General features: G+C 58.4%; 42 protein-coding genes, 4 tRNA genes and 1 riboswitch (2 of these 47 only partly in view). Of the genes, 32 read left to right on the plus strand and 14 right to left on the minus strand.

Translation table 11 applies throughout. The features are described from left to right. Positions 1-667 carry the 5' portion of an AraC family transcriptional regulator gene (locus tag AB4N47_RS03430; RefSeq protein WP_281878101.1) on the minus strand. Its footprint begins 101 nt before the window's first position, so 667 of the gene's 768 nt are visible here — the first part of the coding sequence; its start codon is at positions 665-667; the stop codon falls past the left edge of the window. A 110-nt stretch (positions 668-777) separates the two neighbouring features. Here AB4N47_RS03430 and AB4N47_RS03435 point away from each other — a divergent pair, with 110 nt between their 5' ends. The 4 genes from AB4N47_RS03435 (at position 778) to AB4N47_RS03450 (ending at position 3,974) form a co-directional block, all read left to right on the plus strand. After that, a complete protein-coding gene (locus AB4N47_RS03435; protein ID WP_341638977.1) occupies positions 778-1,593 on the plus strand; it encodes a sulfite exporter TauE/SafE family protein in 816 nt (271 codons plus the stop codon). Between the two features lie 59 nt (positions 1,594-1,652). Next, complete coding sequence (locus tag AB4N47_RS03440) at positions 1,653-2,015, plus strand: hypothetical protein (RefSeq protein ID WP_281878097.1); 363 nt, start codon at positions 1,653-1,655, stop codon at positions 2,013-2,015. A 33-nt stretch (positions 2,016-2,048) separates the two neighbouring features. Continuing rightward, positions 2,049-2,768 carry a DUF6933 domain-containing protein gene (locus AB4N47_RS03445; protein ID WP_281878095.1) on the plus strand — a complete coding sequence of 240 codons (720 nt, stop codon included), beginning with the start codon at positions 2,049-2,051 and terminating at the stop codon, positions 2,766-2,768. A gap of 66 nt (positions 2,769-2,834) precedes the next feature. Continuing rightward, positions 2,835-3,974 carry a hypothetical protein gene (locus tag AB4N47_RS03450; protein ID WP_460154414.1) on the plus strand — a complete coding sequence of 380 codons (1,140 nt, stop codon included), beginning with the start codon at positions 2,835-2,837 and terminating at the stop codon, positions 3,972-3,974. Between the two features lie 3 nt (positions 3,975-3,977). On the opposite strand, the gene AB4N47_RS03455 is transcribed toward AB4N47_RS03450, so the two are convergent. The 5 genes from AB4N47_RS03455 to AB4N47_RS03475 all read right to left on the minus strand — a co-directional run bounded on the left by AB4N47_RS03455 (position 3,978) and on the right by AB4N47_RS03475 (position 11,129). Then, on the minus strand, positions 3,978-4,964 hold the full coding sequence (locus AB4N47_RS03455; protein ID WP_341638981.1) for a hypothetical protein: 987 nt from the start codon (positions 4,962-4,964) through the stop codon (positions 3,978-3,980). Between the two features lie 36 nt (positions 4,965-5,000). Then, positions 5,001-8,072: a P-loop NTPase fold protein gene (locus tag AB4N47_RS03460; protein WP_341638982.1), complete on the minus strand. Its 3,072-nt coding sequence runs from the start codon at positions 8,070-8,072 to the stop codon at positions 5,001-5,003. Between the two features lie 113 nt (positions 8,073-8,185). Further along, positions 8,186-8,719, minus strand: a complete 534-nt coding sequence (locus AB4N47_RS03465) for a BRO-N domain-containing protein (protein WP_341638983.1) — start codon at positions 8,717-8,719, stop codon at positions 8,186-8,188. A gap of 348 nt (positions 8,720-9,067) precedes the next feature. Continuing rightward, entirely contained in the window at positions 9,068-10,318 is a 1,251-nt protein-coding gene (locus tag AB4N47_RS03470) for a ribonucleotide-diphosphate reductase subunit beta (RefSeq protein ID WP_016773579.1), read from the minus strand. 550 nt (positions 10,319-10,868) lie between these two features. Then, positions 10,869-11,129, minus strand: a complete 261-nt coding sequence (locus tag AB4N47_RS03475; protein ID WP_024014021.1) for a DUF2790 domain-containing protein — start codon at positions 11,127-11,129, stop codon at positions 10,869-10,871. Positions 11,130-11,552: 423 nt separating this feature from the next. Here AB4N47_RS03475 and acs point away from each other — a divergent pair, with 423 nt between their 5' ends. The 7 genes from acs (at position 11,553) to argR (ending at position 19,585) form a co-directional block, all read left to right on the plus strand. Then, positions 11,553-13,508 carry an acetate--CoA ligase gene (acs, locus tag AB4N47_RS03480; protein ID WP_016773581.1) on the plus strand — a complete coding sequence of 652 codons (1,956 nt, stop codon included), beginning with the start codon at positions 11,553-11,555 and terminating at the stop codon, positions 13,506-13,508. A 694-nt stretch (positions 13,509-14,202) separates the two neighbouring features. Then, complete coding sequence (locus tag AB4N47_RS03485; RefSeq protein WP_460154415.1) at positions 14,203-14,976, plus strand: ABC transporter substrate-binding protein; 774 nt, start codon at positions 14,203-14,205, stop codon at positions 14,974-14,976. Between the two features lie 91 nt (positions 14,977-15,067). Next, entirely contained in the window at positions 15,068-15,757 is a 690-nt protein-coding gene (locus AB4N47_RS03490; protein ID WP_016773583.1) for an ABC transporter permease, read from the plus strand. Next, on the plus strand, positions 15,754-16,452 hold the full coding sequence (locus AB4N47_RS03495; protein ID WP_341638984.1) for an ABC transporter permease: 699 nt from the start codon (positions 15,754-15,756) through the stop codon (positions 16,450-16,452). The genes AB4N47_RS03490 and AB4N47_RS03495 overlap by 4 nt, the downstream gene beginning before the upstream one ends. A gap of 1 nt (position 16,453) precedes the next feature. Beyond that, positions 16,454-17,566, plus strand: a complete 1,113-nt coding sequence (locus AB4N47_RS03500; RefSeq protein WP_341638985.1) for a succinylglutamate desuccinylase/aspartoacylase family protein — start codon at positions 16,454-16,456, stop codon at positions 17,564-17,566. Positions 17,567-17,593: 27 nt separating this feature from the next. Beyond that, the gene (locus AB4N47_RS03505) at positions 17,594-18,358 is read left to right on the plus strand and encodes an ABC transporter ATP-binding protein (RefSeq protein ID WP_007912705.1); all 765 of its coding nucleotides are present in this window, start codon (positions 17,594-17,596) and stop codon (positions 18,356-18,358) included. Between the two features lie 246 nt (positions 18,359-18,604). Further along, entirely contained in the window at positions 18,605-19,585 is a 981-nt protein-coding gene (argR, locus tag AB4N47_RS03510; RefSeq protein WP_024014018.1) for a transcriptional regulator ArgR, read from the plus strand. A 14-nt stretch (positions 19,586-19,599) separates the two neighbouring features. On the opposite strand, the gene AB4N47_RS03515 is transcribed toward argR, so the two are convergent. Beyond that, positions 19,600-27,366, minus strand: coding sequence for a dermonecrotic toxin domain-containing protein (locus tag AB4N47_RS03515; RefSeq protein WP_341638986.1), 7,767 nt, complete (start codon positions 27,364-27,366; stop codon positions 19,600-19,602). 304 nt (positions 27,367-27,670) lie between these two features. On the opposite strand from AB4N47_RS03515, the gene AB4N47_RS03520 reads away from it, so the two are divergent. From AB4N47_RS03520 to astE, 7 genes are all read left to right on the plus strand, one after another. Next, positions 27,671-28,891 carry an aspartate aminotransferase family protein gene (locus AB4N47_RS03520; RefSeq protein ID WP_122704218.1) on the plus strand — a complete coding sequence of 407 codons (1,221 nt, stop codon included), beginning with the start codon at positions 27,671-27,673 and terminating at the stop codon, positions 28,889-28,891. Between the two features lie 246 nt (positions 28,892-29,137). Beyond that, entirely contained in the window at positions 29,138-30,157 is a 1,020-nt protein-coding gene (aruF, locus tag AB4N47_RS03525; RefSeq protein ID WP_460154416.1) for an arginine/ornithine succinyltransferase subunit alpha, read from the plus strand. Positions 30,158-30,208: 51 nt separating this feature from the next. Further along, a complete protein-coding gene (gene astA, locus AB4N47_RS03530; RefSeq protein ID WP_024014014.1) occupies positions 30,209-31,234 on the plus strand; it encodes an arginine N-succinyltransferase in 1,026 nt (341 codons plus the stop codon). Next, a complete protein-coding gene (gene astD, locus AB4N47_RS03535) occupies positions 31,231-32,700 on the plus strand; it encodes a succinylglutamate-semialdehyde dehydrogenase (protein WP_281896115.1) in 1,470 nt (489 codons plus the stop codon). Before astA ends, astD begins: the two co-directional genes overlap by 4 nt. Before the next feature lie 138 nt (positions 32,701-32,838). Beyond that, positions 32,839-34,185, plus strand: a complete 1,347-nt coding sequence (gene astB / locus AB4N47_RS03540; protein WP_460154417.1) for an N-succinylarginine dihydrolase — start codon at positions 32,839-32,841, stop codon at positions 34,183-34,185. Positions 34,186-34,242: 57 nt separating this feature from the next. Next, positions 34,243-34,533, plus strand: coding sequence for a hypothetical protein (locus AB4N47_RS03545; RefSeq protein ID WP_016773591.1), 291 nt, complete (start codon positions 34,243-34,245; stop codon positions 34,531-34,533). A gap of 12 nt (positions 34,534-34,545) precedes the next feature. Next, a complete protein-coding gene (astE, locus tag AB4N47_RS03550) occupies positions 34,546-35,553 on the plus strand; it encodes a succinylglutamate desuccinylase (protein WP_122612067.1) in 1,008 nt (335 codons plus the stop codon). A 156-nt stretch (positions 35,554-35,709) separates the two neighbouring features. On the opposite strand, the gene AB4N47_RS03555 is transcribed toward astE, so the two are convergent. Beyond that, the gene (locus AB4N47_RS03555) at positions 35,710-36,219 is read right to left on the minus strand and encodes a 6,7-dimethyl-8-ribityllumazine synthase (RefSeq protein WP_016773593.1); all 510 of its coding nucleotides are present in this window, start codon (positions 36,217-36,219) and stop codon (positions 35,710-35,712) included. 102 nt (positions 36,220-36,321) lie between these two features. Continuing rightward, positions 36,322-36,493: riboswitch (FMN riboswitch) on the minus strand. Positions 36,494-36,769: 276 nt separating this feature from the next. Between AB4N47_RS03555 and ltaE the strand changes: the two genes are divergently transcribed. The 7 genes from ltaE to AB4N47_RS03590 all read left to right on the plus strand — a co-directional run bounded on the left by ltaE (position 36,770) and on the right by AB4N47_RS03590 (position 42,730). After that, a complete protein-coding gene (gene ltaE, locus AB4N47_RS03560; protein WP_073472127.1) occupies positions 36,770-37,774 on the plus strand; it encodes a low-specificity L-threonine aldolase in 1,005 nt (334 codons plus the stop codon). Between the two features lie 146 nt (positions 37,775-37,920). Further along, positions 37,921-40,536: an alanine--tRNA ligase gene (alaS, locus tag AB4N47_RS03565; RefSeq protein ID WP_122612069.1), complete on the plus strand. Its 2,616-nt coding sequence runs from the start codon at positions 37,921-37,923 to the stop codon at positions 40,534-40,536. Positions 40,537-40,626: 90 nt separating this feature from the next. Further along, on the plus strand, positions 40,627-41,868 hold the full coding sequence (locus tag AB4N47_RS03570; protein WP_016773595.1) for an aspartate kinase: 1,242 nt from the start codon (positions 40,627-40,629) through the stop codon (positions 41,866-41,868). Between the two features lie 187 nt (positions 41,869-42,055). Next, positions 42,056-42,244: a carbon storage regulator CsrA gene (gene csrA / locus AB4N47_RS03575; protein ID WP_002554426.1), complete on the plus strand. Its 189-nt coding sequence runs from the start codon at positions 42,056-42,058 to the stop codon at positions 42,242-42,244. A 62-nt stretch (positions 42,245-42,306) separates the two neighbouring features. After that, positions 42,307-42,397, plus strand: a tRNA-Ser gene (locus AB4N47_RS03580). Between the two features lie 107 nt (positions 42,398-42,504). Then, positions 42,505-42,581: transfer RNA gene (locus tag AB4N47_RS03585), tRNA-Arg, on the plus strand. Between the two features lie 72 nt (positions 42,582-42,653). Further along, positions 42,654-42,730: transfer RNA gene (locus AB4N47_RS03590), tRNA-Arg, on the plus strand. Positions 42,731-42,749: 19 nt separating this feature from the next. Here AB4N47_RS03590 and AB4N47_RS03595 read toward each other — a convergent pair. Continuing rightward, positions 42,750-43,262, minus strand: coding sequence for a cell envelope protein SmpA (locus AB4N47_RS03595; protein ID WP_341638988.1), 513 nt, complete (start codon positions 43,260-43,262; stop codon positions 42,750-42,752). A 321-nt stretch (positions 43,263-43,583) separates the two neighbouring features. Between AB4N47_RS03595 and mgtE the strand changes: the two genes are divergently transcribed. After that, entirely contained in the window at positions 43,584-45,026 is a 1,443-nt protein-coding gene (gene mgtE, locus AB4N47_RS03600) for a magnesium transporter (RefSeq protein WP_016773597.1), read from the plus strand. Positions 45,027-45,161: 135 nt separating this feature from the next. On the opposite strand, the gene AB4N47_RS03605 is transcribed toward mgtE, so the two are convergent. Beyond that, positions 45,162-45,488, minus strand: a complete 327-nt coding sequence (locus AB4N47_RS03605; RefSeq protein ID WP_003178899.1) for an Arc family DNA-binding protein — start codon at positions 45,486-45,488, stop codon at positions 45,162-45,164. A gap of 388 nt (positions 45,489-45,876) precedes the next feature. On the opposite strand from AB4N47_RS03605, the gene phnN reads away from it, so the two are divergent. Then, positions 45,877-46,446, plus strand: a complete 570-nt coding sequence (phnN, locus tag AB4N47_RS03610; protein WP_460154418.1) for a phosphonate metabolism protein/1,5-bisphosphokinase (PRPP-forming) PhnN — start codon at positions 45,877-45,879, stop codon at positions 46,444-46,446. Here phnN and AB4N47_RS03615 read toward each other — a convergent pair. Both AB4N47_RS03615 and AB4N47_RS03620 read right to left on the minus strand, forming a co-directional pair. Then, on the minus strand, positions 46,421-46,600 hold the full coding sequence (locus AB4N47_RS03615) for a PA3371 family protein (RefSeq protein WP_016773599.1): 180 nt from the start codon (positions 46,598-46,600) through the stop codon (positions 46,421-46,423). The genes phnN and AB4N47_RS03615 overlap by 26 nt on opposite strands. Before the next feature lie 20 nt (positions 46,601-46,620). Continuing rightward, positions 46,621-46,854: a hypothetical protein gene (locus tag AB4N47_RS03620; protein WP_016773600.1), complete on the minus strand. Its 234-nt coding sequence runs from the start codon at positions 46,852-46,854 to the stop codon at positions 46,621-46,623. Positions 46,855-47,152: 298 nt separating this feature from the next. On the opposite strand from AB4N47_RS03620, the gene AB4N47_RS03625 reads away from it, so the two are divergent. Then, positions 47,153-47,229: transfer RNA gene (locus AB4N47_RS03625), tRNA-Arg, on the plus strand. Positions 47,230-47,303: 74 nt separating this feature from the next. Here AB4N47_RS03625 and AB4N47_RS03630 read toward each other — a convergent pair. Beyond that, positions 47,304-51,440: a CheR family methyltransferase gene (locus AB4N47_RS03630; protein ID WP_341638990.1), complete on the minus strand. Its 4,137-nt coding sequence runs from the start codon at positions 51,438-51,440 to the stop codon at positions 47,304-47,306. Positions 51,441-51,834: 394 nt separating this feature from the next. Here AB4N47_RS03630 and AB4N47_RS03635 point away from each other — a divergent pair, with 394 nt between their 5' ends. From AB4N47_RS03635 to AB4N47_RS03650, 4 genes are all read left to right on the plus strand, one after another. After that, positions 51,835-53,439 (plus strand): tetratricopeptide repeat-containing response regulator, encoded by a 1,605-nt coding sequence (locus tag AB4N47_RS03635; RefSeq protein WP_016773603.1) that lies wholly within the window; start codon positions 51,835-51,837, stop codon positions 53,437-53,439. Continuing rightward, complete coding sequence (locus tag AB4N47_RS03640) at positions 53,436-54,128, plus strand: sensor histidine kinase (protein ID WP_460154419.1); 693 nt, start codon at positions 53,436-53,438, stop codon at positions 54,126-54,128. Before AB4N47_RS03635 ends, AB4N47_RS03640 begins: the two co-directional genes overlap by 4 nt. Before the next feature lie 199 nt (positions 54,129-54,327). Then, positions 54,328-55,569 (plus strand): glutamine synthetase family protein, encoded by a 1,242-nt coding sequence (locus tag AB4N47_RS03645; RefSeq protein ID WP_341639016.1) that lies wholly within the window; start codon positions 54,328-54,330, stop codon positions 55,567-55,569. A gap of 69 nt (positions 55,570-55,638) precedes the next feature. Further along, complete coding sequence (locus AB4N47_RS03650; RefSeq protein WP_341638991.1) at positions 55,639-57,021, plus strand: MFS transporter; 1,383 nt, start codon at positions 55,639-55,641, stop codon at positions 57,019-57,021. Between the two features lie 72 nt (positions 57,022-57,093). Here AB4N47_RS03650 and AB4N47_RS03655 read toward each other — a convergent pair whose 3' ends face one another. Next, a protein-coding gene (locus AB4N47_RS03655; RefSeq protein WP_137213935.1) for a flagellar brake protein crosses the window boundary here: on the minus strand, positions 57,094-57,671 show its 3' portion. 169 nt of this gene lie beyond the right edge of the window; 578 of the gene's 747 nt are visible here — the last part of the coding sequence; its start codon lies off the right edge, out of view — the gene reads right to left on this strand; its stop codon occupies positions 57,094-57,096.

Genomic DNA, 57,671 nt, shown 5'->3' on the forward strand with positions numbered 1-57,671 from the left:
TCCGCGTCACCGCTTCCCCCGCCGCCAACCGTGCCAACGCCTGCACGACGCACGCCTGCTGGCGCCACTGACGAAAGCTGAGCCCGGTCTGCTGCCGAAACAATCTGTTAAAGGTGCGCAAGCTTATGTGTAACTGATCGGCCCAATCCTGCGGCGATTGGTGGGCATTGGGCATGTTCAGAAAGGTCTGACACAGACTGAGGAGCTTTCCTTCGGCTGGCATGGGAATGTGTAGGGCAAGGGGCGCGCTGCGTGCCAGTTCATGCAACAGCAAGTTGATCAGCACACCGTCGCGTCCGGCCTGGTCGTACATCAGTGGCACGTCCACCGCTTCCATCAGCAAATGCCGCAGCAGCGGCGACACGTTGAGCACTTGGCAGTCCGACCCCAATTCCACGTTGCCCGGTTCGATGTAAAGGCTGCGCGTGCTCACCCCGAGCATCAACACCTCGTGGGCCACGCCCGGCGGAATCCACACCGCGCGCTGCGGCGGCACCACCCAATTACCGTTCCGGGTGCTGACTTGCATCACGCCTGTTGCGCCGTAGAGCAATTGGCCACGGCGATGCGTATGAAACGGGAGTAGGTGGCCGTGGGAATAATCGGTACCGATGGCCACGACCGGGCGAGGCGTGTCATCGAGCTGATTGATCGAAATATTGCGCATCAGGCGTGTTCCAGCGATTGGCGTAAACGCGAACATTATTGGCCCAACTACTGAAGCCGGCCAGTGCATCACGCTCTAATGTCCTGGCTCCCCGATCCTGGACGCCCACCATGTTCTACCTCCTGCTTACACTGTTCGGTTGCCTCACCGGCATCAGCGCCGTGCTCTTCGGTTTCGGCGGCGGCTTCGTCATTGTGCCGCTGCTCTATCGGATGCTCACCGCCAGCCACGCAGCCGGCGACCCCATCGCGCAATCGGCCATGCACATCGCCGTGGCCACCTCGACCTGCGTGATGATCGTCAATGCCTTGATCGCCACACGCAAACACCAACGCGCTGGCAATCTGCTCCGGGACTACCTCTGGCCATTGGGCGGGTTTATCGGCGGGGGCGCTGTCGTCGGTGCAATCGCTGCGATGTGGGTCAGCGGTCAAATGATCCGCTACGCCTTCATCGCCTACCTGGGCGTGACCATCGTCGATTGCCTGCTGCGCCGAGGATTTCTCACACAGTCCCAAACCACATTCCCACGGCGACTGACCATGACGGAAACATCCGCCGGCGGTGTAGGTATCGGCGCCATCGCAACCTTCCTCGGCGTAGGAGGAAGCGTCATGACCGTGCCGCTGCTGCGCCGTTGCGGGTTGAGCATGTCGCAAGCCACATCGCTGGCCAATCCGCTCAGCGTGCCGGTAGCGTTGGCCGGCACACTGACGTACATGGCGCTGGCCGGTTTCACCGGGGCTGATCTGGGCGTTTGGTATATCGGGTATGTCGATGTGCTGGCGTTTGCGCTGCTGACGGTTGGCTCGTTGCTGGGGATCAGATTGGCTGCGCGATGGATTGGGCGGATACCGGATAGAATGCATGCCCAGATCTATGTTGGCTTACTTATGCTAGTGATGCTGGGTATGTGGACGAGATGAGCTAATGCGGTCAACCGGGTTAATCTTGCTGAGGTCAAACAGAACACACGGGGAACGTCATGTCGATCAGTGAAAGTGACTGGAAGAAATTCAAGCAACTGCGCAAAGTCGCGCTCGACCGTTTTTGCCAAGGTGTGCTCGCCGATACCAAGACAATCACACTGCACGGTGCGCTGTCGGCCCATGCCCGCTACGGCATGATCTACGGCTTGATCAATGATCGAAACCGCGACATGGCTCGCATGTTCGATGGACTGGCTCGTTCCTCCGCGCTTTGGAAACTGACGCTCATGGTCTCGCATGATTTATTGACCCATGCGGAGTTGTCGATTCTGAGCGAGGAAGTGCAGAAGCTGACTTCTGATATTGAACGTCGGGCTTACGAAATTGAGTGGGTCGAAGAGATCGTTCGAGATGACTGACCCAATGTCACCCGCGCTTCCAAGAGAACCTGAATGTTGATCTTCAATTGCACCGAAGCCGCCAGTAAGTTCTTCAGCCGTGTTCATAAAGGCCAAACGATCACGCCGGTGGACACCAAACCGCCGTCATCAGTTATTGAGGATGATGAGCAGAACGGCGCGGACGAACAGTGGTTGGTTCATGCGATCACTGTGCAGCGCAAACATGTGTTGTTGGTCCTGCACATCAAAACCCGCTATTGCGTGATCCTGGCTGATGCCAAAAAGGCCGATGATCACGAGTTCGTTCTGCGCTTCACCGAGCGTTGGGTGAATGGCCTGATGATCAATGCCCAAAACCATGGCCTCGGACATTGGCTAGACCCCGAGGTGATGTTGGCGCGGATGCAACAGACTTGTGAGCACCAGCGATTCTATCGGCGCGGCCATCGCAGCGCGCAAAAACACATTGATGAAATTGCCTGGTGTTTCCGCAACAAGGTCGCTGGAACAGGGTGCTTGCCACCCAATGAAGTCACGGCGATGGTTTTCGACGAACAAATGAACGACACGCCAAGAAACAGCAAGGGAGCCAAGTCCTACTACTTCCCGGACGAGGAAATGACGCTTCACTGGCTGCGCCATTATTGCTTCCTCGATGATGTCCAGCTGCACGCTGCGAAAGAGCGTCGGCATCAAGTCGCGCGGGAGATCGCGGAGATGGAGCGCAAGGCTTTTAGGGAAGAGTATGAGAGGCAGAATTCTAGGAACTGAGTTTGGCCCGTCACCATCTGCGACGCTTTTTTACGGGCAACGGCCCGCTCATTCAAGGATGAAACGATGCATCTTGGACTGTTGCGCATCAACTTGGCTTTAGCACTTATAGCTTTATGTCTCTCACCGCGCGCCTGGGCCGAAGACAACAGGCAAGTCTTCACCGGCACCTTGGGTAAAGCCGCGATTGTTGTTGAACTCGACGCGCGCTACAACGAAGGCCGTTATTTTTACCGAAAATACCGAACCGACCTTGCGCTGGAAACTAGTAAAGACGGCGACGCGTTGGTGATGCTGGAAGGCGCTGCAATGGACGGTGACTCGCGCCCGACCTTGCGCTTGCTGCCCACACTCAGCGGTTGGAGCGGCGAGTGGAAGGCTCCTTCCGGAAAAACGCTAAAAGTAGACTTACAACCCGCCAGGCTTCCTGATGTTCCTGCAGATGCCGCGCCTTATCTGGCGCAACTGCATGACACGCAGCCCTACGAATACCTGCGGCTTCAGGGTTTGCTGTTGAAGAAAGGCAAGACCGAAACCTTCATGGGCTACACCCTGCAATGGTGGAGCGAGCCGAAGTCGGGGGCTTCGCTGTTTGAAGTGGTATCGGGTTACGCCCCGGCAGCGCAGGAACGCATCAATCAATATTTGAGGGCGCGGTTATGGAGCGAAGTGTCGCAGCATTACGGTTGTTCGGGGAGTTACAGGCAATCCGCGCAGCCGCTGTGGATGTCGTCTTCAGTCATGAGCGTGCGAGTTTCCACCGAGTATTATTGCGGCGGTGCGTATCCTGATCAAAATAATGAATCGCTGAACTTCGATACGCGGACTGGGCACCTGTTGAGCCTTGAAGATGTGCTGTGGGTGGGCCAGGGCGAGCCGCTACATCATGAAGAATCACCTGACGCATCTTCGGAGGAAATCTCCAATTACCGCGCCAAAGAACTCGCCCCTTGGCTCGTCGAACAATTGTCGAAGCGTTACCCTACCGAAATGACCGTTGTCGCTGAGGGCGAAAATGATTGCGGCTATGACGAGCCAGAACCCTGGCAATTTCCTATGTGGCAGTTTGGAGAAAAAGGCGTCACCTTTTTTCCGTCCTATCCGCATGTCATGGCAGTTTGCGGATACGTCGAATGGGGCGTTCTACCCTATGGTCTGCTCAAGCAGCATCCGGGTGCCGTGAAACTGCAACTGCCCGAAAGCTAACTTTCATTCCAACCCCGGCGCTTCACGAATAATGAAGTGATCCAGGTTCTCGATATTGGCATTGAAGACCTCGAAAGGCTTTTCGGGGTTCTTCTTGCCGGGCACCTGCTTCAACTCCGGCGTCACCCCATAGAAGAAACAGAACAACGCCTTGTCGCTATCCACCGCGTGCTTGATCTCCTCCAGAAACGCCTTGCGCTTGCGGTAGTTGTCGATGAGCTTTTTGTTCAGATAAACGCTGACCGGATACGGCTTCTTCTTACTGTCCTCGGGCTTCTTGAACCAGACCTTGTCCTCGAAGTCGATTCGAAAACTGGCACTGTGGAAGTCCTCGATCTTCTTGATCCGCCCCCAGTAAATCAGCCCCTTGTTGTCCGTCAGATACTCGATCTTCTTGAAGAACGAACTGTACGGCGCCGTATGCTCGCCAATCTTCAACGGCATGCGCTTGAGCAAATCCTTGTCGGCGAAGTTGGAAACAAAACACTCCACCGGATGCGCAAACACACTGGTCTTGTCCGGCGCCGACTCACGACCCACCGACTCTTTACCACTGTCCGCCGCCGCCCGCACCGGGTCATCGCGCAACACATCCGCCGCCCCCGCTGGCGTGACAGGCTTGCGTACATACTCACGCCGGGTCAGCAATAACTCCGATGGGAAATGCTCCTCACGCCCGTCATCCACCTCGCCATCCGCCGTTTCAACGCCAGACGCTGAAGCCTTCAAACTCACGTACGGACAACCCGCCACATGCTGCGTGGTCGGCAGATTCTTGAAGTGCGGCGTGCGCACATAATTCACATTCTTGGCGTTGAACGTACCCAACTCATTGGAAGCCTCGAACGCCGAACGACAAGCATCGTTGGGGCACTGGAAGTGTTCCTTCGCCGAGTCAAACGCCACCGTCTCATCGAAATTGAGATCGCGAACATCATAGATCGACAACTTGTCGTCGAGGCTGAGGCAGTAGGCGAGATCGAATTTCATTGGGTACCTGCTTCTAAGGCGATAAATGAACAAATTTCATCCTGTAAAACTATATCGTTTCACTAGTTTTGATGACTCAACAGCATCCCGTACATTTCCAGATGTTTCGGTGTTTAGATAAACCTGCACAGCACCTTGTAGTACTCTGTTTACAGAAGGTTGGTTATACCATGCCTGTTGTCGCATTTCTTCAAGCAGGGTGGCCATGTCTGACGTATTGGCATGTTGCTGCAAGAAATTTGACCAATTTTCAAATACTTCTGGTGCACCAGTATTTATCGTTAGTTGCAAGAGTAGTTCTCGGAAATACCTTTGTTCTAGAAGTTCATTTTCTTCATCTGATAAACTTATTTTTATAATGCGGTATGTATTAATGAATCGCAGTACCCTCCGAGGCGTGTTTCCAGAAAAAGGTGCCAACTGGCTTAGGAAATCTCGTTCGGCACCACTAAAGCTGAGCCTGGTTGCACGATGATTGAAGTCGGCGGAGATACTATTTTGTTCGTCACGACCGACTTCTTCGGATATTGAGTTTGTATAGTCGATAGTTTGGTTTAGATGAGAGTCTGCATTTTTGTCTGGCGTAAGCGAAGGGTTTGATGTCGAGTTTTTGCTAATTCTACGAATTCGCGACTCCAATAGTGCTGAACTAGCATCATCGCTCATCGGCCTTACCCAGTAAGGGATCTGAAATATTTTCTCCAGGTAGTCATGTGCTGTTGCCCCATTTTGATTCTCTACGCTTTCATTTTGCGGGATGTTGAGCAAGTCGGGATAGTGCTTTGCCAATGCACGATTGACCCATCGTACATCTGCCGCGACGAAAACAATGAAAAGTGGAAAGCCTAGTAATAAATGCACTGCTTGAAGTACTTCAACTACTTTTTCAGGGGGGCAGCGATCCAAATCGTCAATAAAAAGTACTACTCTCTTGAATGATTGGTTTTCAGTAGTTGAGGTGGATTCTAACAATGAGCCGAGTTTTTCTTTGTCTGCGTCTTTGAGGTAATTTTTTTGCTCGTCTAATAGATCTAGCAGCCTAATTTTGAAGCTTTCATCAAGGTATTTATTATTTGTAGGTTCAGAATCCGCTCTTAAACCTCGAGACAACTCTTCAAAGTCCTTACGAATAGTCGCAACAAGCCCTAAATGGCTAGCGTAATGACCATCGTTGGCCCGCTCACGGATAAAGCGTAGCATTCGACCTCGGCCTGTCCCTGCATCAAATTCACGCGTAGCCTCAACTACTTTTTCTGTGGTTGTCGTCAGCAAGCTTCGAGCAGCATCTACATCAGCCACTAGGCTAGAGAGTGACTGCGAACGTGAAATATTTTGCTGATGGATGACCTCTTCAAAGGTTTTACGGAAATCTGCTACTTCATTTACAGCTTTACGAACTCTGTTCGTCAACCAAGCAATTCCCGATGTGATGCAGAGAATTGGTGTGCTTAGTGTTAGTAGTTCTTTGGTTAGTGACTGTATTTCAGTTTGGAATATTTCGCTAAGTATTAAATAAGTTTTTGAGACTGCGGGAGGTAAAATTAAAATGATAGCTAACCCAGTTAGAACGACGGGCCAGCTTCCAAGACGCTGAAATAAGCCTTTTTTTATTGCTTTGGTTCGAGCTTTTTGAGTGTTTAGGCTATCAATTGTATCTTTTAACTTTTCGGTATTGTCAAACAGTTCTCCTAAGCCTAGAGACTCAGTAGCCGTTTTAATTTTTCTCCAGGTTATTTTGCTTTTTAATGTTTGGGCTACGGCTTGCCAAAATAATTTAGTATTTTGCTCTGCTTTTTCCAAGCGCTCGGTGGCGACAGCTTGTGCTTTACGACAATTAACAAGCTCTTCTGCTGCTTCTAGTGCTAGCTCTTGTGAGGTTGAGAGGTTCTCAAAAAGTTGTTCTGATAAGATTTTTCTTTTTTCAGCCGTTTCTTTTTTACTTATCCACTGATCAAGCTCTGTAAATATATGGTCGACTAGGCTTGCCCAAAGATTGTTTTCGACAAAATGCCAAGCATTGAAGCGTATAAGCACGGTGTCGGCAGATTGCTTTTCAATTTCTTGGTAGATTAAGCGCATAAAAAAAGATTTGCCAGTGCCCCAGTCCCCTAAGATGCCTATAGCTAATGGAGGTTCATCAGTATGAATAGCAAGTGCTGCCATTGCTTTGGCTTCATCTAATACGCCGATTTTGTCTTCCAATCCTATTGCCCAAGGGTTGTCGCTGTGGAATAGAACTTCGAGAGCTTCTTCGTTTTCGATCTGTTTTATTTTATTTTGTGCAGGGTCGGATTTTTCTGATGTGTTTTTAAAGTGTTGTGATCTTTGGGTGTGTGTTATTAATCTTTTAGTGTTTGGTCTTTCTGAAGTTTGGAGCAGGTCTGCAAGTTGCGTTGCCTCTGCAGGAGTTAGCGGTGAGGTTAGATCTTTACTGTGTAAATCTTTTCTGTTGTTTATCGTTCCAAAAGAAAAAATAGTATCTCTTGGGATTGGTGGTTCTAGCCAGCAACGCTCTTTAACTCCGATTCGGTAGTTTTTGCCAATATTATTGTCTCTCACCGCAAATACTTCACCGCTTTCGATTTCTCCCCAGCCCCGTAACCCGCCGTTCGCATGGGCTTGCCAAAAAAAAACCAAATCGCCTTCACGTACTAAATCTTGATAACCTGAAATTTCCCAAGGCACCGTATCATTGCGCTCTTTTGAGGAAAGCCATCTCCGTTCAAACGAACTATCTGGAGTGTATTGAAATACCCAGGCGCATCTGCCTTTCTTGGTGTCGGAGAAAGTGTCGAGGTTAATGAGATTTTTTTTAGCCAGTATCTCAATGATTTTACTCTTAACATTAGCTCCAATGTTTTTGGCTGGTTTGTACCCGTTAATTCTTGGCAGTCCAATCTCATCAAGAACTGTGGAGATGTTCTGCATTCGAAATTCAACTGATCCTTTACTGCGATCGGCTAGCGCGCCATCGCGGAGGATACGATTCTCTTCAGTTTTAATGAATTTCTGGCCACTCTGTTCGCGTGACAACATACTAAGATAGGCATCCACTGCTGCCTCAATCTCCAAGTCACTCCAATCGCTGTTGCTTTTTTCCGTATCCATACATTCGCCGAGGGTTGAGAACCCTCGGACGATACTGAGTGGCCATCACATTTGTCTACGAAAAATCCTACAGAAAATAGCGGTGAATCCTGCGCGACCCTTCAAACCCATCTCTAACCCATCGAGTGTTTCGCAGACTGAAACACCTGAGTAAGCCTTCGCCACCATGGCTTCTCTACCGAAGCTCGTCGTGGATGTTGAATATTTAACAGGTAAGGCATATCCCTTAGCCGAATCCAGCCCTCATCCTGCCAATGCAGCAAACTCAACGACATCTCCGGCCAATCCAACAAGCTCAACATTGGCCGATTTGAATCTCCCGAATCCGCAGCGTCACGCAAGGTCGGCACGACCTCGTTGGTGAGCCATTCACGCAATAACCGATTTCCCGGAACGTAGTGATAGACCAACAGCGCATAAACCCCAGACTCACTGAGCATCAGATGCTGTTCAGGTTCTCGAAAGTACTCAATCCACATAACGCGGCGCTGGTCGCTATCTAGCTTGTTGACCACCCGATCATTCAGGTGGAAGCCCATCAAACGGCCAACATCCCGGGCGGAGAACCATGGCTGATTTTCGAGTAGAAGGGCATGTAGAGAAAGGTTGTGGCGAGAGAAAACAGTTACCGAGCATGGATCCGACATATCTATGACCTCTACGTTATGGATTTTGGGCGGGCCTGACCCCAACGTAGAGCGGACTTAAAAAATCCCAACGAGCAGAGCAGTTGTCACCGACGAATTACGCGTCTGTGTCACTGACGAAGCTTTCTACGTTGGGCGTTTCTTAGGCACCTGCCACAGAGCTTAGTAGTGCTCGCAGCAGGCTTCAATGGGAAGCGACTGTAAGTGCTGTAGGAGATTGAGCGCTGTGACGTAGGCGTAAAAAGGCTCGCCGATCGCCCACAAAAAAGCCCCGATCAGATCGGGGCTTTTTGCTTTCTCGATTCGCCGACTCAAACCGCAATCGTCAAATCATGCCAAGCGAGACTATTAATCCCAGCTCAGAGCACCACCAGTTTGGTATTCGATCACGCGAGTCTCAAAGAAATTCTTCTCTTTCTTCAAGTCCATAATCTCGCTCATCCAAGGGAACGGGTTAGTCGTCCCCGGATACTCTTCCTTCAAACCAATCTGCGACAACCGACGGTTCGCAATGAACTTCAGATAGTCCTCCATCATCGCCGCGTTCATACCCAACACCCCGCGAGGCATGGTATCCCGTGCGTATTCAATCTCCAGCTGCGTACCCTGCAGAATCATCTGGGTCGCTTCTTCTTTCATCTCAGCATCCCACAAATGTGGGTTTTCGATTTTGATCTGGTTGATCACGTCGATGCCGAAGTTCAGGTGCATGGATTCGTCGCGCAGGATGTATTGGAACTGCTCGGCGACGCCGGTCATTTTGTTGCGGCGGCCCATGGAGAGGATCTGGGTGAAGCCGCAGTAGAAGAAGATGCCTTCCAGAACGCAGTAGTAGGCGATCAGGTTGCGCAGCAACTCTTTGTCGGTTTCCGGGGTGCCGGTTTCGAACTTCGGATCGGAGATCGAGCGGGTGTACTTCAGGCCCCAGGCTGCTTTTTTCGCGACCGATGGGATCTCGTGGTACATGTTGAAGATTTCGCCTTCATCCATGGCCAGCGATTCGATGCAGTACTGGTAGGCGTGGGTGTGGATCGCTTCTTCGAAAGCCTGGCGCAGGATGTACTGGCGGCATTCCGGGTTGGTGATCAGGCGGTACACGGCCAGGACCAGGTTGTTGGCAACCAGGGAGTCGGCGGTGGAGAAGAAGCCGAGGTTGCGCATGACGATGCGGCGCTCGTCGTCGGTCAGGCCTTCCGGGTTTTTCCAGAGGGCGATGTCGGCGGTCATGTTGACTTCTTGTGGCATCCAGTGGTTTGCGCAACCGTCCAGATACTTCTGCCAGGCCCAGTCGTACTTGAATGGCACGAGTTGGTTGAGGTCGGCGCGGCAGTTGATCATGCGCTTTTCGTCAACGGCGACACGGGCGGAGGCGCCTTCGAGTTCGGCGAGGCCTTCGGCGACGTCGAGGGAGTTCAGTGCAGCCTTGGCGCGGGCCACGGCGGCCGAGTCGTCGGCGGTGACGGCGCGGGCTTCCAGCGCTGCGGCGCCGCCGGCGTTGTCGAGGCGGTCCATGTTGGCTTCGCTTGCGTGGCCGGCGTTGGCGCCTTTCACGGTTGCGACTTCACTGTCTTCTTTATCGAATTCGTCCCAGCTCAGCATGACGTGTCGTCTCCTGCGTGAGGGCTTGTGCCCGTGTGAAACCTGAAGGGTTGGTTTTTCACACGGCCAAACAAGCCGCGTTGGATGTCGTTTTTTGCAGCGCTGCACGCAGGCAAATAAACAGAAATTTTGACGGGTTCCGAGAGCCTCTGATGGGCGCAATCAGCGTCGGGCACTGTTGCGGGGCTTCAGAATGGCTTTTGCTCCCTGTAAGGGAATATTGCTGACCCGTATAGGGCGGCATTATAGGGAAATTTTTACCGGCGTGGTGCGGCGAATCGGCTCATGGCGAGGCCGAGGAGGGGGTGGATTTCGGTCCGACCGAGGGATTACAGGGCTTTGCGCGGAATTGGCCCGAGCAGATTTTTTTTCGTTAATTTTTTGGCAGGTGGTTTTTTGTTTAAAAAATAGCCAGAAAATCGGGTTTTTCACTATATCTAGTGTTTTGCAAGCGTTTTTCACGGCTCCAGACACAACTGAGCCCGACCGAAGCCGGGCTGGAATCGACCCTCAATGTAGCGCTGAGCGATCCGATTCGGTGCAGTCTGATTCAGTTCGTGCAGCCGTTGCCCATGATGCTGTAGCGCAAGATGTGGCGTTGGCCTTTGGAGTCGTCGTATTCCATTTTTGCCGGTACTACTTCGCAGACATTCGGAACGTCGCTCATCGATACAACTTTGGCGATGTCCAGATGCGTGGAGTAAGTGTATTCCTCGATGACCGGTTGTTGCTGTGCGACATCAGTCGGGACCTCATCTGCCATGGCGGTTGCGCACAGACTGCTGAGGGCCAGAACCAATAAAGCTTTCATTTCTAATTCACCTTTTTGAGGTCGAGTGGGGTCACGCAACCTTTTTAGGGTTGCGTGTGGAGCTTGAGTATTTGATTCGTTACTTGGAGAGCTGGATTAACGGCCTTCGTGGGGGCTGTAACGTTGTTAATCGCGGTTGCCTTGTTGGCGAGGTGAATTTTAGGGCGGTGGGATGCAGGTAAACAGGGGCGGTTTTGATAAACACTTTTGATAGATTTGGTAACAATCGATTGAGGTCTTGGTGTCTGGCCGGATGGGATTTGCCTGACGGACCGCGTTGACTGCATCGCTGGCAAGCCAGCTCCCACATGGAATGCGGACATTTTGTAGGGGCTTGTTACTACCATCGTCGAATGGTTCTATGGCCCCCACCCGGCTACAACGGGGTCATACAAAAACAACTATTACACCGAGGTAGGAAAGATGAGTGCGGCTTCTCTGTATCCCGTTCGTCCCGAGGTTCTGGCAAACACGCTGACTGACGAGGCGACTTACAAAGCCATGTACCAGCAGTCGGTCGTCAACCCTGACGGCTTCTGGCGCGAGCAAGCCAAGCGTCTGGACTGGATCAAGCCTTTCACCACGGTGAAGCAGACGTCGTTCGACGATCACCATGTCGACATCAAGTGGTTTGCCGACGGCACCCTGAACGTTTCCTACAACTGCCTCGACCGCCATCTGGCCGAGCGCGGCGACCAAGTCGCAATCATTTGGGAAGGCGACGATCCTTCCGAAAGCCGCAACATCACCTACCGCGAACTGCACGAGCAAGTGTGCAAACTGGCCAACGCCCTGCGTGGTCAGGACGTGCACCGTGGCGATGTGGTGACCATTTACATGCCGATGATTCCCGAAGCCGTGGTCGCCATGCTGGCCTGCACCCGGATCGGCGCGATTCACTCGGTGGTGTTCGGCGGTTTCTCGCCGGAAGCCCTGGCCGGTCGCATCATCGATTGCCGTTCGAAAGTGGTGATCACCGCTGACGAAGGCATCCGTGCCGGCAAGAAGATTTCCCTCAAGGCCAACGTCGACGACGCCCTGACCAACCCGGAAACCAGCAGCATCCAGAAAGTCATCGTCTGCAAGCGGACCGGTGGCGACATCAAGTGGAACCAGCATCGCGACATCTGGTACGAAGACCTGATGAAGGTCGCGGGCACCGTTTGCGCGCCGAAAGAGATGGGCGCCGAAGAAGCGTTGTTCATCCTTTATACCTCCGGCTCCACCGGCAAGCCGAAGGGCGTGCAGCACACCACCGGCGGTTATCTGCTGTATGCGGCGATGACCCACGAACGCGTGTTCGACTACCGTCCGGGCGAAATCTACTGGTGCACCGCCGACGTCGGCTGGGTCACCGGCCACAGTTACATCGTCTACGGCCCGCTGGCCAACGGCGCGACCACCGTGCTGTTCGAAGGTGTGCCGAACTACCCGGACATCACCCGGGTGGCGAAGATCATCGACAAGCACAAGGTCAACATCCTCTACACCGCGCCGACCGCGATCCGCGCGATGATGGCCTCGGGTCAGGCTGCCGTGGAAGGCGCCGATGGCAGCAGCCTGCGCCTGCTCGGGTCGGTCGGTGAGCCGATCAACCCGGAAGCCTGGGACTGGTACTACAAGAATGTCGGCAAGTCGCGTTGCCCGATCGTCGATACGTGGTGGCAGACTGAGACTGGCGGCAACATGATGAGCCCGCTGCCGGGTGCTCACGCGCTGAAGCCGGGTTCGGCGGCGCGTCCGTTCTTCGGTGTGGTGCCGGCGCTGGTCGACAACCTCGGCAACATCATCGAGGGCGAGGCCGAAGGCAATCTGGTGATTCTCGATTCGTGGCCGGGTCAGGCGCGTACGCTGTACGGCGATCACGATCGTTTCGTCGATACCTACTTCAAGACCTTCCGTGGCATGTACTTCACCGGTGACGGCGCGCGTCGCGATGCCGATGGTTACTACTGGATCACCGGGCGCGTGGACGACGTGCTCAACGTCTCCGGCCACCGCATGGGCACCGCCGAGATCGAGAGCGCGATGGTCGCGCATCCGAAAGTTGCCGAAGCTGCGGTGGTGGGTGTGCCGCATGACATCAAGGGGCAGGGCATCTATGTCTATGTGACTTTGAAGAACGGCGAGGAGCCGACCGAGCAATTGCGTCTGGAGTTGAAGAACTGGGTGCGCAAGGAGATCGGCCCGATCGCTTCGCCGGACGTGATCCAGTGGGCACCGGGGCTGCCGAAGACCCGTTCGGGCAAGATCATGCGCCGCATCCTGCGCAAGATTGCCACGGCGGAATACGATGGCTTGGGCGACATCTCGACCCTGGCGGATCCGGGTGTGGTGCAGCATTTGATTGATACGCACAAGACCATGAATGTTGCTTAAGCGTTAGAAACATAGGAGCCCTGTCCGGTGATGCCGGGCGGGGCTTTTTTGTGTCTGGTGAATTTGTGTCGATCGGGCTGGCCTCTTCGCGAGCAGGCTCGCTCCCACAAGGAAACGGGCGCATTTCAAATGTGGGAGCGAGCCTGCTCGCGAAGGCGATCTGTCAGACACCGCAGTAGTCAGCTGTAGGAAACCGCAACACCCCAACCAATAATTATCGATCTGCACCGTCAGACCTTTCCCGCTGTTACCCGCCACAACCCAATGTGTAACCGCCCGCGCCAAACCGGGGCGAAGGGAAACGCGGTGCGCCGTTTTAGAGCCGCCAAAGCCCCGCGGAAAAATAAGACATAACGCTGCGCTTGCCGGATTAGAAGGGTTTGCGAATAATGGGCCCGCAACTTGCAATATGTATCGGTTCACTGTCTTTCGCTCTTGCATGAAATTGCAGGGCTGTCAATGAGCTCAAACCGCTTTCTCGGTGCATCTGTAATTAGTTGTCGCATTGAAGAAATATCGGCTTCGGGCCTGTCGTTAGAATGCCGATCACTCGCTCATCGTGGCTGACGTTGAAATCGCCTGCGGTTTCAACGGGAAATTTCCGCCGATGCGCAACCGATTTCCGATTCACCCATTCGCATATTGGGCTGTCGCTCACTCTGCCGTTTTTGCCCTTTACCGATGGAGTCCCAAGATGAAGAAACTTGTGCTGCTTGGCGCCCTGGCACTGTCCGTGCTGTCGCTGAATGCCGTCGCTGACGAAAAACCTGTGAAGATCGGCATCGAAGCGGCTTACCCTCCATTCGCTTCGAAAGCACCGGACGGCAGCATCGTCGGTTTCGACTACGACATCGGCAACGCGTTGTGCGAAGAGATGAAGGTCAAGTGCGTGTGGGTCGAGCAAGAGTTCGACGGTCTGATCCCGGCTCTCAAAGTGCGCAAGATCGACGCCATCCTGTCGTCGATGTCGATCACCGAAGATCGCAAGAAGTCGGTCGACTTCACCAACAAGTACTACAACACCCCGGCGCGTCTGGTCATGAAGGCCGGCACTCAGGTCAGCGAAGGTCTGGCTGAGCTGAAAGGCAAGAACATCGGCGTACAGCGTGGCTCGATCCACGAGCGTTTCGCCCGCGAAGTTCTCGCTCCACTGGGCGCCGAGATCAAGCCGTACGGCTCGCAGAACGAAATCTACCTCGACGTGGCTGCCGGTCGTCTCGACGGTACCGTGGCTGACGCCACCCTGCTGGACGATGGTTTCCTGAAAACCGACGCCGGCAAAGGCTTCGCGTTCGTTGGCCCGGCCTTCACCGACGTCAAATACTTCGGCGACGGCGTAGGTATCGCAGTACGCAAGGGCGACGCCCTGAAAGACAAGATCAACACTGCCATCGCGGTCATCCGCGAAAACGGCAAATACAAAGCAATCCAGGACAAGTACTTCGCCTTCGACATCTACGGCAAGTAAGACGTCTCTGCGACAAGTCCGAAATGGCGCAAGCAACAGAATCTCTGCGGTTTGCGCCATTTTTTCATCCCAACTTTCGAGGACCTGAATCATGTTGAAAGGCTACGGGGCTGTCATCCTCGATGGCGCATGGCTGACGCTTCAGCTCGCCTTGTCGTCCATGGCTCTGGCCATCGTTCTCGGGCTGATCGGTGTCGCGTTGCGCCTGTCGCCGGTGCGCTGGCTGGCGTGGCTGGGCGACCTGTATTCGACGGTGATCCGCGGCATTCCCGATCTGGTGCTGATCCTGCTGATCTTCTACGGCGGTCAGGACTTGCTCAACCGCGTCGCGCCGATGCTCGGCTATGACGACTACATTGACCTGAACCCGCTGGCCGCCGGTATCGGCACCCTCGGTTTCATCTTCGGTGCGTACCTCTCGGAAACCTTCCGTGGCGCGTTCATGGCGATCCCCAAGGGCCAGGCCGAAGCGGGCATGGCGTACGGCATGAGCAGTTTTCAGGTGTTCTTCCGGGTGATGGTGCCGCAGATGATTCGTCTGGCGATTCCCGGCTTCACCAACAACTGGCTGGTACTGACCAAGGCCACCGCGCTGATTTCCGTGGTCGGTCTGCAAGACATGATGTTCAAGGCCAAGCAGGCGGCGGATGCCACGCGCGAGCCTTTCACCTTCTTCCTCGCAGTGGCGGCGATGTACCTGGTGATCACCAGTGTTTCGTTGCTGGCATTGCGTCACCTTGAGAAGCGCTACTCGGTAGGCGTAAGGGCGGCTGATCTATGATCTTCGACTACAACGTCATCTGGGAGGCACTGCCGCTGTACTTCAGCGGCCTGCTGACCACCCTCAAATTGCTCGCGCTGTCGCTGTTCTTCGGTTTTCTCGCGGCGTTGCCGCTGGGGCTGATGCGCGTCTCGAAAAACCCGTTCGTCAACGGCGCCGCATGGCTTTACACCTACGTGATTCGCGGCACGCCGATGCTGGTGCAGTTGTTCCTGATCTACTACGGTCTGGCCCAGTTCGAAGCGGTACGCGAAAGCTTCCTGTGGCCGTGGCTGTCCAGCGCAACGTTCTGCGCCTGCCTGGCTTTTGCCGTGAACACCAGCGCCTACACCGCGGAAATCATCGCCGGCAGCCTGAAAGCCACGCCGAACGGTGAGATTGAAGCGGCCAAGGCCATGGGCATGTCGCGCTTCAAACTGTACAAGCGCATCCTGCTGCCGTCGGCCCTGCGCCGCGCGCTGCCGCAGTACAGCAACGAAGTGATCATGATGCTGCAGACCACCAGTCTGGCGTCGATTGTGACCTTGATCGACATCACTGGCGCGGCACGTACCGTCAATGCGCAGTTCTACCTGCCGTTCGAGGCGTACATCACCGCCGGCGTGTTCTACCTGTGCCTGACCTTCATTCTGGTCAAACTGTTCAAACTGGCCGAGCGTCGCTGGTTGAGCTACCTCGCGCCACGGAAGCACTGATATGCAACGCATCGACCATGTATTGCCGTGGAGCCACTTGGGCAGCGAGCGCAAGGTTTCGGTTTTCCGTTTCGGCAGCGGCGAGCGCAAGGCCTACATCCAGGCCAGCCTGCACGCCGATGAACTGCCGGGCATGCGCACCGCCTGGGAGCTGAAAAAGCGCCTCGGCGAACTCGAAGCCCAAGGCTTGCTCAACGGCGTGATCGAGCTGGTGCCGGTGGCCAATCCGATCGGTCTCGGGCAATTGCTGCAAGGCAATTTCCAGGGCCGTTTCGAGGCGGGCAGCGGCAAGAATTTCAACCGTGATTTCGTCGAGCTCAGCGCGCCGGTCGCGGCGGCACTGGGCGACAAGCTCGGCGATGATCCCCATGCCAACGTGCGCCTGATCCGTCAGGCAATGGCCGACCACTTGGCCGGCTTGCCTGAAGCGAGCAGCCAGTTGCAAGGCATGCAGCGTGTGCTGCTCAGCCACGCCTGCACCGCCGATGTGGTGCTGGATCTGCACTGCGATGCCGAAGCCGCGCTGCACATGTACGCGCTGCCGCAGCACTGGCCGCAGTGGCGTTCGCTGTCGGCGCACCTGAACGTCAAGGTTGGTTTGCTCGCAGAAGATTCCGGCGGCAGCTCGTTCGATGAAGCTTGCTCGTTGCCATGGCTGCGCCTGTCGCGGCAGTTTCCCGATGCGCAGATTCCGCTGGCGTGTCTGGCGACGACCATCGAGCTGGGCGGGCAGGCCGACACTGGCCGCGTCGAAGCCGAGGCTTATGCCGAAGGCATTCTGGCGTTCCTTGCCGAGCAAGGCCTGATCACCGGCGAGTGGCCGGACCCGCCCTTCGAACCGTGCGAAGGCATGCCGTTCGAAGGCACCGAATTGTTGTTCGCACCGCACCCCGGTGTGGTGAGTTTTTCCCGCAAGCCCGGCGAATGGGTCGAGGCGGGCGATGAGATTTTTCAAGTGATCGACCCTGTGTCCGATCGGGTCAGCACGGTATGTGCTGGTACGTCCGGGGTGCTGTTTGCCATTGAACGGCTGCGCTATGCCCAACCCGGTTTCTGGCTGGCCAAGGTGGCGGGGCGCGAAGCGCTGCGTCACGGGCGCTTGCTCAACGACTGACTGACTGTTTTTGTGAGAACCGACCGCATGTACAAACTTGAAGTCCAAGACCTGCATAAACGCTATGGCAGTCACGAAGTGCTCAAGGGCGTGTCCCTGAAAGCCGCCGCCGGCGATGTGATCAGCATCATCGGCTCCAGTGGCTCCGGCAAAAGTACTTTCCTGCGCTGCATCAACCTGCTCGAGCAGCCGCACGCCGGCAAGATCCTGCTCAACAACGAAGAGTTGAAGCTGGTGGCGAACAAGGACGGCGCGCTGAAAGCCGCTGATCCGAAGCAGCTGCAACGCATGCGTTCGCGCCTGTCGATGGTGTTCCAGCATTTCAACCTGTGGTCGCACATGACCGCGATTGAAAACATCATGGAAGCGCCGGTGCACGTGCTTGGCGTACCCAAGTACGAAGCGCGGGAAAAAGCCGAGTACTACCTGAACAAGGTTGGCGTGGCCCATCGCAAAGACGCGTTCCCGGGGCACATGTCCGGTGGCGAGCAGCAGCGTGTGGCGATTGCCCGGGCGCTGGCGATGGAACCGGAAGTGATGCTGTTCGACGAACCGACCTCGGCCCTCGACCCGGAACTGGTCGGCGACGTTCTGAAAGTCATGCAGGCGCTGGCGCAGGAAGGCCGCACCATGGTCGTGGTGACCCACGAAATGGGCTTCGCCCGTGAAGTGTCGAACCAGTTGGTGTTCTTGCACAAAGGCGTCGTCGAAGAAAGCGGCAACCCGCGCGAAGTGCTGGTCAATCCGCAGTCTGAGCGTTTGCAGCAGTTCCTGTCGGGCAGCCTGAAATAAATCAGGGCTGCCGTTGTGCACCAGATTAGGTCATGCTTCGCGATCTTCTGGCTGGCTCAGATCCCCTGTAGGAGCTGCCGAGTGCAACGAGGCTGCGATCTTTTGATCTTGTTTTTCAAAAATCAAAAGATCGCAGCCTTCGGCAGCTCCTACATGGATCTGTGTCGGACTCAGGATTTGTATTCATTTCCGGGCTAGCATTGGCCCATGCCTTCATCACCGTTGTTCGTTTCGGATTGCCCGCCCATGACTGCCCATCGAATTGGTTTCCTGATTTGGCCCAGCACTAAAGCGTTGACGCTGGCGCTGGCGGAGGAGGCCTTGCGTGTTGCGCAGCGGGTGCACCCGGACGTGGTTTACGAACTGTCGTTCTTGCAGGCCGAGCCGCAGAGCGAAGGGGCCTGGCAATTGCCCGGCGAACCCTGGGCCGGCAAGCTCGAGAATTTCCAGAAACTGTTCCTGCTCGCCGACGAGCCGCCGACCACCCTGGCGCCGGCGCTGAGCAGTGCGCTCAAGCAACTGGTGCGTGCCGGTTGCGTGATCGGTGGTCTGTCGGCCGGTGTCTATCCGTTGGCCCAGCTCGGTTTGCTCGACGGTTATCGCGCCGCTGTGCACTGGCGCTGGCAGGACGATTTCGCTGAGCGCTTCCCGAAAGTCATCGCCACCAGCCATCTGTTCGACTGGGATCGCGATCGCCTGACCGCTTGCGGTGGCATGTCGGTGCTCGACCTGTTGCTGGCGGTGCTGGCCCGTGATCACGGCGCCGAGCTGGCCGGTGCGGTGTCGGAAGAACTGGTGGTCGAGCGCATCCGCGAGGGTGGTGAGCGTCAGCGCATTCCGTTGCAGAATCGCCTCGGCTCCAGCCATCCGAAGCTCACCCAGGCGGTGTTGCTGATGGAAGCCAACATCGAAGAGCCGCTGACCACCGACGAAATCGCCCAGCACGTGTGCGTATCCCGTCGGCAGTTGGAACGGATCTTCAAGCAATACCTCAACCGCGTGCCGAGCCAGTACTACCTGGAATTGCGCCTGAACAAGGCCCGGCAAATGTTGATGCAGACCAGCAAGTCGATCATCCAGATCGGCCTGTCGTGCGGCTTCTCCTCGGGGCCGCACTTCTCCAGCGCCTATCGCAATTTCTTCGGGGCCACGCCGCGCGAAGATCGCAACCAGCGACGCAGCAGCAGCCCGTTCGAATTGTCGTCAGTGCCGCCGGAGCGTGGCTGAGCGCGGATCGACCCTCAATCGGTTTCCATGCCGCCGGAGAAGTCATGGAAATCTTCAATCGTCTGATACGCGGTGTCGTTGCTCGACTGCTGCTCCAGCAGGCGCAATTGATACGCCGCCTCATACCGCTGCAGGCGCTGCAAACTTTCGGCAGTCAGCGGGTTGTCGCTGAAGTCGTATTCGGTCAGCACTTCGCCGGGCTGTAAAGGAAACTCGCCCGGCAACTCGGTAATCGCGTTCCCGGACAAGTCCGCGTACATCAGTCGAGGCAGTTTGAGCAGACCGTCAGGCACCTTGTTCAAGGCGCAATTGCCCAGGCGCACATCGGTCATCTGCGGGAAATGACTCAGATCCGGAGCCATGTCGAGCGGATTATCGCTCAGGTCCACGGAACTGAGGTTCCTCAGCGTTGCGAATGCTTCTGCGGTCTGCGCAGTCAGCGTGATCTCACAGCCAGGCAGATACAGACTGCGCAGCCGGTCCATGGCGAATATCCGGGTGGGAATCTCGCCCAGCGGGTAGTCGCGGATGTCGATGCCTTTGAGCTTTGGAAACAACTCCAGCAGACGATCGATCCGAGGCGGGGCGGACGCCGTGGTGGTCAGTTTCAATTGATCGATATGGTCAAAACGCGCGGTCAGCGGCGGCAGCTCGCCGGTAAACGACAACTCGCAGCTAACTCCCGGACCTGTCAGGTACGAGGGGGCACGGCGCAGATCGTCTTCAAGGTTTTCCCTGAAATGCTGGCGGTTGAGTTTTTCTCTGGCTGCCGCGTCGGTCGCAAGCGGCATCTGCGTGTCAGTATCGTTGGGAGTCTCGTTGGCCCAGCTATCCAGGCGGTCGAGCAGGCTGGTGAGATCGGTTTTGCGGCGCATCAGCTCAAGACGTCCATCGACCAGCGTTCCCGCAAGCTTGTAGACCAGATCGTTGGCATCGAAGCCGGACAGCGACGGGTAAAGGCTTTGCGCCAGATCGATGTCGTCCTGTTGGACCCAGACACCGAAATTGTCTGCCTTGGTCTGGAAAGCGGCTTTGACACGTTCTCTGGAAGCAACCGACAACGGGTTGGCGCCCAGTTCAATGCCGCGACCGGAATAACGCGTCAGCTCCGTCGGCACTTCGATGATGTTGTTGTCGCTCAGCAATGCAACTTCCAGCTGCGGTAGCTGTTCCAGGCCGGCAGGAACGCTATCGATTCCGGTGCTGGTCAGATCGATGAACGTCAGGTTCTGCAGTGCCGACACATCCGGCGTGACCTGCAGCGGATTGCTATACAAGTCCAGGGACTTCAAGCGGGTCAGCGTGGACAAGACCGCTTGTCCGACAGGATCCAGTGTGATCTGGCACTTGCTCAGCATCAACGTTTCCAGCGACGGCAGGCTTTGCAGCGCTTGCGGCATCCGGCCCAGAGAAAAATCCTGCAGTTCCAGACCCTGCATGCCGCTGAAGCTTGTGAGAAAACCGTCGGAAACCTTCAGTGCCGGATTGCCCTGCAGACTGAGATGGGTGATGTGACTGAAGTCGGTGGCCAATTGCGGTAACTCACCGGTAAATGCCGCATTGGCAGTGAAGGTGTTGAGCCGTAATGCTGAATTGTCGGTGCGCCTGCCGCGCCATAGTTGTTCGAGGCTTTCGCTGAATTTTTGTCTCTCGGTGAGTTCTGCGGCTTTTTCCTGCTCAGTCCATGGCCGCTCTGTCGATGGATTGTTGACTGGCAGACGCTCACGCCATGCGTTGAGATCGCCAATCATGCGGGCGATTTCGCCCTCCCACCTGATCAGTTGCGCCGTGCCGGTCTGTAATGTCCCGGGCAGGCGATAGATCATGTTGATCGCAGCGTTTTCTCCAAGTCGCGGGAACAGTCTCTGCGCCATGGCAATGTCAGCCGATGGCGGCTTGATCCGGAAGTTGCGCCCGTGTGCCGCGTAGTAGAACTTGACGCGCTCGCGGGCATTTATCGACAGAGGGTTGTCGTTCAGATAGATGCCGTCGGCCCTATTGGGCTTCAGGCTGAAGATAGCGTCCGGCAGCTCGGTAATCTGGTTGTTGGCAAGCGAGAGCTCTCGCAGCAACGGATGCTCGGCGATGCCCTTCGGCACGCTGGTCAGATCGGTATGGCCAAGCAAAAAGTTGGTTACCTTGGGCAGGGTTGTCAGATCGGGCGCGTTTGACAGTGGGTTGTGGCTCAGATCGAGCAACCGCAACTCGGACAGAGTGCCGAGTACTTGCTGCCCGGCAGGTGTCAGTGTCAGCGCGCAGTCATTCAGTTTGAGCTCTTTGAGATACTGCAGGCGGCCGACGAATGCGGGTATGTCATAGAGCGTGAAGGCTTTTAATTTCAGTGTCTGAAGATTCGGGAACAAGGCAGTGAACGGCTCCAGTCCCGCGGTCGTCACGTTGCCGGTGAGCTTGAGGCTGGTCACGTGATCGAAGTTGACACTCAGGCGCGGCATTTCGCCGAGGAACTTCAGGTCTGCCGCAAACAATGCGCTGCGCTTGCCGCTTCCCATCGATCTTTCGCTCCAGAAATCCTCCAGCAATTGCTTGAAGTCCGAGCGTGCGGATCGTTGCGCCAGATGCTCGCTTACGCTCAAGGCCTGGCCTGTGACCGGGTGCGCGGACGGAATTGCCGAGGCCCAGCGGGTCAGGTCATCGCGCATCTGTTGCTGCTCCGCTTTCCAGCGAAGGAGCTGTTTGCGGCTGTCGCCCAGATTGCCGGGCAAGTCGTAGATCATCTCGCTGGCCTCCTGCTTGTTCAAACCGGGAAACAGCTGCCGGGCGAGGCTGACATCCTGCTCGGGCGCCAGGACGTCAAAGTCGTTTCGATGGATGCGGAAGTAGTTTTTGACCTGATCGCGCGTTGCTGCCGATAGCGGATTGTCGGCAAGGTCAATGCCGTCACTGCGCTCGGCGGGGAGGTCGAACAGCGCCTCCGGCAATTGCGTGATGCGGTTGCCCGAGAGGGCTGCGGTTCGTAACCCCGGATGGCTGCTCAGTCCTTCGGGAACGACGGTCAACCCGCAGTTGGACAGGTCGAGATGGAACAATTCCGGCAACAGGTTCAGGTCGGGGAACGTTCCCAGCGGATTGTTGCTCAGGTCCAGCGTATCCAGGGCGGTGAGTGACAGCAGCGCAGCCTGGTTTTCCGGGGTCATGACCACGCCACAATTCTTCAGCTCCAGATCGGTCAGCCGAGGCAGTTTTGCTTCGCCAAGCGCCAGCGGTTCCAGTTCGAAGCCGCTCATTTTCAGCTTGGCAAGGTTGGGCAAGCACTCCACGAAGCGCAGGGCGGCGGTGATATTGGCGTTGCCAACGAGGTTCAACCGGGTAACGCGCTCCAGACCGGTGCTGAGTATCGGCATATCGCCACTGAACGTCGCCGTTGCCCTGAGTTCTTCAAGGCGCGGGTACGTGGGCGGGCTGCGCCAGAATTGTTCGATCTGTTGCGCAAAGTCTCGTCTGGCATCCAGTTCGCGGGTCTGCGTCTCGAGCGGCAGACGTTCTCCCGATTCGGCGGCAGTTACGGCGGCCTGGTTGATCCATTGGTTGAGTTCGAGATTCAGTACGCCGAGCTCATTTTCCCAGCGTGACAACTGTGCACCGCACTCGGCCAATGGCCCGGGCAATCGGTACAAAACCCGTGTCGCGCCTTCGGTATCAAGGGAAGGGAACAAGGCGATGGTGCGCTGCAGATCCTCCTGCACAGGCCGGACCCCGAAGTGCTTGCCGGTGTGCTCGTAAAACACTTTGACCCGTTCGCGAGAGGCCGTGGTCAACGGGTTGTCTGCAAAGGTGTAACCATCGCTGAGGGAGCTGGCCAGATTGAAGAACTTTTCCGGTATCCGCGTGATGCGGTTGCGATCGAATTGCGCCGAGATCAATCGCGGATGATCCAGCAGGTCGTCGGGCACCGTATGAATGCCGGTATCCGACAGATTGACGTAGCGCAACGAGGGCATCGCGTGCAGGTCCGGCGGCAAGCCCAACGCATTGCCTTGCAGATCGAGCAGGGTAAGTTGTGGCAAGGAAGCCAGCACCGACTCTGTGACCGTTGTCAGGCTCACTCGGCAATCGCGTAAACGCAGTTCGCGCAGCGAGGGCATTGAAGTCAGTGCTTGCGGCAGGCTCGGCAGGTTGAGGTTGCGCGCATCCAGTCTCCGCAACTGACTGAACGACTGCAAAAAATTGTCAACGGAAGTGGTCATCGGGCTGCCATCGATGACGAGCGAGGTGATATGGCTGAAGTCTGCCGACAACACCGGCAAGTCGCCCATCACCGCAGGTGTAAGGTCCAAGGCATACCCGGCGGCAAGACCCTGCCGATCGAGGCTCGTGACGAGCTCCCGCCTCCAGCCTTTGAGCAATTGCTCCCTGAGCAGCCTGCGATTCTGGATTTCGGCGCGCTTCTCCAGCGGCGTCAGCGCTGTGCCGGTTTCGGGATGCAAGGCGGGCGGATTGTTGGCCCAGACATGCAGCTCGTTCTGCAATTGCAAGTAGTCATTTTGCAAGCGAAGCATTTCTGCGCGCGGGCCTGCGGGACTGCTGCGCATGCTTTCGGCGAGAAAGCGCATCTCATGGTTCGACATCCGTGGATAGAGCACCCGTATGTCTTCTTCGAGGATGTGCGGTTGGCCAGCGGGGCGGGGCGGACGCGGCGCCTGCTGGGGATAACCATCGGTTCCCAGCAGGCGCAGCGTGTCGACTGCCGGCGCTTGGGACGGCGTATCGGCAATCACCTGACGCCACTCGTTGCGCTCAAGCGTACGTTCGCGAATGGCCGCCTTCAGCGCCTGACTCTGACCGATGCGCAGGTCCAGGCTCTGGCGCTCACTGTCGGGCAATGCGTACAACAGGCTGGAATAGAAATCCGCGAACGAATGCAGCTGCTGCCCGCGATCGTCGTAAGGTTGATATTGACCATCGTCTCGGCGCACCAGCACCTTGTATTCGGGCGCATCGTCACGGCCGATGGTGTCCAGTAATGTGCCCTCGTAGCGCCCGTCACGGATTTCGATGCGCACATCACCACTCCAGCCCGGCAACAATTTGAGGCTGTGCAGCGCCAGAGAATCAGAGTCGGGGTTGCTCACCGAATCCAGCTCAAGGCCTTCATACGAGCGGGTAACGCGCACCTCGTCACTGGCCATCTGCATGAGCGCCTGTTGGCGCGCCGGCAATTGTCCTTCGCTGATCTGCAGCAGTTCGCTGCCGGTCGCGGTATCGAGCAGTTCGCGGGTAATGCTGGCCGGCAATTGCGGAGGGTGAGTCTCGAGTCGTGCCGCCAGCGGGTCGTCGAGGTGCTGAAGGGCTTGATAGCGCGACTCGAACAGCGCGCTTGTGTTGCGTCTGGCGAGGTCCGCCACTTGCTTGCGCAGGTTCTGGCTGCGGACCTCGATGGACGGCGTCGGTCCGGCGAAGGGCTCGTCCAGCAAGGCTTTGATCTGCGTCTCGTCGAGGGTTTGGAGCAGGGTTTTGAGCACGTCGCCACCGATCAGTTCGCCCTGGCGCAGTTCGGTCACGGGCAGGGTTGTGTCGGCAGACGATTGCCACAGTTGCTCGCCTTGGCGATCGAGCAGACGCAGGCATTTGTCGCTTGGCCAGCGACCGTATTCGCTGAGCACCTGCAGCTGCATGGTCGGGTCGGCGCGCAGAAAAACGTCGGCGTCATCGCTGTCGAGCTGGTCGATGAAACGTTGCAACTGCTGATCAAGCTTGAAGCGCTGAATGCTGTCGGCCAGCAGCGGCGGGACCTTCTGCTGCTCGACATGCATTTTGCGCAACGCGTCTTCGCTGGTTCCGCTGATCTGCAGGACGGTTTCACGCTCGCTCGCGGACAAGCTCTCGACCGCAGGGCCGATACGGCGCAGCGCGGTTGCGCCATCCCACTCCAGCGGTTGCTCGAGTTCAGTGTGCCAGGCACCTTCGCCGTTGTGGCGCAGCACCGGTTGGTATGCGTCAGGGCGACTCGGATGTTCGATGCGGTACTGCCCCGGCACCTGGCTTTCGGTGACTGCAAAGTGCGCATCCTCCAGTGGCAACAGGCGCTTGTCTTCATGGGTATGCAGACCCAGTGCATCGGGTTGCGAATCAGCACTCGGGCGCTGCGGATGTTTGTAGCGTTCGAGATCCGGTTGCCAATAGCGGGTGTCACCATTGGCCAGTTGTACCGGTTTGAAGCGGTCGATGAACGCCACGATTTCCTTGGGCAATACCTTGCGAAACTCGGCCGCGCCAATCGCACCGCCGACGGCGAACATGCCCAACTGGATCATCGATTCCACGGTGCCCATCAAGTGTTCGACCGCTTCGGTCGTGCGTCCCTGCGCCCACTCGACAATGCCTTCGAATACTTCATCGAGCATCTGATAGGCCATGTACGCCATCATCGCTTCACCGAGCACCGGCACGAAGGGCGCGACGATCATCGCCGCGGTCTGGGCGATGGAAGAGAGGATGTTGACCAGCGAATCCCAGAATGCCCAGCGCGCCCTTTGATCAACCAGGGCAGTCGGTACGGCAATGGTTCGGGCGTCATTGAAAATCTTGTTCAGCTTTTCCTGGTACAGGTGTTGCCAGACATCGTCGTAAAACGGCGTCAGCGCAGTCTGCAGGTCGGGCCGCTCCACCGGGGCTTCGCGCCACGCCGGCAGCGGGTCGCCGGGTTCGTGCGGATGCCAGCGGATTTCACTCAGCCGGCTGTTGAGAGTGCTGAAGAAGAAACCGCGCTGGTCGTGGTTGACGAAGCGGCTGAAGAATTGCTGATAGTCCCTGGAGCGCAACTGGCGCGTCAGTTCCACAACCATTTCCAATGGCGAGGCGTACTCCTTGAACGGATGTTCGGGGTCATCCGGGACGTAGGCGACGACGCGCGCTGCATTGCGTGTCATGTACAGGTCCGGGGCGAATACCACGATGCCGGTCAGCGGTGCGCAAAGCATCGTCATGTCATGACACAGCAGCGGGGCGCCATGCACATGCAGGCCTTTCACGCCGTCGAGCATGGCCTCGATCGTGCGTAACGCGTTTTCCGAGACATCGCGGTTCATCCGCGCCCATTGCAGGGCAGACTTCATCGCGGCCTTCTGGCTGGCGTCGATCTTGCCGCGCAAGACCGACGCGACCATCGGATCGGAATAGCCCAGATTGTCTTCCAGACTGGCTTTGTATTTCGCGCCGATATCCAGTCGACGGCACAGTTTTGTGAAAGCGGAAATGCTCAGTTTCGCCTTGATCTCGGGCAGGGTTTCAAACTGTCCTGTGGCCGAGGGGGCGCTGGTGAATGTCGACTCGGCTTCGAAGGCGTTGTCTTCGGTTTCCCTGTCTTCGAAGTTATGCAGCGCAGCTTCGAGCAGTGACACGGACCAGGCGCGGGCGCCGGTGCGGATCGGAAACCACGGGGTGGTAGCGGGAATGTACAGGCGCACGTAGGTGTTTCTGACATCCAGCTCCAGATCGAAGCAGCTTTTCAGCTCGGCCTTGAGCAGGGGCTCGGCGAAGGCCGCAGCGTCCTGCAAGTGCTCCAGGCTTTTATCGACCCGGCTCTGCGCGGTGATATGCGCCGCCCCAAGGCTTTTCATCAGCGCGTGCTGTTCGGCTGGCGCGTTCTTGAGCGCGGCCGGCTGTTGCGGGAGGCTGCTTTTCAGTGCTTCTCGCCGAGTGGCTGAGGTGTCGCCCAGCCAGGCCGGAATCGCGTTTTTCAGTGGTTGATAATGCTCGTCCGCATGGTGCGCGTCAGTTGCGTCATCCGGGATTGCCGATGGGGGTGCTTCAGACAAATGCATGGCCATTCCTTGGCGTTGGGAAGAACCCTCAGCAAATCAGCAGCCAGCGCACCTCGTGCGGTAGATATTTATGTCTCTGCCGTGGGGGCTGACTTGGTATCCTGCGCGGCCTGCCGCAAATCGGCCGCGCCCGGTAAACTGCGCCTTTGCGACGCTATATGTCGCATTGCCGTAAACCCGGGAAAATCCGGGGTTTGCGCTATAAGAAGTTGTCGCTTGGCGACAAGGCCGGGCACCCAACTGTCCTTACAATCCCCTCATCGCTCGCCAGTTCCAGGCGGGTGTTCCTCTTCAGGAGACTCCGATGTCCGTTGAGCACGCTGCGGTACAACGCGCCGATTTCGACCAGGTAATGGTTCCCAACTACGCGCCTGCCGCTTTCATTCCGGTGCGTGGCGCCGGTTCCCGGGTCTGGGATCAGGCCGGCCGCGAGCTGATCGACTTCGCCGGCGGGATTGCCGTCAACGTCCTGGGCCACGCGCATCCGGCGCTGGTCGGTGCGTTGACCGAACAGGCGAACAAGCTGTGGCACGTGTCCAACGTGTTCACCAACGAACCGGCTCTGCGTCTGGCGCACAAGCTGATCGACGCCACGTTTGCCGAGCGCGTGTTCTTCTGCAACTCCGGCGCCGAAGCCAACGAGGCCGCATTCAAGCTGGCCCGTCGCGTCGCATTCGACCGTTTCGGCAGCGAGAAATACGAAATCATCGCCGCGCTGAACAGCTTCCACGGCCGTACCCTGTTCACCGTCAACGTCGGTGGCCAGTCGAAGTACTCCGACGGTTTCGGCCCGAAAATCACTGGCATCACCCACGTTCCCTACAACGATCTGGCGGCGCTTAAAGCCGCGGTTTCCGAGAAGACCTGCGCGGTGGTGCTCGAGCCGATCCAGGGCGAGGGCGGCGTACTGCCGGCCGAGCTGGCTTACCTGCAAGGCGCCCGCGAACTGTGCGACGCGAACAACGCGCTGCTGGTGTTCGACGAAGTGCAGACCGGCATGGGCCGCAGCGGCAAGCTGTTCGCCTACCAGCATTACGGCGTGACCCCGGACATCCTCACCAGCGCCAAAAGCCTGGGCGGTGGTTTCCCGATCGCGGCAATGATGACCACCGAAGCGCTGGCCAAACATCTGGTCGTCGGCACCCACGGCACCACTTACGGCGGCAACCCGCTGGCCTGCGCCGTTGCCGAAGCGGTGATCGACGTGGTCAACACCCCTGAGGTGTTGAACGGCGTGAACGCCAAGCACGACAAGTTCAAGACCCGCCTGCAACAGATCGGCGAGAAATACGGCCTGTTTACTCAGGTACGCGGTCTCGGTCTGCTGATCGGTTGCGTGCTGAGTGACGCCTGGAAAGGCAAGGCCAAGGACATCTTCAACGCCGCCGAACAGGAAGGCCTGATGATTCTCCAGGCTGGTCCGGACGTGATCCGTTTCGCCCCGAGCCTGGTGGTGGAAGACGCCGATATCGACGCCGGTCTCGACCGCTTCGAACGTGCCGCAGCGAAGTTGACGCAAGCCTGATGGACCTTTCGGCGCCTGGAGTTTTTCCGGCGTCGAACCAATTTTTGATACCGGGCACATACACCTGTTGGATTGAACCTGTGGTGAGGGGATTTATCCCCGATGGGCTGCGCAGCGGCCCCAGATTTTTGGGGGGGCTTCGCCCCCCAGCGGGGATAAATCCCCTCGCCACAAGTCCCATTCCTGCATCGATCTTTATGTGGGCCCGGTTTTTTCTGTGAATATTGAAGAGAAAGGAGTGACACCATGCTGGTGATGCGCCCCGCGCAAATGGCTGATCTGGGCGAGGTACAGCGTCTGGCTGCGGACAGCCCGATTGGTGTCACTTCCTTGCCGGATGACGTGGAACGTCTGAGCGACAAGATCGCCGCGAGCGAAGCTTCGTTTGCCGCCGAAGTGAGCTTCAACGGTGAAGAGAGCTACTTCTTCGTTCTTGAAGATTCCACTACCGGCAAACTGGTCGGCTGCTCGGCCATCGTCGCTTCGGCCGGTTATTCGGAGCCGTTCTACAGCTTCCGCAACGAGACTTTCGTCCACGCCTCCCGCGAGCTGAAGATCCACAACAAGATCCACGTGCTCTCGCAGTGCCACGACCTGACCGGCAACAGCCTGCTGACCAGTTTCTACGTGCAGCGCGAGCTGGTCGGATCGCCGTGGGCCGAGCTCAATTCCCGTGGCCGTCTGCTGTTCGTCGCCAGCCACCCGGAGCGTTTTGCCGACTCGGTGGTGACCGAGATCGTCGGTTACAGCGACGAGAATGGCGACTCGCCGTTCTGGGATGCGATCGGGCGTAACTTCTTCGACCTCAACTACGCCGAGGCCGAGCGCCTGTGCGGGCTGAAAAGCCGCACCTTCCTCGCCGAGCTGATGCCGCATTACCCGATCTACGTACCGCTGCTGCCGGATTCCGCCCAAGAGGCGATGGGCCAGGTGCACCCACGTGCGCAGATCACTTTCGACATCCTGATGCGCGAAGGTTTCGAGACTGATCACTACATCGACATCTTCGACGGCGGCCCGACCCTGCATGCGCGGGTTTCCGGGATCCGTTCGATCGCCCAGAGCCGCGTGGTGCTGGTGAAGATCGGCGAGCCGGTCAAAGGCGCCGGACGCCAGTACCTGGTGGCCAACGCGCAGTTGCAGGATTACCGCGCGGTGTTGCTGGAGCTGGATTACGCGCCGGGCAAACCAGTGACGCTGGATATGGAAGCAGCCGAAGCCCTGGGCGTCGGTGAAGGTGCCAGCGTGCGCCTGGTGGCGGTTTAACGCCTTAGCGAGTTTCACGGGTGGCGCGAGCGGCCCGTTTGAGGAGATAGCATGATTGTTCGTCCCGTACGCAGCAGCGATTTATCCGCGCTGATCGACCTGGCCCGCAGCACCGGCACCGGCCTGACTACCTTGCCGGCCAACGAAGAGCGCCTGACCCACCGGGTCGGCTGGGCTGAGAAGACCTTTCGCGGCGAAGCCGGGCGTGGCGATGCCGACTATCTGTTCGTGCTCGAAGACGATGACGGCCGCGTGGTGGGGATTTCCGCCATCGCCGGCGCGGTTGGTCTGCGCGAGCCCTGGTACAACTTCCGCGTCGGTCTGACGGTCAGCGCTTCGCAAGAGCTGAACATCTACCGCGAAATCCCGACGCTGTTTCTGGCCAACGACCTGACCGGCAATTCCGAGCTGTGCTCGCTGTTCCTGCACGCCGATTACCGCAACGGTCTCAACGGCCGGATGCTGTCCAAGGCGCGCATGCTGTTCATCGCTGAGTTCCCGGAGCTGTTCGGTAACAAGATCATCGCCGAAATGCGTGGCGTGTCCGATGACGCCGGGCGCTCGCCGTTCTGGGAAAGCCTCGGCCGCCATTTCTTCAAGATGGAATTCAGCCAGGCCGATTACCTGACCGGCGTCGGCAACAAGGCGTTCATCGCCGAACTGATGCCGAAATTCCCGCTGTACACCTGCTTCCTCTCGCCGGACGCGCGCAACGTCATCGGCCAGGTGCACCCGGACACCGAACCGGCGTTGGCCATGCTCAAGAGCGAAGGCTTCAGCTATCAGGGTTACGTCGACATCTTCGACGCCGGCCCGGCCATCGAATGCGAAACCAGCAAGATCCGCGCGGTGCGTGACAGCGAAGCGCTGGTGCTGGCCGTCGGCACGCCGGGCGATGACGCCACGCCGTTCATCATCCATAACCGCAAGCGTGAGGATTGCCGCATCACGGCTGCGCCAGCGCGTCTGGCTGCGGGCACCCTGGTGGTCGATCCGCAGACCGCGAAACGTCTACAACTCAGCGCCGGCGATCAGGTTCGCGCCGTGGCGTTGTCCGCTGCACGGGAGTCGAAATAATGAATTCGCTATACATCGCAGGTGAGTGGCTGGCCGGTCAGGGCGAGGCCTTTCAATCGCTGAACCCGGTAACCCAGCAAGTGCTGTGGGCGGGCGAGGGCGCCACTGCCGCGCAGGTCGAATCGGCGGTTCAGGCTGCTCGCCAGGCATTTCCTCAGTGGGCACGTCGCACCCTTGAGGAGCGCATCAGCGTCCTCGAAGCTTTTGCTGCTGCGTTGAAAAACCACGCTGACGAACTGGCTCGCACCATCGGCGAAGAAACCGGCAAACCGCTGTGGGAAGCTGCGACCGAAGTCACCAGCATGGTCAACAAGATCGCGATTTCGGTGCAGAGCTACCGCGAGCGCACCGGCGAGAAGAGCGGCCCACTGGGCGACGCCACCGCCGTATTGCGCCACAAGCCCCACGGCGTGGTCGCGGTGTTTGGTCCTTACAACTTCCCCGGCCACCTGCCTAACGGTCATATCGTCCCGGCGCTGCTGGCCGGTAACAGCGTATTGTTCAAGCCCAGCGAACTGACGCCGAAAGTCGCCGAGCTGACGGTCAAGTGCTGGATCGAAGCCGGTCTGCCGGCAGGCGTGTTGAACCTGCTGCAAGGCGCGCGGGAAACCGGCATCGCTCTGGCGGCGAACCCGGGTATCGACGGTCTGTTCTTCACCGGTTCGAGCCGCACCGGCAATCACCTGCACCAGCAATTCGCCGGGCGTCCGGACAAGATTCTGGCGCTGGAGATGGGCGGCAACAACCCGCTGGTGGTCGATCAGGTCGCTGATCTGGACGCGGCGGTGTACACGATCATTCAGTCGGCATTCATTTCCGCCGGCCAGCGCTGCACCTGCGCCCGCCGTCTGCTGGTGCCGCAAGGCGCGTGGGGCGACAGCCTGCTCAAGCGTCTGGTTGAAGTCAGTTCGACCATTGAAGTCGGTGCCTTCGATCAGCAACCGGCACCGTTCATGGGCTCGGTGATTTCCCTCGGCGCGGCCAAAGCGCTGATGGATGCGCAGGAACAACTGCTGGCCAACGGCGCGGTGGCGCTGCTGGAAATGACTCAGCCACAAGCGCAGTCGGCTTTGCTGACTCCGGGCATCGTCGATGTGACGGCCGTGGCCGAGCGACCGGACGAAGAACTGTTCGGGCCGTTGCTGCAAGTGATCCGCTATGCCGATTTCGGCGCGGCGATCACTGAAGCCAACAACACCGCTTATGGACTGGCCGCCGGTTTGCTCTCCGATTCCGAAGCGCGTTACCAGCAGTTCTGGCTGGAAAGCCGCGCCGGCATCGTCAACTGGAACAAACAGCTGACTGGTGCCGCGAGCAGCGCGCCATTCGGCGGCGTCGGCGCCTCGGGCAACCACCGCGCCAGCGCCTACTACGCAGCGGACTACTGCGCATACCCAGTGGCGTCGCTGGAAACCCCGAGCCTGGTGCTGCCTGCTGCCCTGACACCCGGCGTGAAAATGGCGTGATGCCCATTCGCGAGCAGGCTCGCTCCCACAGGGAAATGCATTCCAGTGTGGGAGCGAGCCTGCTCGCGAAGGCCGCGCCTCGGTCTTAAAGAATAGTTACTGAAGCCTATAACAACAGATTCTCGTGGAGCCTCGCTGATGAAATCCTATGAAGTCAATTTTGACGGTCTAGTGGGGCCGACCCATAACTACGGTGGTCTGTCCTACGGCAACGTCGCCTCGCAGAGCAATAGTCAGCAATCCTCGAATCCGAAGGAAGCGGCGCTGCAAGGTCTGGCCAAAATGAAAGCGCTGATGGACATGGGCTTTCAGCAAGGCGTGCTGGCTCCGCAGGAACGTCCTGATGTGGCGGCGCTGCGCCGTCTGGGCTTCAGCGGTACTGACGCGCAGCTGATCGAGCGCGCCGCCAAAGAAGCGATGCCGCTGCTGGTCGCCAGTTGCTCGGCGTCGAGCATGTGGGTGGCCAACGCCGCCACGGTCAGCCCGAGTGCCGACACCGCTGACGGCCGCGCGCACTTCACCGCCGCCAACCTCAATTGCAAATATCACCGCAGCATTGAACACCCGACCACCAGCCGCGTGCTCGGCGCGATGTTCGCCAATCAACAGCACTTCGCCCATCACGCCGCATTGCCGGCAGTGGCGCAGTTCGGCGACGAGGGCGCGGCCAACCACACGCGTTTCTGCCGTGAGTACGGCGAAGCGGGCGTCGAGTTTTTCGTGTTCGGCCGCAGTGCGTTCGACAACCGCTTCCCGGCACCGCAGAAATACCCTGCACGCCAGACCCTCGAAGCCTCGCAAGCCGTGGCACGTCTGCACGGTCTGCGTGACCAAGGCGTGGTCTACGCGCAGCAGAACCCCAACGTTATCGATCAGGGCGTGTTCCACAACGACGTGATCGCCGTGGGCAACGGTGAAGTGCTGCTCTATCACGAGGATGCCTTCCTCGAGACCGACAAGATGCTTGCCGAGCTGCAAGGCAAACTGGCCAAGGTCGGCGGCAACTTCCAGTCTGTTTGCGTGCCGCGTTCGGCGGTCACTGTGGATGACGCGGTGCGTTCCTACCTGTTCAACAGCCAGTTGCTCTCGCGTGCCGATGGCTCGATGCTGCTGATCGTGCCGCAGGAATGCCAGGCGAACGAACGCGTCTGGGCTTATCTGCAAAGCCTGACCAGTTCCGGCGGGCTGATCCGCGAAGTGAAGGTCTTCGATCTCAAGCAAAGCATGCAGAACGGCGGTGGCCCGGCGTGTCTGCGTCTGCGCGTGGCGCTGAATGAAACCGAACTGGCGGCGGTCAACCCAGGGGTTATCATGACGGCCCCGTTATACGGTTCGTTGACCGCATGGGTCGAAAAGCACTACCGCGACCGCCTGAGCGAAACCGATCTGGCGGACCCGCAGTTGCTGCTTGAATGCCGGACGGCACTGGATGAACTGACGCAAATCCTTAAACTGGGCGCGGTTTATCCCTTCCAGATCAATTGATCGCCGGCGCGCTGCCTGAACGCGGCGCGCGGCGTGTCACCCCAAGAGAGTAAAAACATGAGCGATTCCCTGCAGCTGATCCTTGAAGACACCGACGGCACGCAATTGCAAACCTCGTGCACCCGCGTCGCGGTGATGTGGCAAGGCAAAGAGCTGTGGATCCAGCAGGACGGCCGTGGCCAGCTGCTGATCGGCGTGGACGTCGAGGAAGGTGACGAAGAGTACGCCAACCTGCTGCTGCGCCCATTGGCGACTAATCTGGTAAGTCTGCAACTGGAAATGGAACCGGCTGACCTCGGCGCTGACGAGGATCACGTACACGGCCCGGATTGCAACCACGACCACTAAGGAAACCGCTCTATGCTCGCCCTCGGCAAACTGCTTGAACTGACCCTCGCCGGCCGCGAACCGGCGGAGAAGACTCAACTGACTGTCGAAGGCGTGCGCATGCGCTGGTTGAGCGAAGGGGCGCTGGAAGTGCGGCCCCCGGAAGCGCGCGACAATGGCCTGGACCTGCTGCTGTCGGCAGGCATCCATGGCAACGAAACGGCACCGATCGAGTTGCTTGATCGGCTGCTGCACGACATCGCACGCGGCGATCTCAAGCCGCGCGCACGCATTCTGTTCCTGTTCGGCAACCCGGAAGCGATTCGCAAGGGCGAGCGTTTCGTCGAGCAGGACGTCAATCGGCTGTTCAACGGCCGCCACGAACAAAGCAGCGGCTCGGAAGCGTTGCGCGCCTGTGAGCTGGAACGGCTGGCGGCGAGTTTCTTCAGCAAACCCGAGCGCGAGCGTCTGCACTACGACCTGCATACCGCGATTCGTGGGTCGAAGATCGAACAGTTCGCCTTGTACCCGTGGAAGGAAGGGCGCCAGCATTCCCGTCGTGAGCTGGCACGCCTGCGCGCCGCCGGCATGGAAGCAGTGCTGTTGCAGAACAAACCATCCATCGTCTTCAGTTCGTACACCTACGACAAGCTCGACGCTGAAGCTTTTACCCTGGAACTGGGCAAGGCGCGGCCGTTCGGGCAGAACGATGGCGTCAACGTCTCACTGCTGGAAACCCGTCTGAAGCAGATCATCGAAGGCACTGAGCCGGAGACAGAAGAAGGGCTGGACGGCTTGCAGCTGTTCAGCGTGGCGCGGGAAATCATCAAGCACAGCGATGCGTTCCGCCTGAATCTGCCGGCGGATATCGAGAACTTTTCCGAGCTGGAACCGGGTTATGTGCTGGCCGAGGATCTGGCCAATACCCGTTGGGTGATCGAAGAGCAGGGCGCGCGAATCATCTTCCCCAACCCCAAGGTCAAGAATGGCTTGCGCGCCGGCATCCTGATCGTCCCGGCCACTGACGAAAACCTCGCCTGACGTGCCGGTTAACGCAAACCACTGTGGGAGCGAGCCTGCTCGCGAATGCTGACTGTCTGCCAACATCTATGGAGGCTGACACAGCGCCTTCGCGAGCAGGCTCGCTCCCACATTTGAATCCGGGAGGGGCTTGAGTCCCCACCCGGCCTGGTGCAGTCAGACCGCTACAGCACGCGGCTCGGTTCGACGCAACGCGCGAATCTTCTGCAAAGTATCGGCGCAAGTCCGCGCTGCTTCCTGACCCTTGTGCACAAAGTGCTCGAAGAAGAACTTCTGATGCTCTTCGCCCGAATGGAAGTGATGCGGGGTCAGCGACACCGAGAACACCGGCACTTCGGTTTCCAGCTGCACCTGCATCAGGCCGCTGACCACCGATTGCGCAACGAACTCGTGACGGTAAATGCCGCCGTCCACCACCAGGGCGGCGGCGACGATGCCGGCGTAACGGCCGGACTTGGCCAACAGCTTGGCGTGCAGCGGCATTTCAAAGGCGCCGCCGACTTCGAAGAAATCGATGTCCGACTCCTGATAACCCTGCACCAGCATTTCAGCGACGAAGCCTTTGCGGCTCTGGTCGACGATTTCCTTGTGCCAGCAGGCCTGGATGAACGCGACGCGCTCGCCCTGTGGGTGTTTGCTTTTGCTGTCGATAGCGGTGGGTTGCATGTTCTGACTCCTGTTTGTGTGAAAAACAGGGCGTTATGAATCGAAAGGGATGCAAGGTGCGAACGCAGGCACGAATGCACGCGGACGGCCCTTTGGCGTCGATCCCGTTCTCTCTTCATCCGGACTATGACCGTCGGCCCCGGGATCACACCGGGTCTGCTGACCTTGCCGATGCACCCGATCCAAGCCGTGTGCAACGCCAAGCGCTCGCGGGCTATGCGCATTGCGCGCAATTACCGCCGGTGGGGAATTGCACCCCGCCCTGAGAACGTTTTCGCCGCCCATAGGCGGGCGGCGGCAAGTTTGTAACACATATTTCCCGGCCATGCACATGACACTGTGGGAGCGAGCCTGCTCGCGAAAGGGGCTTCACATTCAACGCATATGCTGCCTGTTACTCCGCTTTCGCGAGCAGGCTCGCTCCCACATGGATTGTGCTTTTTCCTGAGGGCGGTGATTTTTCCGCGTTCAAGGGTTGATTAATCTGCGCGATGACCGCAGTAATTCCACTTCACAAAGGGATTTCCCCATCTGACCAGAGGCCAGGTTCATGAGCGTTATTGATCTTCGCAGCGACACCGTCACCCAACCGACTCCAGCCATGCTCGATGCGATGACCGCAGCCGATACCGGTGACGACGTGTATGGCGAAGATCCGACGGTCAATCGCCTCGAGGCCGAACTGGCCAAACGCCTGGGCTTTGCCGCTGCGCTATTCGTGCCGACCGGGACCATGAGCAACCTGCTCGGCCTGATGGCGCACTGCGAGCGTGGCGATGAGTACATCGTCGGTCAGCAGGCGCACACCTATAAGTACGAAGGTGGCGGGGCGGCGGTGCTCGGTTCGATTCAGCCGCAGCCGCTGGAGGTGCAGGCCGACGGTTCACTGGATCTGGATCAGGTTGCGGCCGCGATCAAACCGGACGATTTCCATTTCGCCCGCACGCGTTTGCTGGCGCTGGAAAACACCATGCAGGGCAAAGTCTTGCCGCTGGAATATCTGGCGCGCGCGCGACGCTTTACGCAGGAACACGGCCTGCAATTGCACCTGGACGGCGCGCGGTTGTACAACGCGGCGGTCAAGCTCGGCGTCGATGCCCGCGAGATCACCCAGCATTTCGATTCGGTGTCGGTGTGCCTGTCCAAAGGCCTCGGCGCGCCGGTCGGCTCGGTGCTGTGCGGCTCCGAGCAACTGATCGGCAAGGCGCGGCGTTTGCGCAAAATGGTCGGTGGCGGCATGCGTCAGGCCGGGTTGCTCGCGGCGGCTGGCTTGTACGCGCTCGATCATCACGTCGAACGGCTGGCGGATGACCATGCCAACGCGCAGTTGCTCGCCGAGGGTCTGCGTGAGGCCGGTTTCGTCGTCGAGCCCGTGCAAACCAACATGGTCTATGTGCAGATGGGCGACAAGGCCGCAGCACTCAAGGACTTTGCCGGCGAACGCGGGATCAGGCTCAGCGCCGCTGCGCGCTTGCGCATGGTCACGCACATGGACGTCAGCCGCGCGCAAATCGAACAAGTGATCGCGACATTCGTCGAGTTTTCACGCAAGTGACAGCGTCAGCCGTCCAATTGACCGTTTCTATCGTATAAACACGCTGTACCCCGCGCGCAGGGCCGATATAATGCGGCCCTTTGCCGTCGCTTCGTCTCACGACGTTTCGAACAGGCCTTTGGCCGCAGCCTCCGTGGAAGAACCTAATGAAAAGCGCAGAAATCCGTGAAGCCTTCCTTCGCTTCTTCGAAGAGCAAGGCCACACCCGTGTAGCCTCCAGCTCTTTGATTCCGGGCAACGACCCAACCCTGCTGTTCACCAACGCGGGGATGAACCAGTTCAAGGACTGCTTCCTGGGCCAGGAAAAACGTGCGTACACCCGTGCCACCAGCAGCCAGAAATGCGTGCGCGCCGGCGGCAAGAACAGTGACCTGGAAAACGTCGGTTATACCGCGCGTCACCACACGTTCTTCGAAATGCTCGGTAACTTCAGCTTCGGCGACTACTTCAAGCACGACGCGATCACCTTTGCCTGGACCTTCCTGACTGGCGTGCTCAAGCTGCCGAAGGAAAAGCTCTGGGTCACCGTCTACGCTACCGACGACGAAGCGTATGACATCTGGACACAGAAAATCGGTGTGCCCGCCGAGCGCATGATCCGCATCGGCGACAACAAGGGTGCGCCGTACGCTTCCGACAACTTCTGGACCATGGGCGATACCGGCCCGTGCGGCCCGTGCACCGAGATTTTCTACGATCACGGCGAGCACATCTGGGGCGGCCCGCCGGGCTCGCCGGAAGAAGATGGCGACCGCTACATCGAAATCTGGAACAACGTGTTCATGCAGTTCAACCGCACCGCCGATGGCGTGTTGCATCCGTTGCCAGCGCCGTCGGTGGACACCGGCATGGGCCTGGAGCGGATCAGTGCGGTGATGCAGCACGTCAACTCCAACTACGACATCGACCTGTTCAAGAACCTGCTCAAGGCTTCGGCTGAAGCGATCGGCTGCGAAAACGGCGATCAGTCCTCGCTCAAAGTCGTCTCCGACCACATCCGTTCCTGCGGTTTCCTGATTGCCGATGGCGTGCTGCCGTCCAACGAAGGTCGCGGTTACGTGCTGCGCCGGATCATCCGTCGCGCCTGCCGTCACGGCAACAAGCTCGGCGCCACCGGCAGCTTCTTCTACAAGATCGTCGCGGCGCTGGTTGCCGAGATGGGCGAAGCCTTCCCGGAACTGCAGAAGCAGCAAAGCAACATCGAACGCGTGCTCAAGGCTGAAGAAGAGCAGTTCTCCAAGACCCTGGAGCACGGCCTGAAAATCCTCGAGCAGGATCTGGCCGAGCTCAAAGGCACCGTGGTGCCAGGCGACGTGGTGTTCAAACTCTACGACACCTACGGTTTCCCGATGGACCTGACCGCCGACATCGCCCGCGAGCGCGGCCTGACCGTCGACGAAGCCGGTTTCGAGCGCGAGATGGAAGCGCAGCGTGTTCGCGCGCGTTCGGCCAGCTCGTTCGGTCTGGACTACAACACCTTGGTCAAGGTCGACGTGGCCACCGAGTTCACCGGTTACGCCGCCACCAGCGGCTCGGCGAAAATCGTTGCCATCTATAAGGATGGCCAGTCGGTCGACGTGCTGAGCGAAGGTCAGGAAGGCGTGATCGTGCTCAACCAGACGCCGTTCTACGCCGAATCCGGTGGCCAGATCGGCGACTGCGGTTTCATTCAGGCCGGCAGCAGCCGCTTCGACGTGCGCGACACCACCAAGACCGGCGGCGCATTCCTGCACCACGGCGTGCTGGCCTCGGGCAGTCTGACCATTGGGGCGCCGGTGGAAACCCACGTCGACGCCGAAGTGCGTCACGCCACCGCGCTGAACCACTCGGCTACGCACTTGCTGCACGCCGCGCTGCGTCAGGTGCTCGGTGAGCATGTGCAGCAGAAAGGTTCGTTGGTCGACAGTCAGCGTCTGCGTTTCGACTTCAGCCACTTCGAAGCGATCAAGCCAGAACAGATCAAGCAGCTGGAAGACATCGTCAACGCCGAGATTCGCAAGAACTCCGCCGTTGAAACCGAAGAAACCGACATCGAAACCGCGAAGAACAAAGGCGCCATGGCGCTGTTCGGCGAGAAGTACGGCGACAGCGTGCGCGTGCTGAGCATGGGCGACTTCTCGGTCGAACTGTGCGGCGGTATCCACGCCAACCGTACCGGCGACATCGGCCTGCTGAAAATCATCAGCGAAGGCGGCGTGGCATCGGGCGTGCGTCGTATCGAGGCAGTCACCGGTGCTGCGGCGCTGGCCTACTTGAACGCGGCGGAAGAACAACTCAAGGAAGCGGCCAGCCTGGTCAAGGGCAGCCGCGACAACCTGATCGACAAGCTCTCGGCGGTACTGGAGCGCAACCGTCTGCTGGAGAAACAACTCGAGCAGTTGCAGGCCAAGGCAGCCAGCGCTGCGGGCGACGATCTGTCGGCCTCGGCGGTGGACGTCAAGGATGTGAAGGTTTTGGCCGCCCGTCTGGACGGTCAGGATGGCAAGGCGCTGCTGGCGCTGGTCGATCAGCTGAAAAACAAACTCGGCCGCGCAGTGATCCTGCTCGGCGGTGTCCATGAGGAAAAGGTCGTACTGGTTGCAGGCGTAACCAAGGACCTGACTGGCCAACTCAAAGCCGGTGATTTGATGAAACAGGCTGCTGCGGCAGTGGGCGGGAAGGGTGGTGGTCGTCCGGACATGGCGCAGGGCGGCGGTGTCGATGCCGCTGCGCTGGATGGCGCGCTGGCGCTGACCGTTCCATTCGTCGAGCAGGCTTTATAAGACGGCTCGCCGGCCCCGCAGTCTAGTGGCGGGCCCGGCGACTGTTCGAAAGATTATTGGGCGCCCTTCATGGGCAGAGGCGGCTTTGAAATGGCTTTGATCGTACAGAAATTTGGAGGCACCTCGGTCGGCACTGTCGAGAGAATCGAGCAGGTCGCCGACAAGGTTAAGAAATTCCGCGATGCCGGCGATGACCTGGTGGTTGTGCTGTCTGCAATGAGCGGCGAAACCAACCGTCTGATCGATCTGGCCAAGCAAATCAGTGGCGAGGCACAACCGGTTCCGCGCGAGCTGGACGTGATCGTGTCCACCGGTGAGCAGGTGACGATTGCCCTGTTGGCCATGGCGCTGATCAAGCGCGGTGTGCCGGCGGTGTCGTACACCGGTAATCAGGTACGGATCCTGACTGACAGTGCGCACAATAAAGCGCGTATCTTGCAGATTGATGACCAGAAGATTCGCGGTGATCTGAAGGCTGGTCGCGTGGTGGTTGTCGCCGGTTTCCAGGGCGTCGATGAGCACGGCAACATCACCACCCTCGGTCGCGGCGGTTCCGATACCACCGGCGTGGCACTGGCGGCGGCCTTGAAGGCGGATGAATGCCAGATCTACACCGACGTCGACGGTGTCTACACCACCGACCCGCGTGTGGTGCCGGTCGCTCAGCGTCTGGACAAGATCACCTTCGAAGAGATGCTGGAAATGGCCAGCCTCGGTTCCAAGGTGCTGCAGATCCGTGCGGTGGAATTCGCCGGCAAGTACAACGTTCCGCTGCGCGTACTGCACAGCTTCAAGGAGGGTCCGGGCACCCTCATTACTATTGATGAAGAGGAAACCATGGAACAGCCGATCATTTCCGGCATCGCTTTCAACCGCGATGAAGCCAAGCTGACCATCCGTGGCGTGCCAGACACCCCGGGCGTGGCGTTCAAGATTCTCGGCCCGATCAGTGCCGCGAACATCGAAGTCGACATGATCGTGCAGAACGTCGCGCACGATAACACCACCGACTTCACCTTCACCGTGCACCGCAACGACTACCAGGCCGCACAGACCGTGCTGGAAAACACCGCTCGCGAGATCGGTGCCCGTGAGGTCGTCGGCGACACCAAGATTGCCAAGGTCTCGATCGTCGGCGTCGGCATGCGTTCCCACGCAGGCGTGGCCAGCCGCATGTTCGAATCCCTGGCGAAAGAAAGCATCAACATCCAGATGATCTCGACTTCGGAAATCAAGGTGTCCGTAGTGATCGAAGAGAAATACCTGGAACTGGCTGTGCGCGCGCTGCACACGGCTTTCGAACTGGATGCTCCGGCCCGTCAGGGCGAGTAATCCGCTTCTGTGAAGGGCGCGGTCTGACCGCGCCCTTTATTTTTGAATGGCGCGAGCCCCGGAACTGTTCTTTTGCTCGCGCTGGTCAATACTCAGGCATGTAGGGCTACGATCGCTGCGGTTGTAGGTCGGGTGCCTTTTTTTTGCAGACTGTTGTCCCTGAAATGAATGGCGTAAGGAGAAAGGTATGCTGATTCTGACTCGTCGGTGCGCGGAAAGCCTGATTATCGGTGACGGCGAAATCACCGTGACCGTGCTCGGCGTCAAAGGAAACCAGGTGCGTATCGGCGTCAACGCTCCGAAAGAGGTTGCGGTGCACCGTGAGGAAATTTACCTGCGTATAAAGAAAGAGAAGGACGAAGAACCAAGCCATTAATTTTTATCGATTTTTATGTTTGCAAACGGGGAAGAAGCTGGTTAATATACGCCCCGTGTTGCGGAGAGCTGGCCGAGTGGCCGAAGGCGCTCCCCTGCTAAGGGAGTACACCTCAAAAGGGTGTCGGGGGTTCGAATCCCCCGTTCTCCGCCATTATTTGCTTAGTACGTCGTAATCTGGCTTCTTCTGTAAGTTGTTGAAATTACTAGAAAAAGTGTTTGACATAGAGATTAGACGGCCTATAATGCGCGGCAACAAATGCACTCGTAGCTCAGCTGGATAGAGTACTCGGCTACGAACCGAGCGGTCACAGGTTCGAATCCTGTCGAGTGCACCATTTAAGAGTTATTTGCTGTAAGGTGAGTAACTCGGCTTCAGCCAGTTGTGGTCTGGTTTAAAAACACAAAATGCACTCGTAGCTCAGCTGGATAGAGTACTCGGCTACGAACCGAGCGGTCACAGGTTCGAATCCTGTCGAGTGCACCATATACCAAGAAGCCCGCGTTTAACGCGGGCTTTTTGCTGTCCGGGATTTGGCTTTTCCCTTCACACACCCTCTTTCATCAAAATCAATTTGAGCACTGCGGCCTCGCTTGAGGTCGTAACGATAGCTCGTGGTCGACGTGCGCGTGTTGATCTTGTCGGGCTTGCCCAGTGCGCTTTCGACGTCCCGCTGGCTCATGCCGGCAATTACTCGCCGATTGATGATCGCTTCGCGCCGCTGTTTGTTATCGATCAGGTTTCCACATTTGTGTTCGCTGCCGCCGACGATGCCTGGTTCGCGTCCGCTGTCTTTCATGCCGGTCACGGCTTCGTGATTGAACTCCGGCATGATTGCGACCCAGCCAGGTGAATACGGGTGGACCTCCTGAATTGAGAGCTGCTCGCCGGTTGCGCAGCTCATCGATGTGAATGTGACGCTGCCGTCAGCGGCCTGGCAACGATGAAGTGTGGTGGCGTTGGCAGGCGTGGTGTGGAGCAGGACGGTCAGTAGATATAGCGCGGGTTTTGCTGGCATTCGATGTCCTCCGTGACGATCTACGCTCAAGGGTAGTCGCTGCTTTTTGCGTTGCCGGTGTGTTTTCTTTTCAAGATGAGTCGTCGCATTTGCACGGGTCAGGCAGGTGCTCAGGTTTGTTTCGCAAGCGCTTGTTTCAGCCGTGATTTTTTCAACGTTTTAAACCGTCAGGCGTGTATCATTGCGCCCGTCAGCCCCGCCGGGGCTTATGGAAAACCTCCATGGACTTACCCAGTAGTTGTTCAGTAAACCGTTTCACCAATCATGAATTGACTGATTGATCCTTCCGGCGTGCCCCGCTGCTGGGAGTGGAGTTCGCCTATGTCCGAAATCGAAGTAAAGAAAACACAGGAAAGCCTGCAGGACCGCCTGGCTCAGGTCGTCGAGTTGCTGCAGCGCCAACGTGTCGTTGAAGACCTGACTCATCGCCAGGAAGGTCCGCATCACGACCGCGTGGAAAACCTGGTTCACCGGCAAAACCTCGTCGAGCTGCAACGCAAGCTCGATGACCTGCACTCCGCCGACGTCGCCTACATTCTCGAAGCCTTGCCGCTGGACGATCGTCTGACGCTCTGGCAACTGGTCAAGGCCGACCGCGACGGCGACATTCTTCTTGAAGTATCCGATTCCGTCCGTGAGACGCTGATCGCCGACATGGACGATCACGAGCTCCTGGCTGCGGCCAAGGACATGGACGCCGACGAACTCGCTGACCTGGCCTCCGAGCTGCCGCGCGACGTTGTCCATGAGCTGATGGAGAGTCTGGATAACCAGCAGCGCGAACGCGTGCGCTCGGCCCTCTCCTATGACGAGGATCAGGTCGGTGCGTTGATGGACTTCGAGATGGTGACGATCCGTGAGGACGTCAGCCTTGAAGTGGTTCTGCGTTACCTGCGTCGCCTCAAAGAGCTTCCCGGTCACACCGACAAACTGTTCGTGGTCGATTACGACGGCGTGCTCAAGGGCGTGCTGCCGATCAAGCGTCTGCTGGTCAACGATCCGGAGAAGCAGGTCGCCGAAGTCATGGCCAGCGATCCGGTCAGTTTCCATCCTGACGAAGACGCCTACGACGCCGCTCAGGCATTCGAGCGTTACGACTTGATCTCGGCGCCGGTGGTCGACAAGAACGGCAAACTGATCGGCCGTCTGACCATCGACGAAATGGTCGACCTGATCCGTGAGGAAAGCGAAAGCGAAGTCCTCAACATGGCCGGTCTGCGCGAAGAGGAAGATATCTTCGCCTCGGTGTGGAAATCCCTGCGTAACCGTTGGGCGTGGCTGGCGGTGAACCTGATCACTGCATTTGTCGCATCGCGGGTGATCGGTCTGTTCGAAGGTTCGATCGAGAAGCTCGTGGCACTGGCGGCGCTGATGCCGATCGTGGCGGGTATCGGCGGCAACTCCGGCAACCAGACCATCACCATGATCGTGCGCGCCATGGCGCTGGATCAGGTCAGCACCGGCAACACCTCGCGCTTGATGCGCAAAGAGCTGGCGGTCGGTTTGATCAACGGTCTGGTCTGGGGCGGGGTGATCGGTGTAGTCGCGTACATGCTCTACGGCAGTTGGTCGCTTGGCGTGGTGATGACGGCAGCGATGACGCTCAATCTGTTGCTGGCGGCGTTGATGGGCGTGTTGATCCCGATGACGCTGGCCAAAATGGGCCGCGATCCGGCGATGGGCGCCAGTGTGATGATCACCGCGATGACCGACAGCGGTGGCTTCTTCATCTTCCTCGGGTTGGCGACAATCTTCCTGCTCTGACCTTGTGCAATGAAAAGCCCGTCAAATCGACGGGCTTTTTTGTGCCTGCCACACTCAATTGCCAAGCGGCCATCTGTCATATTGCGGGCAAAAAAAAGCCAGCAATCATGCTGGCTTCAATATGTTCGGTATAACTCAGGACGCGTCTGCGGCCATTTCTGCGTCGTGTGCGATCAGCGACACCAGGGCGTTCTGCTGACGGTGCGACAGCTGACGGAAGCGTTGCAACAGCTCGCGCTCGTGCAGCGACAGCTCCGGGCTGTCCAGGCGCATGCTCAGCTCTTCGCCCAGTGCGCCTTCCTGAATAAGACTCTGCTCAAGGCGCGCAATGATCTCGGAGTTCATGCTGCGATGATGATTGCGAGCCACCTCGGCAATGCGTTCACGCATTCCGTCTGGCAGACGTACGACAAACTTGTCAGCCGTACGGCTGGAATAAATTGCCTGTTTCAATGGGCGCATATATTTAACCGGTTAGTTCAGGGGAGCGGTTCTCGGGATTGGCCGCAGGATGTGTGGTAGGACAAGCATCCGGACCAATTGGTTCAACCTGAATTGTTAAGAGGCCGGCATCATGCCTCAAAATTGCCAGATCATTGGCGTCAATTCTGTGACAAATATTGAGCCGGGTAAAGGCGTAATGCCAGCACCAATTGTCAGAAATGCGGACTGGTTGGAAAACTTTCCATCCTTCCGTATCGCTGCCCGTTTTCGCATGCACATCTGTTGATGTCCGAAGACCTCAGAACGTGCATGCTATGCGGCTCGCTATTCTTGATCCCTATGTGTACAGGATAGTGGCAATTTGCCGATTTACTAGAGGCAGCACCCGTCGGAGGGCGTTTTCGGGATGGATGGCAAGCTTTTTTACCTGATGGGGCCGTCCGGTTCGGGCAAGGACAGCCTGATCGAAGCAGCGCGTGAGCCATTGCGTGAGTTGAACTGTGAAGTGATGCGCCGGGTGATTACCCGATCAGCGGAGTCAATTGGCGAAGATGCAATCGGCGTGACGCCTGAAGAATTCGACCGGCGACAGCACGCAGGCGCTTTTTCCTTGGCCTGGCAAGCCAACGGTCTCTCTTACGGCATTCCAAGGGAAATGGATGAATGGTTGCAAGCGGGCCGGCACGTACTGGTTAACGGGTCGAGAGCGAACCTGCGTCAAGCAATGGAGAAATATCCAACGCTGGTGCCGGTTCTGCTGACAGTCAACGATGAGGTCCTGCGCAAGCGCTTGCTCAGCCGTGGTCGGGAGACCCCTGAGCAAATCGATGCGAGGCTGGCTCGCAATGCGTTGTTCAAAGACCGAAGATCCAGCGACAGCCCCGTTCATCAGATCGACAACTCTGTTGACCTTGCTACCGCGGTCTCTTCGTTACTGGAATTGGTTCGGCTCAACGCAGAACCGGATCGAACTTGATCTTGCGCCCGGCAATCAGCGCCAGCACAAACAGCACCGCAAACACGCCACAGCCAACCAGAGGCAAGGTGACTTCCGTCTCCTCGAACAGCGCCAGATGGGTAACGCCACTCAGTAAAGCGAGGATCAGAAATCCCGTCGCTGATTTGGACATGTTGTACTCCTGAAGATATTTCAAAAAACCAGACGTTCGGTGGTTGGCGCCGAGGCTTGCTCAGGCTCGCTGACCATTTGTGTAGAAGCGTCGCTGCGATCACTCAACACGGCCCACTGCGGCGCTTTCTGCACTTGCAGGTAATGCGGCATGCGCTGCGCCACTGGCTGCTCAACGTCAGCCTTGGGAAAAAAATGTGATCCGAGCAAGACAGCCAGAGCCGCTGCGTTTGCAAGCAAGAGGGTGCTGTTCATGGCACGACGCTCCAAATTGTTCTTTTTGATAGAACAGGCATAGCAGTCGCCGTGCCAACTGTGTAACGGCTGATAAGTCCTTTAAAAACAAGGGTTTGGTATGTTTTTTCCGGCGACGCTGATTGCAATCTGCAATGACCGCATTTCCGCGCAGTGCAATTTGCCCGGTAAAAGTTCCCGCAATCTTCCAGGGCGCTTGCCTACACTTAAAAAGCCCTACGGACGACATGACAAAACAGGGGCTGGCCGTTAACATGCACGCCGGCTGTCGCGCCGCATACAGCCCGCGTCAATCAGTGTCTCAGTAGCTCAATTGGATAGAGCATCCCCCTCCTAAGGGGAAGGTTGCAGGTTCGAACCCCGCCTGGGACACCACCTCTTCAAAAACGAAAAGCCCCGCTTCACTTAATCGTGTGGCGGGGCTTTTTGCGTTGGAGCGCTGGCGAGCTTTACAGCAACTCCGAACGGCGCAACGCCTCGATGGTTTCAATCAGGTCGTCGTACGCCACCGGTTTGCCCAGATGCTGATCGAACCCGGCTTCCCGGGACTTCTGCATGTCGCTCTGAGTGCCATACCCGGTCAGGGCGATCGCCGGTACGTTTTTCACCAGCGGCAGCTTGCGCAGGGCAGCCATCAGTTCATAGCCGGTCATGACCGGCATGCCGAGGTCTGAGATGATCAGATCGTAGCGCGTGCTCTCAGCGGCTTTCAGCGCTGCCACGGGATGGTCGAAGGCCGTCACTTCGGCGTCTTCCATCTCCAGCAGCAGCTTCAAGGTCTCCAGCACTTCCGGCGAGTCGTCGACCAGCAGAATGCTCAAGCCATCGAGCTTGCCGGAAACCGGTTCAACCTCGGCTGTTGCAGCGGTTTCTTCGACATCAGTCGACAGCGGCAGGCGAACGGTAAAGGTACAACCGGCGCCCAGTCCCGGCGAAGCAACCTTCACCGTGCCGTGCTGGGCTTCGGTCAGTTGCCGCACCAGTGACAGGCCGATGCCCAAGCCTTCACGTTGATGGTTGGTGTGCTGTTTTTCCGCCTGGCCGAACAGATCGAAGACGTGTTCGAGGTTTTCCGCAGCGATGCCGACGCCGTTATCCTTGACGTCCAGTTGCGCCATTTTCCCGCTCTTGCTGGCGATCAACTCGATGCGCCCGCTCGGTGGTGTGAACTTCAAGGCATTGTTGACCAGATTCCAGATGATCTGCTCGACCCGTGTCGGGTCGGCATGAATGATCAACGGTGCTTCAGGCAATTGCAGGTCGATGCGCGTGGCATGCTGTTCATTCAGCACTACCGTGTGGATGTCACGCAGAACCGCGCTCAGATCGACACGCGCCAATTGCAGTTTGAGCTTGCCGGTGCGTACCCGTGCTACATCAAGCAGGTCGTCGATGATCCGCGCCTGGCTGTTGACGGCATCGCAGATGGTATTGACCGCTTTGGTCGCCGGGCCGGCAGTACGGATCATCGGCAGGCGCCGCAGCAGTTCGGCGTTGAGCTGGATCAGGTTGAGCGGGTGCTTGAGTTCGTGGGACATGACCGCGAAGAACTCATCACGCAGGGACACCGTATTGCGCGTCTGCGCCAGTTCCTTGCTCTGTTCATCCTGCTGGCGCTTGTGTCCGGTCAGGTCGCGGGCGATTTTTACATAGCCCTGCAAGCGGTCGCCGCTGAGCAGGGTGACCTCGCCGCTGCAGAAGAAACGGCTGCCATCCTTGCGCACATGCCAGCGCTCATCCTCCGAGCGGCCGTGCTGGCGGGCGGTGGATAGTTCACTTTCAGCCATGCCAGCAGCACGGTCTTCGGCTGTGAAGATGAAGTCGTAGTACTGACCTTCGGCCTCGTTTTTGCTGTGGCCAAAGATCAGTTCAGCGCCTTTGTTCCAACTGGTGATCGCACCCATTTCATCGAGGATGATAATCGCGTAGTCACGCGTACTCTCAGCGACCAGACGCATGCGTTCTTCGCCCAGGCGCAACTCTTCCTCGGCTTCGCGGCGCTTGCTGATGTCGATGAAGGTCAGCACCGTGCCGTCGATATGGTCTTCGCTGGAACGATAAGGCAGCAAGCGGGCGATGTACCAGCGGTTATCGGTACTGCTGACCTCGCGTTCGATCATGTTCAGCGATTCGAACACTTGCGCCGCATCCTCGGTCATCGCCGGGTAATTCAGGCGATGGGTGATATCCAGCAGTGAACGGCCGGTGTCTACCGGCAACATGCTGAAGATGTCGGTGGCGCGCGGCGTGAACCATTTGATACGCATGCTGCGATCAACGAACACCGTAGCAATGTCAGTAGAAGCGATCAGATTGGTCAGATAATCGTTGATCTTGTCGGTTTCTTCGACTTTGGTCTTCAGCTCGTAGTTGACCGTCAACAGCTCTTCATTGATTGACTGCAACTCTTCCTTGCTGGTCTCGAGCTCTTCGGTGGCCGAGCGCAGTTCTTCGTTGATCGCCTGCATCTCCTCGTTGGAAGCCTTGAGCTCTTCGCTGGAGATTTCCGACTGTTCGATGGTGTCCTGCAAATGCAATTTGGTGCGTTGCAGCTCACGTTCCAGATTCGAGAGCACTTGGCTTTCAGTCTGCAGCACCGTGGTCAGCGCCTGCTCGTGCGCGTCGATCTCCGTTTCATCGAAGGTCACCAGCACGCACTCGCTGTCGAAGTCGTCGTCCTTGTACGGCTGCGCAATCAGCGTGATGCGGTACTGACGCTCCTCGCGCTTGAGCAGCACTTCACGCGAGCGCACGGTAAGGTTGCTTTGCTGCACCTGGAACAGCGTCGTGCGGATTTCCAGGCGCAGTTCCGGCAGGATCAGCGTCAGCAAGTTGCGTGACAGCTCGCCGCCGACATGCCGCAGGAAGCGCCCGGCGGCTTCGCTCATGTGAAGGATATCGGCGTTGGTGTCGACGATGATGCTCGGCGGGGCGAAGCGTTCTATGGCGCGGCGGTGGATATCGGCAAACGACAGCTTGACGGGCTCGATGGCTTTCGATGGCGGTCGGGAAACGCTGGTGCGCATGTAACCGCCACGCGGCATGGTCGGGGTGCGGCGGCTGTTCGCGGTGCCGGTCTTGGCGCGGAAGATGCGGTTGCGCTTGTCCACGGGCGCGAACAGTTCATGGCAGGCATCGGCGCTTTCCGAAGTGCCGAGAAACAGGAAACCACCCGGTCGCAGGGCGAAGTGGAACATCTGCAGGATTTCCCGCTGCACCTCGCGATCCAGGTAAATCAGCAGATTGCGGCAAACGATCAGGTCGATCTGCGAGAACGGCGGATCGGACAACAGGCTGTGCTTGGCGAACAGCACTTTCTCGCGGATTTCCTTGCGAATCCGGTAATGCTCATTGTCCTTGACGAAATAATGCCGAAGGCGTGTTGGCGGTACGTCGGTGACGATGGCTTGCGGATAGGTGCCGGCGCGGCCAGTGGTGATCGCGCGTTCGTCGATATCGGTGGCGAACACTTGCAGGTTGGCCTTGCTGCTTTGTACCTGCATCTGATCATCGAGCAGGATCGCCAGGCTGTAGGCTTCTTCGCCGGTCGAGCAGCCGGCAGACCAGATGCGCAGTTCTTCTTTTTCCGACGAGTCGGCAACCGATTGCACCAGTTGCGGCAGCACATCGCGCTCAAGGGCTTCGAAGGCTTCGCGGTCACGGAAGAAGTTGGTCACGCCGATCAGCATATCGCCGAGCAGGGCCTTGGATTCTTCCGGGGTATTTTGCAGGTAGTCGTAATAGGCGCCGAGGTCAGACTGGCTGGTGACCTGCATGCGCCGCTCGATGCGGCGCAGCACGGTGGCGCGCTTGTAGTGTTTGAAATCGTGACCGGTGCTGCTGCGCAGGTACAACAGGATTTCATGCAGGCGTTGTTCGGCGATCGACGCTTCGTGTTCGTTTGCAGGCTTCAAGGCTTTCAGGTCGGGATCATTGGCGCTGGGTAATTTGATGTTCTGAGAGTTGCGCCACAGCTCCATCAGTTTCTGCGGCATCTCGACCACTGGCAGTATCAGATCGACCATGCGCGTCTCGATGGCGGCACGCGGCATGCCGTCGAACTCGGCGTCTTCCGGCACTTGCACCAGCGTCACGCCACCCTGTTCCTTGATTCGCGACAAGCCCACCGCACCATCGGAACCGGTGCCTGAAAGCACCAGGCAAAAAGCCCGCTCGCGATGCACATCGGCCAGATCGCGGAAGAACAGGTCGATGGCAGTGTGGCGCGCTTGCGGTGAGCCAGCGGGGCTGACGCGCAGGTAGCCGTCATTCATCGTCAGCGAGTGCGCCGGAGAAATCACGTACACGCAGTTCTTTTCGATCGGCACCGGCTGCGTCACTTGCAGCACCGGCATGCGCGTCGATTCCTGAATGATCTGGTCGGCGATGCTCTGGTGATCGGGCGACAGGTGCAAAATGATCACGAACGCCATGCCACTGTCCTTCGGCATATGCTCGAAAAACAGCTTGGTCGCTTGCAGGCCGCCCGCCGAGGCGCCGATGCCCACCACGGGGAAATTCAGGTGGCTGGGTGTCAGGTCCTTGCGTTCGGGCGCAGAGGGCGAGGCAGGGGTTTTCGAGGTCATCACTTCGGCCTTTTTTGTGGCGGTACAAGCGTATCGCGGACGTCCGGGGGCGCAGGTAATTGAGCAGAATAAACCTCATTTGCTAATCTGCCTGCACTTTTGAAGGACAAATGTGCTGCCTGTGTTTTTGACATCCGGTGATTGGCAACCGTGCCGATTAATTTTCCGGCGTGATGATCGGTGGTCAGTCGTCGTTGATTTCGATCCTCGGACGCTTCGACAATCTCAACGAAGAATCTTGAGCACCACCCTCAGGCCCCGGGATTTTTGGCCGATAACCCGAACGGTGAGTTCAGACTCCAGCGAAATCGCTTGATGGCGCATGGCCTCCGGCTATCATCTGCGCGCCTGAAATCGCCTCGGTTCGTTTTCTTCAATTGCCTGGAAATCTTCGATGTCGTCGTATCACCAAAAAAGCTTTCTGATCGTCGATGATTTTTCCGATTTCCGCAGTTCCGTGCGTTCGATGTTGCGTGAGCTCGGCGTCAAGGATGTCGATACTGCCGACACTGGGGAGCAGGCGCTGAAGATGTGCTCGCAGAAGTCCTACGATTTCATTCTTCAGGACTTCCACCTCGGCGACGGCAAGAAGAATGGCCAGCAGGTGCTCGAAGACCTGATGTCGGAAAAGCTCATCAGCCACGAAGCCGTTTTCGTCATGGTCACCGCTGAGACCAGTCAGGCGATGGTGCTCAGTGCGCTGGAGCACGAGCCGGATGCGTACCTGACCAAGCCGTTCAACCGTTCCGGACTGGCCCAGCGTCTTGAGCGTCTGGAGCAACGCAAGACGTTGCTCAAACCGATTCTGCAGGCCCTCGATCGCGGTAAGCCGGTCGAGGTGCTCAACGCCTGTATTGCGTTGTGCAAACAGGACATCCGCTATTCGCCGCTGTGCCTGCGCTACCGCGCCGACGCCCTGCGCGACATGAACCAGAACGAAGCGCTGGAGCGGCTCTACGACGGCATCATTGCCGACCGGCCGTTGCCGTGGGCCTTCGCTGGATTGGGCAAGTTGCTGTTCAAGCGCGGGCAGGTCTCGCAGGCCAAAGAGGTCTATGAAAAGGCCTTGAAAGTGTTCCCGATGATGCCGGCACTGTATGACGGCATGGCTGATGTGCTGGTGGCCGAAGGCGACAGCAAAGGCGCGCAGCGGGTGCTCGAAGAAGCGATCCGTCTGTCGCCGCTGGCGGTGCGCCGCCAGGCTTTGCTCGGCAAACTGGCGATGGCCAACGAAGATTTCGAAACCGCCTCGCGGGCTTATCGTCAGGCCGTGGCGCAGGGCGCGCAGTCGCGTTTCAAGGACCCGGAAAGCAATCTCGGCCTGGCGCACGCGCTGATCAGCAAGGGCAGCGATCGCGGTCTCGACACGCGCACGCGGCTGGAGATCAACACCACCCTCAGTGCCGTGGCCAAGGAGAACCCGAGCGATCCCGGCCTGCAAATTCGCGCGCGGCTGATGAAGGCCACCAGCCTGTTGCTCAACGACGCTGAAACCGCCGACAAACTCACCGAACAAGCACTGATGCGCCTCGATGGCATGGAGCAATTCATGAGCCCCGAGGCGGCGTTGCTGGTGGCCAAGCAGTTGCAGATGCTCGGTCAGGCCGAGGCGGGCACTTCGATGCTCAAGAGCTGCGCGGAGATTTACGGTGATGACCCGGCGGTGATGAAAGACATCGCCAAGCTCACCGACGATCCGACCATTCTCAGCTCGAGCAACGCTGCGGCCGATCTCAACCGCCAGGGCGTGCGCGTGTACAAGACCGGCAATCTGGTCGAGGCCCGCGAGGTGTTCCGCAAGGCGCTCAAGCTGCAACCGAAAAACATCAGTATTGCGCTGAACCTGGCCCAGTCGCTGCTGCACGGCACCGACACCAGTGTGCCGTCGGCGGAGCTGGAAGAATGTCGGGCCTGCCTGAAACTGGTGGGCCTGATGCCCGACACCGACGCGCGGTTTGCGCGTTATCAGAAGCTGAAAAGCAAGGCGTTTGGCGAATGAACCCAATTGATCCGGCGCTGGATTTTTCCACGGTGATTGCCTCCACCGTCCACGACATGAAGAATTCCCTGGCCATGCTGATGCAGGCGCACAGCCAATGGCTCGCGCGTCTGCCCAAAGAGCTGCGCGACGGCTCGGAGCAGGGCGTGATCGACTTCGAGTTCGCCCACCTCAACGGCATGCTGGTGCAGTTGCTCGGGCTGTACAAACTCGGCGTCAACCAGTTGCCGCTACAGCCGGCGTATCACGAACTCGATGATTTCATCGAGGCGCAACTGGCCGCGCATCAGGAAGTGTTTGCCAGTCGCGGCATCATCGCCACCTATGAAGTCGATCCGTTGAGCCCGCTGGGTTTCTTCGATCGCGAGCTGATCGCTTCGGTGCTCGGTAACTGCATCAACAATGCGATCCGTTACGCCCGCGAGTCGTTGCTGATTACTGTCAGTGATGAAGCCGGGCAACTGGTATTGAGCATCAACGACGATGGCGACGGCTATCCAGCAGAGATGCTCGAGCGTCAGGCCGATTATGTGCAGGGCATCAATCACAGCAGCGGCAGCACCGGCCTCGGTCTGTATTTCGCCAATCGCATCGCCGCGCTGCATCAGCGCATCGGCGTGGAAGGGCGCACCGAAATCAGCAATGGCGGGCCGTTGGGTGGTGGGGTATTCAGCCTTTACCTGCCGTGACAGGCTTTTTGTTTGACGCTGCTTGATATTCCGAACAGCCGCAGCCTATTTTGTCCGGGTCGCCGTTCGCGGCTCGCACAACAACAAGGATTGCGTCATGACAACCGATGGCCAGGGTTCACTCGCGCAGCGATTGACCGGCATTGATGAGATTGAATGTGTCACCCCGGATCTGAACGGTGTGCCACGGGGCAAGGTGATGACCGCCGAGGGTTTTCTCGAAGGGCGGCGTTTGCAGTTGGCGCGGGGTGTGCTGCTGCAATGCATCATGGGCGGCTATCCGCCGGCGCGGTTCTACGGCAGCGATGACGGCGATCTGGCGCTGGTCGCCGATCCTGCGCAGATTCACCGTTTGCCCTGGAGCGACGAGCCGCGCGCCATGGCGATTTGCGACGCCGACGAACTGAGCGGGGAGAGCTCAAGTCTGTCGACCCGTGGCCAGCTCAAAGCGGTCATCGCCCGTTACGCCGCGCACGGTCTGGCGCCGGTGGTGGCGACCGAGCTGGAATTTTTTGTCTTCGCACCGAACAACGATCCGACTCAGCCGTTCCGTCCGCCGGTCGGCCTCGACGGCCGTCGCGAAGATGGCCAGTCGGCGTTCAGCGTCGGTTCCAACAACGGTCTGCGGCCATTCTTCAGTGAAGTGTATAAGTGCATGGCAGCGCTCGGCCTGCCACGCGACACCTTCATGCATGAAATGGGCGTCAGCCAGTTCGAGATCAATCTGCTGCACGGCGACCCGCTGCTGCTGGCCGATCAGACGTTCCTGTTCAAGCACCTGCTCAAGGAAGTCGCGCTCAAGCATGGCCTGAGCGTGGTGTGCATGGCCAAGCCGCTGGCACATACGCCGGGCAGCTCGATGCATATTCACCAGAGCATTGTTGAAATCGGCAGCGGCAAGAATGTCTTTACCGACTCGAACGGCGAGCCGACGGCGATGTTCCGCCACTTCATCGGCGGGCAACAGGCAGGCCTCGCCGATTTCACCGCACTGTTTGCGCCCAACGTGAATTCCTATCAGCGCCTGTGTCATCCGTACGCGTCGCCGAACAATGCCTGCTGGTCCCATGACAATCGCGCCGCCGGCTTGCGTATTCCCGCCAGCTCGCCGGTCGCACGTCGGGTCGAAAACCGTTTGCCGGGCGCCGACGCCAACCCTTATCTGGCGATCGCCGCCAGTCTGGCTGCGGGTTTGCACGGCATCGAACAGGAACTGGAGCCGAGCGCGGCAATCCAGGGTGAGTTCGCCGTGCCGGATAATCTGGCCTTGCCGTGTACCTTGCACGCCGCGCTGGAGCGTCTGAAACGTAGCCAGTTGGCGAGGGAACTGTTCGGGTCGGAGTTCATCGAAGGCTACATCGCTTCGAAGACCATGGAGTTGACCAGCTTCTTTGATGAAATCACTCCCTGGGAGCGCCGTGTGCTGGCCGCCCAGGCCTGACGTATCGCTGCTGCCGGGCTGTCGTTCTGACCGCCCGGTATTTACTGCAAGGAGCCGCTCGGAACGCCGATGCGCCAAATCTGGAAATCCTTTCGAGCGCTGTATTTCGCCTCGCTGATGATGTTGATCGGCTCAGGCCTTCTTTCTACTTATCTGGCTTTGCGTCTGGCTGCCGACAACGTCGACGGGCTGTGGGTCGGTGCGCTGATGGCGGCCAACTATTTCGGTCTGGTGCTGGGCGGCAAGATCGGCCATCGCCTGATTGCCCGGGTCGGGCATATCCGTGCCTACTCGGCGTGTGCCGGGATCGTCGGCGCGGCGGTGCTCGGCCATGGGCTGGTGGACTGGCTGCCGGCGTGGCTGGTGCTGCGGACGATCGTCGGTCTCGGCATGATGTGTCAGTACATGGTCATCGAGAGCTGGCTCAACGAGCAGGCCGACGCCAATCAGCGTGGACTGGTGTTCAGCGGTTACATGATCGCCTCGTATCTGGGCCTGGTGCTGGGTCAGCTGATTCTGGTCATGCACCCCGGCCTCGGGCTGGAACTGCTGATGCTGGTGGCGCTGTGCTTTGCCCTGTGTCTGGTGCCGGTGACGTTGACCCGACGGATTCACCCGGCGCCTCTGCACCCGGCGCCGATGGAGCCGCGCTTCTTTATCAAACGCGTACCGCAATCGCTGAGCACAGTGCTCGGCGCCGGTTTGATCATCGGTTCGTTTTATGGTCTGGCGCCGCTGTATGCCTCGCAACAGGGGCTGACGACCGAGCAGGTCGGTCTGTTCATGGGTAGCTGCATTTTTGCCGGTCTGCTGGTGCAGTGGCCGTTGGGCTGGTTGTCCGACCGTTATGACCGCGCGCTGCTGATTCGCTGCTTTGCCGGGTTTCTGGCCGTGGCGGCGTTGCCGTTGGCGATCATGCCGCAGGTGCCGCTGGAGGTGTTGTTCGTCGTTGGTTTCTTCTGTTCGCTGGTGCAGTTCTGCCTGTATCCGCTGGCGGTGGCGTTTTCCAACGACCACGTCGAAGGCGATCGCCGCGTGTCACTGACCGCCATGTTGCTGGTGACTTACGGTGTTGGCGCGAGCATCGGGCCGCTGCTGGCGGGTGTGCTGATGAAGTTTCTCGGCAGCCAGAGCCTGTATGCGTTCTTCAGTTTCTTCGCGTTGGTGCTGGTCTGGCGGATTCGTCCGAAAGCAGTGACCAACCTGCACCAGGTCGACGACGCACCGCTGCATCACGTGGCAATGCCGGACAGCATGTCGAGCTCGCCGCTGGTGGCGGCGCTTGACCCGCGTGTCGATGAGCAGGTGGTGCAGGAGCAGATGGTGCAGGATCCGGCGCCGGTCAATCCTGAGCCTGAGCCCGAAGCGCAGCCGGAAGCAGTCGTTGAAACCGAACTGGACAGCGGCAATGACGATAAGCCTGCGCCAGATATCAGTGGTGGCAGGCCCTGAACCGAAGGTAAACATCGGCGCATAAAAAAGGGCAGCCCTGTGAGGGACTGCCCTTTTTTTGATCGCTGTGACTCAGAGATCGTCTTTGTCGAAACGCCGTGCTTCACGCTGCAACTGATAAACAAAACGCTCGACGTTGCGCGCAGCCTGGCCACTGATGTTGTGGAAGCGCAGACCGGCGAAGGTGATGTTGAGTTTTTCTTCGAAGTGCAGGTAGCGCAGCTCGACCGACGTTGGCTGATTGCCGAACAGCGGCGGGGCGATCAGACGATCGTAGACCTGGCCCAGTTGCAGGCGATCAGTGATGTCGCCTTCGAAGCGGAACTTGCAACCGGTCGCGGAAATGTCCAACAGCTTGCCGTGGATAGGCGCCTTGAGCTTTTCGCCGCCCAGTTCGACGCTGACCAGATCGGTGAGTTTCAGCGCAGCGCGGAAGGCATTGCGGCGCTGGTGGTAGACCACTTCGCTCGGCAGGTCGCCGGTGTAGAAACGGTCGCCGTCGGATTCTTCGATGTTGAGAGTGCCGTTGCATTCCCAGGCGATGCGCACGCCGTCATGAAAGCCTTCGACCTTGAACGGTTCGCCAGCCTGGAGGAAGCGCTCTCCATCGCGCGGGATCATTTCGTCCAGCGCAATCGTTGCGGTTTCGC

Source organism: Pseudomonas sp. S3_G06 (genome assembly GCF_054667565.1).

Bases quoted from the DNA above. Each gene is read 5' to 3' on its own strand.
- AB4N47_RS03630 (WP_341638990.1), bottom strand. From the start codon at position 51,440: ATGACCTCGAAAACCCCTGCCTCGCCCTCTGCGCCCGAACGCAAGGAC.
- AB4N47_RS03545 (WP_016773591.1), top strand. From the start codon at position 34,243: ATGAGCGATTCCCTGCAGCTGATCCTTGAAGACACCGACGGCACGCAA.
- AB4N47_RS03435 (WP_341638977.1), top strand. From the start codon at position 778: ATGTTCTACCTCCTGCTTACACTGTTCGGTTGCCTCACCGGCATCAGC.
- AB4N47_RS03505 (WP_007912705.1), top strand. From the start codon at position 17,594: ATGTACAAACTTGAAGTCCAAGACCTGCATAAACGCTATGGCAGTCAC.
- csrA (WP_002554426.1), top strand. From the start codon at position 42,056: ATGCTGATTCTGACTCGTCGGTGCGCGGAAAGCCTGATTATCGGTGAC.
- AB4N47_RS03440 (WP_281878097.1), top strand. From the start codon at position 1,653: ATGTCGATCAGTGAAAGTGACTGGAAGAAATTCAAGCAACTGCGCAAA.
- aruF (WP_460154416.1), top strand. From the start codon at position 29,138: ATGCTGGTGATGCGCCCCGCGCAAATGGCTGATCTGGGCGAGGTACAG.
- AB4N47_RS03495 (WP_341638984.1), top strand. From the start codon at position 15,754: ATGATCTTCGACTACAACGTCATCTGGGAGGCACTGCCGCTGTACTTC.
- AB4N47_RS03475 (WP_024014021.1), bottom strand. From the start codon at position 11,129: ATGAAAGCTTTATTGGTTCTGGCCCTCAGCAGTCTGTGCGCAACCGCC.
- AB4N47_RS03650 (WP_341638991.1), top strand. From the start codon at position 55,639: ATGCGCCAAATCTGGAAATCCTTTCGAGCGCTGTATTTCGCCTCGCTG.
- ltaE (WP_073472127.1), top strand. From the start codon at position 36,770: ATGAGCGTTATTGATCTTCGCAGCGACACCGTCACCCAACCGACTCCA.
- AB4N47_RS03470 (WP_016773579.1), bottom strand. From the start codon at position 10,318: ATGCTGAGCTGGGACGAATTCGATAAAGAAGACAGTGAAGTCGCAACC.
- phnN (WP_460154418.1), top strand. From the start codon at position 45,877: ATGGATGGCAAGCTTTTTTACCTGATGGGGCCGTCCGGTTCGGGCAAG.
- AB4N47_RS03500 (WP_341638985.1), top strand. From the start codon at position 16,454: ATGCAACGCATCGACCATGTATTGCCGTGGAGCCACTTGGGCAGCGAG.
- AB4N47_RS03635 (WP_016773603.1), top strand. From the start codon at position 51,835: ATGTCGTCGTATCACCAAAAAAGCTTTCTGATCGTCGATGATTTTTCC.
- AB4N47_RS03520 (WP_122704218.1), top strand. From the start codon at position 27,671: ATGTCCGTTGAGCACGCTGCGGTACAACGCGCCGATTTCGACCAGGTA.
- astE (WP_122612067.1), top strand. From the start codon at position 34,546: ATGCTCGCCCTCGGCAAACTGCTTGAACTGACCCTCGCCGGCCGCGAA.
- AB4N47_RS03555 (WP_016773593.1), bottom strand. From the start codon at position 36,219: ATGCAACCCACCGCTATCGACAGCAAAAGCAAACACCCACAGGGCGAG.
- AB4N47_RS03595 (WP_341638988.1), bottom strand. From the start codon at position 43,262: ATGCCAGCAAAACCCGCGCTATATCTACTGACCGTCCTGCTCCACACC.
- alaS (WP_122612069.1), top strand. From the start codon at position 37,921: ATGAAAAGCGCAGAAATCCGTGAAGCCTTCCTTCGCTTCTTCGAAGAG.
- argR (WP_024014018.1), top strand. From the start codon at position 18,605: ATGACTGCCCATCGAATTGGTTTCCTGATTTGGCCCAGCACTAAAGCG.
- AB4N47_RS03490 (WP_016773583.1), top strand. From the start codon at position 15,068: ATGTTGAAAGGCTACGGGGCTGTCATCCTCGATGGCGCATGGCTGACG.
- AB4N47_RS03465 (WP_341638983.1), bottom strand. From the start codon at position 8,719: ATGTCGGATCCATGCTCGGTAACTGTTTTCTCTCGCCACAACCTTTCT.
- acs (WP_016773581.1), top strand. From the start codon at position 11,553: ATGAGTGCGGCTTCTCTGTATCCCGTTCGTCCCGAGGTTCTGGCAAAC.
- AB4N47_RS03515 (WP_341638986.1), bottom strand. From the start codon at position 27,366: ATGCATTTGTCTGAAGCACCCCCATCGGCAATCCCGGATGACGCAACT.
- astB (WP_460154417.1), top strand. From the start codon at position 32,839: ATGAAATCCTATGAAGTCAATTTTGACGGTCTAGTGGGGCCGACCCAT.
- mgtE (WP_016773597.1), top strand. From the start codon at position 43,584: ATGTCCGAAATCGAAGTAAAGAAAACACAGGAAAGCCTGCAGGACCGC.
- AB4N47_RS03460 (WP_341638982.1), bottom strand. From the start codon at position 8,072: ATGGATACGGAAAAAAGCAACAGCGATTGGAGTGACTTGGAGATTGAG.
- AB4N47_RS03615 (WP_016773599.1), bottom strand. From the start codon at position 46,600: ATGTCCAAATCAGCGACGGGATTTCTGATCCTCGCTTTACTGAGTGGC.
- AB4N47_RS03570 (WP_016773595.1), top strand. From the start codon at position 40,627: ATGGCTTTGATCGTACAGAAATTTGGAGGCACCTCGGTCGGCACTGTC.
- AB4N47_RS03445 (WP_281878095.1), top strand. From the start codon at position 2,049: ATGTTGATCTTCAATTGCACCGAAGCCGCCAGTAAGTTCTTCAGCCGT.
- AB4N47_RS03450 (WP_460154414.1), top strand. From the start codon at position 2,835: ATGCATCTTGGACTGTTGCGCATCAACTTGGCTTTAGCACTTATAGCT.
- AB4N47_RS03485 (WP_460154415.1), top strand. From the start codon at position 14,203: ATGAAGAAACTTGTGCTGCTTGGCGCCCTGGCACTGTCCGTGCTGTCG.
- AB4N47_RS03645 (WP_341639016.1), top strand. From the start codon at position 54,328: ATGACCGCCGAGGGTTTTCTCGAAGGGCGGCGTTTGCAGTTGGCGCGG.
- AB4N47_RS03620 (WP_016773600.1), bottom strand. From the start codon at position 46,854: ATGAACAGCACCCTCTTGCTTGCAAACGCAGCGGCTCTGGCTGTCTTG.
- AB4N47_RS03605 (WP_003178899.1), bottom strand. From the start codon at position 45,488: ATGCGCCCATTGAAACAGGCAATTTATTCCAGCCGTACGGCTGACAAG.
- AB4N47_RS03640 (WP_460154419.1), top strand. From the start codon at position 53,436: ATGAACCCAATTGATCCGGCGCTGGATTTTTCCACGGTGATTGCCTCC.
- AB4N47_RS03455 (WP_341638981.1), bottom strand. From the start codon at position 4,964: ATGAAATTCGATCTCGCCTACTGCCTCAGCCTCGACGACAAGTTGTCG.
- astA (WP_024014014.1), top strand. From the start codon at position 30,209: ATGATTGTTCGTCCCGTACGCAGCAGCGATTTATCCGCGCTGATCGAC.